This is a genomic window from Streptomyces sp. NPDC051662 (assembly GCF_040681655.1).
GTDB lineage: Bacteria > Actinomycetota > Actinomycetes > Streptomycetales > Streptomycetaceae > Streptomyces.
The window spans coordinates 1-57,671 of record NZ_JBFAZD010000026.1; the positions used below are offsets into that span (position 1 = coordinate 1).

At 70.2% G+C, this 57,671-nt stretch carries 42 protein-coding genes and 1 riboswitch; of the genes, 9 read left to right on the forward strand and 33 right to left on the reverse strand.

Features of this window, described 5'->3' with window-relative positions; all coding sequences use genetic code 11:
* Positions 1-139: 139 nt before the first annotated feature.
* The 4 genes from AB0M67_RS32245 to AB0M67_RS32260 all read right to left on the reverse strand — a co-directional run bounded on the left by AB0M67_RS32245 (position 140) and on the right by AB0M67_RS32260 (position 4,940).
* Positions 140-829: a GntR family transcriptional regulator gene (locus tag AB0M67_RS32245; RefSeq protein WP_365751102.1), complete on the reverse strand. Its 690-nt coding sequence runs from the start codon at positions 827-829 to the stop codon at positions 140-142.
* Positions 830-1,030: 201 nt separating this feature from the next.
* Positions 1,031-1,795: a M23 family metallopeptidase gene (locus AB0M67_RS32250; RefSeq protein ID WP_365751103.1), complete on the reverse strand. Its 765-nt coding sequence runs from the start codon at positions 1,793-1,795 to the stop codon at positions 1,031-1,033.
* 13 nt (positions 1,796-1,808) lie between these two features.
* A riboswitch (cyclic di-AMP (ydaO/yuaA leader) is annotated at positions 1,809-1,978 on the reverse strand.
* 188 nt (positions 1,979-2,166) lie between these two features.
* On the reverse strand, positions 2,167-3,555 hold the full coding sequence (locus AB0M67_RS32255; protein WP_365751179.1) for a pitrilysin family protein: 1,389 nt from the start codon (positions 3,553-3,555) through the stop codon (positions 2,167-2,169).
* A gap of 17 nt (positions 3,556-3,572) precedes the next feature.
* The gene (locus AB0M67_RS32260; protein ID WP_365751180.1) at positions 3,573-4,940 is read right to left on the reverse strand and encodes a pitrilysin family protein; all 1,368 of its coding nucleotides are present in this window, start codon (positions 4,938-4,940) and stop codon (positions 3,573-3,575) included.
* 201 nt (positions 4,941-5,141) lie between these two features.
* On the opposite strand from AB0M67_RS32260, the gene AB0M67_RS32265 reads away from it, so the two are divergent.
* The gene (locus tag AB0M67_RS32265) at positions 5,142-7,592 is read left to right on the forward strand and encodes a DNA topoisomerase IV subunit A (protein WP_365751104.1); all 2,451 of its coding nucleotides are present in this window, start codon (positions 5,142-5,144) and stop codon (positions 7,590-7,592) included.
* A 12-nt stretch (positions 7,593-7,604) separates the two neighbouring features.
* Here the strand turns inward: AB0M67_RS32265 and AB0M67_RS32270 are convergent, their stop codons facing one another.
* Both AB0M67_RS32270 and AB0M67_RS32275 read right to left on the reverse strand, forming a co-directional pair.
* Positions 7,605-8,786: a GTP-binding protein gene (locus AB0M67_RS32270; protein WP_365751105.1), complete on the reverse strand. Its 1,182-nt coding sequence runs from the start codon at positions 8,784-8,786 to the stop codon at positions 7,605-7,607.
* 39 nt (positions 8,787-8,825) lie between these two features.
* Positions 8,826-10,064 (reverse strand): citrate synthase, encoded by a 1,239-nt coding sequence (locus AB0M67_RS32275; RefSeq protein ID WP_365751106.1) that lies wholly within the window; start codon positions 10,062-10,064, stop codon positions 8,826-8,828.
* Between the two features lie 86 nt (positions 10,065-10,150).
* Here AB0M67_RS32275 and AB0M67_RS32280 point away from each other — a divergent pair, with 86 nt between their 5' ends.
* Positions 10,151-11,374, forward strand: coding sequence for a citrate synthase (locus AB0M67_RS32280; protein ID WP_365751107.1), 1,224 nt, complete (start codon positions 10,151-10,153; stop codon positions 11,372-11,374).
* 111 nt (positions 11,375-11,485) lie between these two features.
* On the opposite strand, the gene AB0M67_RS32285 is transcribed toward AB0M67_RS32280, so the two are convergent.
* The 6 genes from AB0M67_RS32285 to AB0M67_RS32310 all read right to left on the reverse strand — a co-directional run bounded on the left by AB0M67_RS32285 (position 11,486) and on the right by AB0M67_RS32310 (position 22,047).
* Positions 11,486-13,090 carry a glycoside hydrolase family 13 protein gene (locus tag AB0M67_RS32285; protein WP_365751108.1) on the reverse strand — a complete coding sequence of 535 codons (1,605 nt, stop codon included), beginning with the start codon at positions 13,088-13,090 and terminating at the stop codon, positions 11,486-11,488.
* Positions 13,091-13,129: 39 nt separating this feature from the next.
* Entirely contained in the window at positions 13,130-14,050 is a 921-nt protein-coding gene (locus AB0M67_RS32290; protein ID WP_365751109.1) for a carbohydrate ABC transporter permease, read from the reverse strand.
* A gap of 16 nt (positions 14,051-14,066) precedes the next feature.
* A complete protein-coding gene (locus AB0M67_RS32295) occupies positions 14,067-15,023 on the reverse strand; it encodes a sugar ABC transporter permease (RefSeq protein ID WP_365751110.1) in 957 nt (318 codons plus the stop codon).
* Positions 15,024-15,030: 7 nt separating this feature from the next.
* Positions 15,031-16,380 (reverse strand): extracellular solute-binding protein, encoded by a 1,350-nt coding sequence (locus AB0M67_RS32300; protein ID WP_365751111.1) that lies wholly within the window; start codon positions 16,378-16,380, stop codon positions 15,031-15,033.
* Positions 16,381-16,607: 227 nt separating this feature from the next.
* Positions 16,608-17,618, reverse strand: coding sequence for a LacI family DNA-binding transcriptional regulator (locus AB0M67_RS32305; RefSeq protein WP_365751112.1), 1,011 nt, complete (start codon positions 17,616-17,618; stop codon positions 16,608-16,610).
* Positions 17,619-17,757: 139 nt separating this feature from the next.
* Complete coding sequence (locus AB0M67_RS32310) at positions 17,758-22,047, reverse strand: discoidin domain-containing protein (protein ID WP_365751113.1); 4,290 nt, start codon at positions 22,045-22,047, stop codon at positions 17,758-17,760.
* 320 nt (positions 22,048-22,367) lie between these two features.
* Here AB0M67_RS32310 and AB0M67_RS32315 point away from each other — a divergent pair, with 320 nt between their 5' ends.
* Positions 22,368-24,077, forward strand: a complete 1,710-nt coding sequence (locus tag AB0M67_RS32315) for a sensor histidine kinase (RefSeq protein WP_365751114.1) — start codon at positions 22,368-22,370, stop codon at positions 24,075-24,077.
* A complete protein-coding gene (locus AB0M67_RS32320; protein ID WP_365751115.1) occupies positions 24,074-24,751 on the forward strand; it encodes a response regulator in 678 nt (225 codons plus the stop codon). The genes AB0M67_RS32315 and AB0M67_RS32320 overlap by 4 nt, the downstream gene beginning before the upstream one ends.
* A 116-nt stretch (positions 24,752-24,867) precedes the next feature.
* Here the strand turns inward: AB0M67_RS32320 and AB0M67_RS32325 are convergent, their stop codons facing one another.
* From AB0M67_RS32325 to AB0M67_RS32350, 6 genes are all read right to left on the reverse strand, one after another.
* Positions 24,868-26,460, reverse strand: coding sequence for a cation acetate symporter (locus tag AB0M67_RS32325; RefSeq protein ID WP_365751116.1), 1,593 nt, complete (start codon positions 26,458-26,460; stop codon positions 24,868-24,870).
* On the reverse strand, positions 26,457-26,969 hold the full coding sequence (locus AB0M67_RS32330; protein WP_365751117.1) for a DUF485 domain-containing protein: 513 nt from the start codon (positions 26,967-26,969) through the stop codon (positions 26,457-26,459). Before AB0M67_RS32330 ends, AB0M67_RS32325 begins: the two co-directional genes overlap by 4 nt.
* Before the next feature lie 99 nt (positions 26,970-27,068).
* Positions 27,069-27,737, reverse strand: a complete 669-nt coding sequence (locus AB0M67_RS32335) for a response regulator transcription factor (RefSeq protein WP_365751118.1) — start codon at positions 27,735-27,737, stop codon at positions 27,069-27,071.
* Entirely contained in the window at positions 27,734-28,918 is a 1,185-nt protein-coding gene (locus tag AB0M67_RS32340) for a histidine kinase (RefSeq protein ID WP_365751119.1), read from the reverse strand. The genes AB0M67_RS32335 and AB0M67_RS32340 overlap by 4 nt, the downstream gene beginning before the upstream one ends.
* Positions 28,915-29,424 carry a DUF1453 domain-containing protein gene (locus tag AB0M67_RS32345; protein WP_365751120.1) on the reverse strand — a complete coding sequence of 170 codons (510 nt, stop codon included), beginning with the start codon at positions 29,422-29,424 and terminating at the stop codon, positions 28,915-28,917. The genes AB0M67_RS32340 and AB0M67_RS32345 overlap by 4 nt, the downstream gene beginning before the upstream one ends.
* A gap of 145 nt (positions 29,425-29,569) precedes the next feature.
* Positions 29,570-31,696: a DNA topoisomerase IV subunit B gene (locus AB0M67_RS32350; protein WP_365751121.1), complete on the reverse strand. Its 2,127-nt coding sequence runs from the start codon at positions 31,694-31,696 to the stop codon at positions 29,570-29,572.
* A 455-nt stretch (positions 31,697-32,151) separates the two neighbouring features.
* Here AB0M67_RS32350 and AB0M67_RS32355 point away from each other — a divergent pair, with 455 nt between their 5' ends.
* Positions 32,152-32,382 carry a hypothetical protein gene (locus AB0M67_RS32355; protein WP_030350144.1) on the forward strand — a complete coding sequence of 77 codons (231 nt, stop codon included), beginning with the start codon at positions 32,152-32,154 and terminating at the stop codon, positions 32,380-32,382.
* 180 nt (positions 32,383-32,562) lie between these two features.
* Here AB0M67_RS32355 and AB0M67_RS32360 read toward each other — a convergent pair whose 3' ends face one another.
* The 7 genes from AB0M67_RS32360 to AB0M67_RS32390 all read right to left on the reverse strand — a co-directional run bounded on the left by AB0M67_RS32360 (position 32,563) and on the right by AB0M67_RS32390 (position 42,858).
* Positions 32,563-33,411: a serine protease gene (locus tag AB0M67_RS32360; RefSeq protein WP_365751122.1), complete on the reverse strand. Its 849-nt coding sequence runs from the start codon at positions 33,409-33,411 to the stop codon at positions 32,563-32,565.
* 149 nt (positions 33,412-33,560) lie between these two features.
* The gene (locus AB0M67_RS32365; RefSeq protein WP_365751123.1) at positions 33,561-35,111 is read right to left on the reverse strand and encodes an RNA polymerase sigma factor; all 1,551 of its coding nucleotides are present in this window, start codon (positions 35,109-35,111) and stop codon (positions 33,561-33,563) included.
* 340 nt (positions 35,112-35,451) lie between these two features.
* Positions 35,452-36,339, reverse strand: coding sequence for an FCD domain-containing protein (locus tag AB0M67_RS32370; RefSeq protein WP_249953050.1), 888 nt, complete (start codon positions 36,337-36,339; stop codon positions 35,452-35,454).
* A 160-nt stretch (positions 36,340-36,499) separates the two neighbouring features.
* Positions 36,500-38,338, reverse strand: a complete 1,839-nt coding sequence (locus tag AB0M67_RS32375) for an ATP-binding cassette domain-containing protein (protein ID WP_365751124.1) — start codon at positions 38,336-38,338, stop codon at positions 36,500-36,502.
* 128 nt (positions 38,339-38,466) lie between these two features.
* Entirely contained in the window at positions 38,467-39,231 is a 765-nt protein-coding gene (locus tag AB0M67_RS32380; protein ID WP_365751125.1) for an NUDIX domain-containing protein, read from the reverse strand.
* 128 nt (positions 39,232-39,359) lie between these two features.
* A complete protein-coding gene (locus AB0M67_RS32385; protein WP_365751126.1) occupies positions 39,360-41,450 on the reverse strand; it encodes a glycogen debranching N-terminal domain-containing protein in 2,091 nt (696 codons plus the stop codon).
* Positions 41,451-41,565: 115 nt separating this feature from the next.
* Positions 41,566-42,858 carry a DUF4192 domain-containing protein gene (locus AB0M67_RS32390; protein ID WP_365751127.1) on the reverse strand — a complete coding sequence of 431 codons (1,293 nt, stop codon included), beginning with the start codon at positions 42,856-42,858 and terminating at the stop codon, positions 41,566-41,568.
* Between the two features lie 110 nt (positions 42,859-42,968).
* Here AB0M67_RS32390 and AB0M67_RS32395 point away from each other — a divergent pair, with 110 nt between their 5' ends.
* Both AB0M67_RS32395 and AB0M67_RS32400 read left to right on the forward strand, forming a co-directional pair.
* Positions 42,969-45,140, forward strand: a complete 2,172-nt coding sequence (locus AB0M67_RS32395) for a RecQ family ATP-dependent DNA helicase (RefSeq protein WP_365751128.1) — start codon at positions 42,969-42,971, stop codon at positions 45,138-45,140.
* A 216-nt stretch (positions 45,141-45,356) separates the two neighbouring features.
* Entirely contained in the window at positions 45,357-45,986 is a 630-nt protein-coding gene (locus AB0M67_RS32400; RefSeq protein WP_365751129.1) for a hypothetical protein, read from the forward strand.
* A gap of 95 nt (positions 45,987-46,081) precedes the next feature.
* Here the strand turns inward: AB0M67_RS32400 and AB0M67_RS32405 are convergent, their stop codons facing one another.
* From AB0M67_RS32405 to AB0M67_RS32430, 6 genes are all read right to left on the reverse strand, one after another.
* Complete coding sequence (locus AB0M67_RS32405) at positions 46,082-46,720, reverse strand: hypothetical protein (RefSeq protein ID WP_365751130.1); 639 nt, start codon at positions 46,718-46,720, stop codon at positions 46,082-46,084.
* Positions 46,721-46,857: 137 nt separating this feature from the next.
* Positions 46,858-47,568: a ribonuclease HII gene (locus tag AB0M67_RS32410; protein ID WP_365751131.1), complete on the reverse strand. Its 711-nt coding sequence runs from the start codon at positions 47,566-47,568 to the stop codon at positions 46,858-46,860.
* A 192-nt stretch (positions 47,569-47,760) separates the two neighbouring features.
* Positions 47,761-49,449, reverse strand: a complete 1,689-nt coding sequence (locus tag AB0M67_RS32415) for a DUF4173 domain-containing protein (RefSeq protein WP_365751132.1) — start codon at positions 49,447-49,449, stop codon at positions 47,761-47,763.
* A gap of 217 nt (positions 49,450-49,666) precedes the next feature.
* A complete protein-coding gene (locus tag AB0M67_RS32420) occupies positions 49,667-50,593 on the reverse strand; it encodes an ADP-ribosylglycohydrolase family protein (protein WP_365751133.1) in 927 nt (308 codons plus the stop codon).
* Between the two features lie 63 nt (positions 50,594-50,656).
* Complete coding sequence (locus AB0M67_RS32425; RefSeq protein ID WP_365751134.1) at positions 50,657-51,316, reverse strand: histidine phosphatase family protein; 660 nt, start codon at positions 51,314-51,316, stop codon at positions 50,657-50,659.
* A gap of 72 nt (positions 51,317-51,388) precedes the next feature.
* Positions 51,389-51,994: a YdbC family protein gene (locus AB0M67_RS32430; protein WP_030350129.1), complete on the reverse strand. Its 606-nt coding sequence runs from the start codon at positions 51,992-51,994 to the stop codon at positions 51,389-51,391.
* A 202-nt stretch (positions 51,995-52,196) separates the two neighbouring features.
* Between AB0M67_RS32430 and AB0M67_RS32435 the strand changes: the two genes are divergently transcribed.
* Positions 52,197-52,721, forward strand: a complete 525-nt coding sequence (locus tag AB0M67_RS32435) for a TerD family protein (protein ID WP_365751135.1) — start codon at positions 52,197-52,199, stop codon at positions 52,719-52,721.
* 91 nt (positions 52,722-52,812) lie between these two features.
* Here the strand turns inward: AB0M67_RS32435 and AB0M67_RS32440 are convergent, their stop codons facing one another.
* Entirely contained in the window at positions 52,813-55,710 is a 2,898-nt protein-coding gene (locus AB0M67_RS32440) for a vitamin B12-dependent ribonucleotide reductase (protein ID WP_365751136.1), read from the reverse strand.
* Between the two features lie 145 nt (positions 55,711-55,855).
* Complete coding sequence (gene nrdR, locus AB0M67_RS32445) at positions 55,856-56,365, reverse strand: transcriptional regulator NrdR (RefSeq protein WP_365751137.1); 510 nt, start codon at positions 56,363-56,365, stop codon at positions 55,856-55,858.
* A gap of 502 nt (positions 56,366-56,867) precedes the next feature.
* On the opposite strand from nrdR, the gene lexA reads away from it, so the two are divergent.
* The gene (gene lexA / locus AB0M67_RS32450) at positions 56,868-57,653 is read left to right on the forward strand and encodes a transcriptional repressor LexA (protein ID WP_365751138.1); all 786 of its coding nucleotides are present in this window, start codon (positions 56,868-56,870) and stop codon (positions 57,651-57,653) included.
* Positions 57,654-57,671: the final 18 nt, after the last annotated feature.

The following is a 57,671-nucleotide window of genomic DNA, read 5'->3' on the forward strand; positions in this document are numbered from 1 at the left end:
GGCCAGGGGCCCGCGATCTGTACGAGGCCGCGCGCGACGGCCCGCATACGGGGGTCGAGTACGGGATGCGGCTCCGTTTTCCGTGCGGGCACCGGAAAAGCACCCCGCCTTTTTCTCTTCTTTGTATACGGCGTGCATGTTAATTGCGGACGCCCGCGATGTTTACGGCATGTTGCGAAGCCCTCACCTTTTCCCGGCCGCGCTCCGGCCGCTTCAGCCGGTGAACCGACGCGGTCCGCTCCGCGTGCAGCGCCGTCAGCGCCCGCGCCCGCTCCGCGTCGCCGCGCGCCACGGCGTCCACGATCGCGCCGTGCTCCGCCCAGGACTCCACGGGGCTGGCGGGCCGGTCGACCACATACATCCAGGCGATCTTGTGCCGGAGCTGGGTGAGCGGGGCGGTCAGGGCCGGGCTGCCCGACGCCTGGGCGAGCGTCTCGTGGAACCACGCGCCGAGCGAGCGCAGATCCTCGCCCTGGCCTCTGCGGGCCCGCTCCTGCCCCAGTCTGACCAGGCCACGCAGGACCTTGAGATGGGCTTCCGTACGGCGCTGGGCGGCGCGCGCGGCGCCCAGCGGCTCCAGCAGCAGCCGCACCTCAAGCAGGTCCGCCGCCTCCAGCTCCGTGGGCTCGGCCACACAGGCGCCGACATGGCGGCGGGTGGTCACGAAGCCCTCGGCCTCCAGCGTGCGCAGGGCCTCGCGCACCGGGACGCGGGAGACGCCGTAGCGCCGTGCCAGCTGCTCCTCCGTGAGCCGGCCGCCACGTTCGAATACACCGGAGACGATGTCGTCGCGAATCGCCGTGCATACCGAGTGCGCGGGAACGCGCATATCCGAACCTCCGCCTTAATCCGCGCGACATGCAGCCGATTGACTCCTGTTCCGTGACTCTATTGCAGTCATCGCGAATTTCCGATGGGTGCCCGTAATCCATGGATATCTTTTGGCCAGCGGACCGTGGCAGGGCGCGGCGGGCACGGGCGGAACACCGAAGGCCCCGGCGTGCGCCGGGGCCTTCGGGTGGCGGAGTGGTCAGACGTTCACGCCGTGCGCGCGCAGATACGCGACGGGGTCGATGTCCGAGCCGTAGTCCGGGCCCGTCCTGGCCTCGAAGTGCAGGTGCGGCCCGGTGGCGTTGCCGGTCGCGCCCGAGACGCCGATCCGCTGCCCCGGGGTGACGCTCTGGCCGACGGCGACACCGATCGAGGAGAGGTGCCCGTACTGGGTGTACGTGCCGTCGCTCATCCGCAGGACGATGTTGTTGCCGTACGAGCCGCCCCAGCCCGCCTCGACCACGGTGCCCGCCCCCACGGCGACGACGGACGTGCCGGAGGCGGCGCGGAAGTCGACGCCCGAGTGGCTGCCGGAGGACCAGAGCGAACCGCCCGCCCGGTATCCGGTGGTGACATACGAGCCGGCGATGGGGAGCTGGAAGGCGTTGAGGCGCTCACGCTCCGCGGCCCGCGCCGCGCGCTCCTTCTCGGCACGGATCTCCTTGGCGCGGGCCTCGGCCTCGCGTGCCGCCTCCGCCTTCGCCTTGGCCTCGGCGGCGGCCCGGGCCTGCGCGTCGGCCTGGGCGTCGATGGTGCCGGCGAGGGAGTCGTTGATGACCAGGGCCTGGGTCAGACCGGTCTGCCGGGCGGCGGTCACATCGGTGTCGGCGGCGAACGCCGGGGAGGCCGCGAGAGTGCTGATGACGCCGGTGGCGGTGAGTGTCGCGGCGCCCGCGACATGCGCGCTCCTGCGGATCGTACGGCCGCGGGCACGATGCTTCCCGGTGGCACGGGTGAACGCCATGGAGTGGCTGGTCCTTTCCTTCCTTCTCGCCTACCGGGTTAGCTGACGGGTTCGGAGCAGGAAGGTCTCCTACGGACCCCTCCGCGCGATCGAGCCGCGAAGGCCGTCCGATTCACCCCAGGGACTTCATGGGTCCCCGGCTCCCCGGGCTCGCGCCTGACGGGGACTCGGCGATGACTGTCCGATGCCGCGGACGCGGCGTAACCGGCGAACAGCCGGACCGACGTTAAGCGGGTCGTCTTTCAATCACCAAACAGACAGGCCCCTTTGTAGCGCACACCACAGGACAGACAGCCACTCTCCCCATCAAACACGGACATAAAGGGAAACCCCGGCGGCCGATGCCGCCGGGGTTCCATGGAGAGGCCGGATCAGCCGGTGACGACCGTCACTTCACCGATCCCGAGAGCCGTGACCGGCTCCTTGATCTGGGCGGCGTCACCGACGAGGACGGTGACGAGCCGGTCCACCGGGAAGGCGTTGACGGCCGCGGCCGTCGCCTCGACCGTGCCGGTCTCGGCCAGCCGCGCGTACAGCTGCGCCTGGAAGTCGTCCGGGAGGAACTGCTCGACCTGGTCGGCCAGCGTGCCCGCCACGGAGGCCGCCGTCTCGTACTTCAGCGGGGCCACCCCCACCAGGTTCTGGACGGCCACATCGCGCTCGGCGTCGGTCAGCCCCTCGGCCGCGAGGGTGCGCAGCACCGTCCAGAGGTCGTCCAGCGCCGGGCCGGTGGACGCGGTGTCCACGGAGCCGCTGATGGCGAGCATCGCCGCGCCGGTCGCACCGCCCGGGGCGTCGGGTGCCGAGGAGCGCAGCACCTGGGCGAAGGCCCGGACACCGTAGGTGTAGCCCTTCTCCTCGCGCAGCACGCGGTCGAGCCGCGAGGTGAGCGTGCCGCCCAGGCAGTACGCGCCGAGGACCTGGGCGGGCCAGACCCGGTCGTGCCGGTCGGCACCGATGCGGCCGATCAGCAGCTGGGTCTGCACGGCGCCGGGGCGGTCCACGATCACCACGCGGCCCGTGTCGTCTGCGGTCACGGGCGGTACGGGACGGGGTGCGACGGTGTCGCCCGTCCAGCTGCCGAGGGTGTCGGCGAGGACCTCGTCCAGATCGACGCCGGTGAGATCACCGACGATCACGGCGGTGGCGGTGGCGGTGGCGGGGCGTACGTAGGCCTCGTAGAAGGCGCGCACGCCGGCGGAGTCGATGCGCTCCACCGTCTCCTCGGTGCCCTGGCGCGGCCGTGACATCCGCGAGGACGCCGGGAACAGCTCCTTGGCGAGCTGCTTGGCGGCACGGCGGGCCGGGTTGGCGGTCTCGTGCGGGATCTCGTCGAGGCGGTTGCGTACGAGCCGCTCGATCTCGCTGTCCGCGAAGGCGGGGGCGCGCAGCGCCTCGGCGAGCAGGCCGAGCGCCTTGGGCAGCCGGGAGACCGGGACCTCCAGGGAGAGCCGGACGCCCGGGTGGTCGGCGTGCGCGTCGAGTGTGGCGCCGCAGCGCTCCAGCTCGGCGGCGAACTCCTCGGCGCTGTGCTTGTCGGTGCCCTCGGAGAACGCCCGCGCCATGATCGTGGCGATGCCGTCGAGCCCCTCGGGCTCGGCGTCCAGCGGGGCGTCGAGATTGATCTCGACCGCCACCACCTGCTGCCCGGGACGGTCGCAGCGCAGCACCGTCAGGCCGTTGTCGAGAGCGCCGCGCCCGGGGGCGGGGAAGGCCCAGGGGCGAGCCTCGCCCGCTGTCGGGCGCGGGTGGAAGTCCATGGTCACGGCAGCGTCGGTCACTGGTCCGCCCCCTCGTGCTCGTCGGTCTCGTCTTCATCGGCGGAGGCGTCGTCGCCGTCGGCGGTGATCGGCTCGTAGACCAGCACCGCGCGGTTGTCGGGGCGCAGCCGCGCCGCGGCGACGGCTCGTACCTCTTCGGCGGTGACGTCCAGCACGCGAGTCACGGCGGTCAGCGCCAGCTGCGGGTCGCCGAAGAGCACGGCGAACCTGCACAGCTCGTCGGCGCGGCCGGCGACCGTACCGAGCCGGTCCAGCCACTCGCGCTCCAGCTGGGCCTGGGCCCGCTCCATCTCCTCCGCGGTGGGGCCCTCGGCGGCGAAGCGTGCCAGCTCCTCGTCGACCGCGGCCTCGATCTCCGGGACCTCGACACCGCCGGACGTCTTCACGTCCAGCCAGCCGAGGGAGGGCGCGCCCGCCAGGCGCAGCAGCCCGAAGCCCGCGGCGACCGCGGTCCGGTCGCGGCGCACCAGCCGGTTGTGGAGCCGGGAGGACTCGCCGCCACCGAGGACGGTCAGCGCCAGATCCGCGGCGTCGCACTCACGGGTGCCGTCGTGCGGCAGCCGGTAGGCGGCCATCAGCGCGCGCGCCGGGACCTCCTCGTGGACCTCCTCGCGCAGCTGCTCACCGATGGTGTCGGGGAGCGAGCCGTCGCGCGGCGGCTGCTTGCCGTCGTGGGACGGGATCGAGCCGAAGTACTTCTCGATCCAGGCGAGTGTCTGCTCGGGGTCGATGTCGCCGACGACCGAGAGCACCGCGTTGTTCGGCGCGTAGTTCGTACGGAAGAAGGCGCGGGCGTCCTCCAGGGTCGCCGCGTCCAGGTCGGCCATCGAGCCGATCGGGGTGTGGTGGTACGGATGGCCCTCGGGGTACGCGAGCGCGGTCAGCCGCTCGAAGGCCGTACCGTAGGGCACATTGTCGTACCGCTGACGGCGCTCGTTCTTGACGACGTCCCGCTGGTTCTCCATGGACTCGTCGTCGAGCGCGGCGAGCAGTGAGCCCATCCGGTCGGCTTCCAGCCAGAGCGCCAGCTCCAGCTGGTGGGTGGGCATCGTCTCGAAATAGTTGGTGCGCTCGAAGCTGGTGGTGCCGTTCAGGGAGCCGCCTGCCCCCTGCACCAGCTCGAAGTGGCCGTTCCCCTTCACCTGCGCCGAGCCCTGGAACATCAGGTGCTCGAAGAGGTGGGCGAGTCCCGTACGGCCCTTGACCTCGTGGCGTGAGCCGACGTCGTACCAGAGGCACACCGCGGCGACCGGGGTCAGGTGGTCCTCGGAGAGCACCACGCGCAGGCCGTTGGCCAGGCGGTGCTCGGTCGCTGTCAGGCCGCCGGAACCGGCCTGCGCTGTGGCCGTGTGACCCATGGGCATGTACGTCCCTTCGATCGCGATATGGAGAAGTCCTGCCACTGTATGCAAGCGTGCTCGCACCTGGCGAAGTTCCCGGTGCCGGGCACCCCCGACGCGTGCTCAACGACGGGTCGAGGTCGGGGTTGTCAGTGGCGCGGTCCACAATGGTCCGCGTCAGTCAGAGAAGTTGCCGTTCAGAACTGTGAAGGAGCCGCAGCCGCGATGGCCCGCCGCAGCACGAAGACCCCGCCGCCGGAGGACTTCGAGGAGAAGATCCTCGACATCGACGTGGTCGATGAAATGCAGGGCTCCTTCCTTGAGTACGCCTATTCGGTGATCTACTCCCGGGCCCTGCCGGACGCCCGCGACGGTATGAAGCCCGTGCACCGCCGCATCGTGTACCAGATGAACGAGATGGGCCTGCGCCCCGACCGCGGCTATGTGAAGTGCGCGCGCGTCGTGGGTGAGGTGATGGGCAAGCTCCATCCGCACGGAGACGCGTCGATCTATGACGCCATGGTCCGCATGGCACAGCCGTTCTCCATGCGGCTGCCGCTGGTGGACGGCCATGGCAACTTCGGTTCGCTCGGCAACGACGACCCGCCGGCCGCCATGCGTTACACCGAGTGCCGGATGGCCGACGCCACGTCACTGATGACGGAGTCGATCGACGAGGACACCGTCGATTTCGAGTCAAATTACGACGGCCAGGAGCGGGAACCGGTCACGCTTCCGGCCGCGTATCCGAACCTGCTGGTCAATGGCGCCTCGGGGATCGCGGTCGGGATGGCGACGAACATGCCGCCGCACAATCTCGGCGAGGTCGTGGCGGCCGCACGCCATCTGATCAAGCACCCGGGCGCCGACCTGGACACGCTGATGCGTTTCGTGCCGGGCCCCGATCTGCCCACCGGTGGCCGGATCGTCGGGCTGACCGGCATCAAGGACGCCTACGAGAAGGGCCGGGGCACCTTCAAGATCCGGTCCACCGCCACGGTCGAGGATGTCTCCGCGCGCCGCAAGGGCCTGGTCATCACGGAACTGCCGTTCACGGTCGGTCCCGAGAAGGTGATCGCGAAGATCAAGGATCTGGTCTCGGCCAAGAAGCTCCAGGGCATCGCGGATGTCAAGGACCTCACGGACCGGGCACACGGACTGCGCCTGGTCATCGAGGTCAAGAACGGTTTCGTGCCCGAGGCGGTGCTTGAGCAGCTCTACAAGCTCACGCCGATGGAGGAGACCTTCGGGATCAACAATGTGGCGCTGGTCGACGGCCAGCCGCTGACGCTGGGCCTGAAGGAGCTGCTTGAGGTCTATCTCGACCACCGCTTCACGGTGGTGCGGCGGCGCAGCGAGTTCCGGCGGACGAAGCGGCGTGACCGGCTTCACCTGGTCGAGGGGCTGCTCGTCGCGCTCATCGACATCGATGAGGTCATCCGGATCATCCGGTCGAGCGACAATTCCGCGCAGGCCAAGGAGCGGCTGATCGAGCGCTTCTCGCTCAGCGACATCCAGACGCAGTACATCCTGGACACGCCGCTGCGCCGGCTCACCCGGTTCGACCGGATCGAGTTGGAGAGCGAGCGCGACCGGCTCAACGGCGAGATCGACGAGCTGACCGGAATCCTGGAGTCGGACGCCGAGCTGCGCAAGCTGGTCTCGTCCGAACTGGCCGCGGTGTCCAAGAAGTTCGGCACCCCGCGGCGCACGGTGCTGCTGGAGTCCGCGAGTTCGTCCGTCGCGTCGGTGCCGCTGGAGGTGGCTGACGACCCGTGCCGGGTGCTGCTCTCGTCCACCGGTCTGCTGGCTCGTACGGTCAATGGCGAGCCGCTGGAGGGCGGTGACGGCAAGCGCGTCAAGCACGATGTGATCGTCTCGGCCGTGCCGGCGACGGCGCGCGGTGACATCGGCGCGGTGACCTCCACCGGACGGCTGCTGCGGATCGCGGTGATCGACCTGCCCCAGCTGCCGGACACGGCCTCGGCGCCGAGTCTGTCCGGCGGGGCGCCTGTCTCGGAGTTCCTCGCGCTGGAGGGTGACGAGGAGCTGGTCTGTCTGACCACGCTGGACGAGTCGTCCCCGGGACTCGCGCTGGGGACGCTCCAGGGTGTGGTCAAGCGGGTGGTGCCCGACTATCCGTCCAACAAGGACGAGTTGGAGGTCATCACCCTCAAGGAGGGCGACCGGATCATCGGCGGCGCGGAGCTGCGGACCGGCGAGGAGGATCTGGTGTTCATCACCTCCGACGCCCAACTGCTGCGCTATCCGGCCTCGCAGGTACGGCCGCAGGGCCGGCCCGCGGGCGGTATGGCGGGCGTCAAGCTCGCCGAGGGCGCCTCGGTGATCTCCTTCACCGCGGTGGATCCGGCGGTGGACGGCATGGTCTTCACGGTCACCGGCTCGCACGGCACGCTGGACGATTCGGCGCGTACGGCCAAGCTCACCCCGTTCGACCAGTACCCGCGCAAGGGGCGGGCCACGGGCGGTGTGCGCTGTCACCGGTTCCTGAAGGGGGAGGACATGCTGGTCCTGGCCTGGGCGGGAGCGAGTCCGGCACGGGCGGCCACGAAGACCGGGACCCCGGTGGAGTTGCCGGAGCCCGATCCGCGCCGGGACGGTTCGGGTACGCCGTTCACGAAGGCGGTCGAGACACTGGCCGGCCCCGCGCACTGACGGACGGCCCGTTCACGGCATGTCCGGCTCCGGGTCCGGGTCCAGGCTTTCGGACTCGGACTCGGTCAGGTCGGGATCGGGCTCGGTCAGGTCGGGTACGGGATCGGGCTCGGTCAGGTCGGGTACGTAACGCAGGACGCCCCACATGCCGCTCCGGTCGACGGCGGGGGCGTCCCGCGGTTCCGTCTCCTGGCAGGCGTCCAGCTCCTTGAGCAGGGCCTCCCGGTCGATTCCCGAGCCGATCAGCACCAGTTGGGTGAGGCGTTCCTCGCCGCGGCCCCAGGGCGCCGGGTGGAAGCGCAGCGACCGGCCGACCGCGTGCAGGGCGTAGCGGTTGGCCGGGTCGGCCGGCCCGAAGTCGACGAATCCCTTGATCCGGTAGAGCCCAGGCGGCCGGGAGTCGAGGAAGGCCATGAGCCGCCGCGGGTTCATCGGTGCCCCGGCGGTGAAGGACACGCTGTCGTAGGCCGCGTGGAGATGCCCGTGGTGGGACGCGTGATCGTCGTGGGACGTGGGATCGTCATGGGCACCGTGCGTGTCCTCGTACAGGTCCTCGAAGGAGAGCTGGCGCGCCTTCTCGTCCTCGTCGGGACGGACCGCCGGGTCGAAGAGCAGTTCCGGATCGATCCGCCCGTACGAGGCGGAGACCACCGGCGTCCCCGGACCCAGTCCCTCCAAGGTGGCGAGGACGCGCCGGTGTTCCGCCTCCGCCACCCGGTCGGTCTTGTTGAGCACCACGAGATCGGCGATCGAGATATGCCGGTCGATCTCGGGGTGGCGCGCCCGGGTGGCGTCGAACTCGGCGGCGTCGACGACCTGGACCAGTCCCCCGTACACGGCGTGCGGATGGTCGCCGGTGAGGATCATCCGGACGAGTTCCTGCGGTTCCGCCAGTCCGCTGGCCTCGATGACGACGATGTCGATCCGGGCGGACGGCCGGGTCAGCCGCTCCAGATAGCCGTCGAGTTCGCTCGCGTCCACGGCGCAGCACAGACAGCCGTTGCCGAGCGAGACCGTCGAGCCGACCTGTCCCGCGACCGTCATGGTGTCGATCTCGATGGCGCCGAAGTCATTGACGACCACCGCGATCCTGTTGCCCGCGCGGCGGCGCAGCAGATGGTTGAGCAAGGTCGTCTTGCCCGATCCCAGAAAGCCGGTGAGGATGACCACCGGGATCTGCTGCTTCCTGCTCACGCGCGCCTCCGTGCCGTGCCGGGTCCGGTTCCGTCCCGCTCAGCCGGCCGGCACCGGCTGGGGCGGGGGCGGTCCCACATAGCGGGCCGCCGGGCGGATGATCTTGGAGTCCGCCGCCTGCTCCAGGATATTGGCGCTCCAGCCGACCACCCGAGCGGCGGCGAAGGTCGGTGTGAACATCGCACGCGGCAGCCCGCACAGCTCCATGACCACGCCCGCGTAGAACTCCACATTGGTGTGCAGCTCGCGGCCCGGCTTCAGTTCGGCGAGGATCGCCTCGACCCGTGACTCGACCTGGACGGCGAAGTCGGCCAGCGGGCCGCCGAAGCTCTCGGCGATCTCGCGCAGCATCCGGGAGCGGGGGTCCTCGGTGCGGTAGACGGGGTGTCCGAAGCCCATGATCCGGTCCCCCGCGCCGACGCGTTCCCTGATCCAGGGGTCGATACGGTCCACGGTCCCGATGGCGTCGAGGGTGTCGAGTGCCCGGCTCGGCGCGCCGCCGTGCAGCGGTCCCGAGAGCGCCCCTACGGCGCCCACCAGAGCGGCGGCCAGATCGGCCCCGGTGGAGGCGATGACCCGGGCGGTGAAGGTGGAGGCGTTGAAACCGTGGTCGATGGTGGAGATCAGATAGCGCTCGATCGCCCGCGCCCGCTCGGGGTCCGGTTCCGAACCGGTGAGCATGTAGAGGTAGTTCGCGGCGTGGGGCAGATCGTCACGCGGTTCGACCGGTGCCAGGCCCTGGCCGAGCCGGTACAGGGCCGTCAGCATCGTCGGTACGGCGGCGCAGGCCGCGAGGGCGTCCGTACGGCGTGCGTCGGCGTCGATGTCGTACAGCGGGCGCAGCCCGGCGCGGGCACCGAAGAGCGAGAGGGCGGTGCGCAGCCCGGCGAGCGGTCCTGACCGGGCGGAGGCCCCGGCGATGACGGGCAGTGCTGCCCCGACGTCCTCGGGCAGCCGGCGCAGGCGGGCGGTCAGCTCGGTGAACTCCGCCCGCCGGGCGGCGTCCGGCAGTGCGCCGTGGAACATCAGGTACCAGACGTCCTCGAAGCTCCGCTCCCTGGCCAGTTCGACGGCGGAGTACTGGCGGTAGTGGTAGAAGCCCTCGGCTCCTCTGACATCCCCGAGCGCGGTGTCGGTAACCACGACGCCGGCGAGTCCGCGCGGTACGGCGGCAGGGGCCGGAGCGCGGGCCGGGGTGACGGCAGGTGTGGTGGCGGGGGTGGCGGGGGTGGCGGTCCCCGTGGTCCCGGTGGTCCCGGTGGTCCCGGTGGTCGGCATGGTTCCTCCTTGGGCTTGATTCGACTGTCCATGCTTTACTCAATCACTGTCAATATTGATTGAATCAATACGTGTACGGTGAGGCCATGGACGACCAGGAACAGCGGCTGACCACCCGGGAGGCGGCCGAGCGGCTCGGGGTGAAGCCGGAGACGGTCTACGCGTATGTCAGCCGGGGCCAGCTCTCCAGCCGCCGCGACCCGGCGGGACGCGGCAGCACCTTCGACGCCGGAGAGGTCGACGCGCTCGTCCGCAGGGGCAGGCGCGAGCCCTCGGCGGGCAGCGACGCCTTTCAGATCAGGACCGGCATCACCCTCATCGACACGGACCGCTACTACTTCCGGGGGGTGGACGCGACGGAGCTCGCGCGACGCTTCCACTACGAGGAGATCGCCGACTGGCTCTGGGCGGACACGATGCGGACGGGAGTACGGTTCACGGCCCCCGCCGAGGCCCTCGCCGCCGCCCGGCACGCGGTCGGGGCCCTGCCCGCGCACAGCGGCCCGACGGACCGGCTGCGGGTGGCGGCCATCGCGGCTTCGGTCGCCGATCCGCTGCGCTTCGACCTCTCGCGGGACGCCGTACTGGCCACCGCCCGTACGCTCATCCCCACACTCGTGGACGCGCTGCCCGCGGTCGGCCCGCCCCGGGACGGTGACGGCCTGCTGGCGCGCCGGCTGTGGTCGCGGCTGACCGCGCGCGAGCCGGGTGAACCGGGCGTACGCGCCCTGGACATGGCGCTTTCCCTGCTCATCGATCATGATCTGGCGGCTTCCACGCTCGCCGTCCGGGTCGCCGCGTCCGCCCGCGCGCACCCCTATGCCGCGGTGTCGGCGGGTCTCGGCGCGCTGGAGGGACCGCTGCACGGAGCGGCGAGCGGCCTCGCCCACCGGATGCTGACCGACGTGCTGGAGCGGGGCAGCGCGGCGGCCGTGGTGGCGGACCATCTCCGGGCCGGCCGCCGGGTGCCGGGGCTCGGTCACCGCCTCTATCCGGGCCGGGACCCGCGCGCCGAGGCGCTGTTCACCGTACTGGCCGAGCTGCCGGGCGCGGGTCCCGTGCTGGCGGCGGCGCGCGAGGTGGAGTCCACCACCGCCCGTCATGTCACTCTGCACGCCAATGTCGATCTGGCGCTGGCGGCGCTGTCGGTGACCGCCGGGATGCCGGCCGAGGCGGGCGAGACGGTCTTCGCGGTGGCCCGTACGGCGGGGTGGATCGCGCACGCCATCGAGGAGTACGGCGAACGGCCGCTGCGGATGCGGCCGAGCGGCCGGTACGACGGCCCCCGTCCGCCCAGGGATCTGCCCTGAGCGGGACGGATCCGAGCTGAGCGGACGGGGGCTGTACGGCACGGCTGTCGCGGTCGCCCGGACGGGTAGGTCCGCGGTCCCGTCGCGGACAGGGCCTACCCGTCCAGTGGCTCAGCTCCGCAGCCAGGCCGCCGTGTCCCGCGGGAGGCGCCCGCCGTCCAACGGGCCGCTGGTGAGCAGGACACGTGTGTGGGCGGGGAGTTCCGCCGGTTCCTCCGCGAGGTTGACGACACAGACCAGACCGTCGGTTCGGGTGAAGGACAGCACCCCGGCGGCGGCCTCCAGCCAGCTCATCGGCCCGTCCCCGAAGCCCGGTTCCGTACGGCGCAGCCGCAGGGCCTCACGGTAGAGGGTGAGCATCGACGCCGGATCGGCCCCCTGGAGATCCGCGGCGTACGAGCCCCAGGACTCCGGCTGCGGCAGCCATGGTTCGGTCTCCGAGCCGAACCCCGCGTAGGGCGCGTCCGCCGTCCAGGGCAGCGGCACCCGGCAGCCGTCACGCCCCGGGTCCGTGCCGCCGGAGCGGAAGTGCATCGGATCCTGGATCCGGTCGCGCGGGATCTCCACCTCGGGCAGCCCCAGTTCCTCGCCCTGGTAGAGATAGACGGCGCCGGGGAGCGCCAGTGACAGCAGCGCGGCGGCGCGCGCCCGGCGCGTGCCGAGCTCGGTGTCCGTCGGGGTGCCGAACGCCTTGGCCGCGAAGTCGAAGCCGCTGGCCTCCCGCCCGTACCGGGTGACCGTGCGGGTCACATCGTGGTTGCAGAGCACCCAGGTGGCCGGGGCGCCGACGGGCGCGTGCTCCGCGACCGTCTCGTCGATCGCGGTCCGCAGCAGATCCGCGTCCCAGGGGCAGGCCAGGAAGTTGAAGTTGAACGCCGTGTGCAGTTCGTCCGGGCGTAGATAGCGCACGAACCGCTCGGTGTCGGGCAGCCAGACCTCGCCGACGAAGATGGCGTCGTACTCATCGGCGATGGCGCGCCAGGAGCGGTAGATGTCATGCAGTTCGTCGAGGTCGACATAGGGATGCGGGTCGCGGCCCGCGGTGAAGTCCGGCAGCGCCGGGTCCTTGGCGAGCAGCGCGGCCGAGTCGATCCGTACGCCGGCGACGCCCCGTTCGAACCAGAAGCGCAGCACGTCCTCGTGCTCCCGGCGCACCGCGGGATGGGCCCAGTTGAGGTCGGGCTGCTCGGAGGCGAAGAGATGCAGATACCACTCGCCGTCGTCCAGCCGGGTCCAGGGAGTGCCGCCGAACTCGGAGATCCAGTCGTTCGGCGGGATCTCACCGTTCTCGCCGCGCCCGGGTCTGAAGTGGAACAGTTCGCGCTCGGGGCTGCCGGAGCCGGCGGCCAGCGCGGCCTTGAACCAGGCGTGCTGGTCGGAGACATGGTTGGGTACGACGTCGATGATCGTACGGATACCCAGTTCACGCGCCTCGGCGATGAGTTTCTCGGCCTCGGCGAGGGTGCCGAAGGCGGGGTCGATGGACCGGTAGTCCGCCACGTCGTAGCCGCCGTCGGCGAGGGGCGAGAGATACCAGGGGGTGAACCAGATGGCGTCCACCCCCAGTCGCACGAGATACGGCAGCCTCGCCCGTACGCCCGCGAGATCTCCGGTGCCGTCTCCGTCACCGTCGGCGAAGCTGCGTACGTAGATCTGGTAAATGGCGGCGTCACGCCACCAATTCGTGTCGGCGGGCACCAGAGGGCTGCCTTCCATACGACTTCCTTTCACGATGTTGGCCCTGGGGGGTCCTGGTCAGCCCTTGGTGCTGCCGGCGCTGATGCCGGCGATGATGTGGCGCTGGAACACCAGGAACATCAGGACCATCGGGATACTGGCGATCACCATGGCGGCGATGAGTACCGACAGCGGGATGTTCTGCGACAGCTGGACCAGCGCGACGCTGATGGGTTGTTTGTCGGTGTCCGAGAAGACCATCAGCGGCCAGAGGAAGTCCTGCCACACGGCGACGAGCGCGAAGATGGAGACCACGCCGAGCACCGGCCGTGACATGGGCAGCAGGATCGACCAGAGGGTACGGAACTTTCCCGCGCCGTCGATCTCCGCCGCCTCCAGCACATCGCGCGGGATCTGGTCGAAGAAACGCTTCAGCAGATAGAGGTTGAACGCGTTGGCCACGGCCGGCAGCCAGATCCCCAGCGGGTCGTTGAGCAGGCTGGTGTGGATCAGCGGCAGATCGGCGATGGTCAGGTACTTCGGTACGAGCAGCGCCTGGGCGGGGACCATCAGGGTGGCGAGGATGCCGCCCAGGATCACCTTCCCGAACGCCGGCCTCAGTTTGGACAGGGCGTAGGCCGCCGCCGTACAGAAGACGATCTGGAGGATCCAGGCTCCGGTGGCCTGGACCACGGTGTTCCACAGATGCGTGGGGAGCTGCATCAGGTCCCAGGCATCGGTGTACGCGCTGAGATGCCAGCTGTCGGGGATCAGCGTCGGCGGCGTCCGCACCAGTTCGTCCGGCGACTTCATGGCCCCGGAGGCCATCCAGTACACCGGGAACAGGAAGGCCAGGACGAACGCGAGGACGACCCCGCAGAAGACGATCCAGTACAGCGTCCTGCCCCGGGTGCTCGCGAGCGCGAGCGGGGAGACGAGGGTGCGTACGGCCGGGGTGCGTACAGCGGGGGTACGTACGGCCGAGGTACGTCGGGTCATGCGCCGCGCTCCTCTCTCAGTCGTCGGTGCGGGTGAGCCGCAGATAGAGGGCGGAGAAGAGGCTGAGCACGATCAACAGCATCACGCTCAGGGCGCAGGCCCCGCCGAAGTCGTTGTAGAGGAACGCGTACTTGTAGATGAGATAGAGGATCGTGACGGTGGAGTTCTCCGGCCCGCCGCCGGTGATCACAAAGGGCTCCGTGAACACCTGCATCGTGGCGATGATCTGGAGCAGCATCAGCATCAGGATGATGAAGCGGGTCTGCGGAACGGTCACATGGCGCACGCGCTGCCAGATGCTGGCGCCGTCCAGCTCCGCGGCCTCGTACAGCTCCCCCGGGATGCCCTGGAGCGCGGCGAGATAGATCAGGACCGTGCCGCCCATGTTCGCCCAGGTCGCGACGATGACGAGGGAGAGGAGCGCGGTGTCCGCGCCGTTGGTCCAGTTCGAGGTGGGCAGATGGAGGAAGCGCAGCGCCTCGTTGGCGAGACCGGCGCCCGGATCGTAGAACCACTTCCACAGCAGGGCGCTGACCACCGGCGGGATCATCACCGGGAGGTAGACGACCACGCGGAAGAACGCCTTCGCGTGGCGCAGTTCATTGAGGACGAGCGCCATCACGAACGGGACCGCGAAGCCGATCAGCAGGGCGATCAGGGTGAAGGTGAGCGTGTTGCGCCAGGCCGCCCCGAACTCGGGGTCGTCGAAGACATGGGTGAAGTTGGCGGTCCCGACCCACTCCGGAGCCGATCCGGGGGTGTACTTCTGGAAGGCGATGATCACCGCGCGGATCGCCGGGTACCAGGAGAACAGCGCGAAGCAGATGAGGCCGCCGATCAGGAACCCGTAGGCGCGCGCCTGATGGGACAGCTTGCGGCGGAGTGGGCCCGCGGCGGCGCGGCCCGCCGGGCGCGGCCCCGGGGTGGCGGGCGGCGCGGCGGCGGACCGGTGGGGGGCCTGGGCAGTCTTCATCGACGCGTCAGCCTCGTGCCAGGATTCCGTCGATCTTGGACTGGGCGTCCTTCAGGAGACCGTCGATGTCGGCGTCCTCCTTGGTGAGGACCGCGGAGACCGCCCCGTCGAGGACCGAGTAGATCTGCTGGGCCTTCGGGGGCTCCAGCTTCGCGGTGAGCTGCTGGCTGCCGTCCAGGAACGCCTGGTAGTTCTCGACCGGGACGTTGGCGTACTGCTTCTTCAGCTCCTGGTCCTTGGCGTCCGTGGCGCCGGTCCACAACCGGGGCTCGGGCAGACCGACCGGGGCCTTCAGATCGGCGGCGCGCTTCCAGTTGTTACGCCCGGTGCCCGGACCGTTCGGCTCGAACTCCAGCCACTTCAGACCGGCCCTGATCTGCTCGGGGGAGGCCTTCTTGTTGAACATGTAGCCGTCGCCGCCGATGAGCGTGCCCTTGCCGCCGGGCATGGGGGCGAGCGCGAGGTCCTCGTACTTGCCGCCCTTCTCCTTGACCAGGATCGGCACGTTGTCCGGCGCGGAGATGTACATACCGAGCTTGCCGGAGCCCATCATCTGCTGGACGTCGTTGAGGATCAGGAGCTGCTTGGTCCCCATGGAGTTGTCGGTCCAGCGCATGTCCTTGAGGTTCTGCAGGACGGCCTTGCCCTCGGGGGTGTCGACGGCCCCCTTCTTGCCGTCCGGGGTGACGACATCGCCGCCCTGCGAGTAGATCTCGGCGGTGAAGTGCCAGCCGCCCTGGTTCTGCGCGCTGTAATCGGCGTATCCCACATAGCCCTTGCCGAGCCCCGCGATCTTCTTGGCGGCGGCCCGCACCTCTTCCCAGGTGGCCGGCGGCTTGTCGGGGTCGAGACCGGCCTGCTGGAAGAGCTTCTTGTTGTAGAGGAGGCCCATCGAGTAGTTCGACCGCGGAACGCCGTAGACCTTGCCGTCGACGGTGTAGACGTCACGCAGCGACTGCTGCATGTCGCTGTAGCCCTTCATCTCCTTCACGTACGAGGTGATGTCCGCCGCCTGGTTGATGTCGACGACGTGCTTGGCGTCCGTGAAGTACGTGTAGAAGACGTCCTCCATCTGACCGCCGGCGAGCTTCGCGTCGAAGGTCTTCGGGTCCTGGCAGGGGAAGGCGTCGCGGCCGACGACGTCGATGTCCGGGTTCGCCTTCTCGAACGTCTTGATGTCGTCCTCGAAGCTCTGCCGGTCGGTCTTGGCGCTCTTCGGCGGCATGCAGTTCACAGTGATACGCGTTTTGCCCCCGGCGGTGTCCTCGCTGCCCGAGCCGCACGCGGCCAGACCAGTGAGGGCGAGCGCGGAGGCTATGGCTGCGGTACAGGTGCGGCGGAACCCGGAACTTCTCATCGGTGGGACCCCTCTTGGGCAGGAGCGTGGGAAACCCACAGCTGCTCGCTGTGTGGCGGCGCTCACTCAACCACCAACTACGGATGTCCGCAATATGTCGCCCCGATTTCGCAAATACTTGACAGTTGGTGCGCATGTCCGGTCATCTGTATGCGGAACGGCCCCGCAACGCGGCGGGCCCCGCACGCTGTTCGCGTGCGGGGCCCGGATCGTGGCGTGTCCGCCTGTCAGCCGCGCGGGGCCTGCGCCGTGGAACCGCGTACCACCAGCTCCGGCTCGAACAGCAGCTCACCGGGCGGCACCGCGCCGCCCTGGATCTGGGCGCTCAGCATTTCGACGGCCGCCCGCCCCATGGCCTCGATGGGCTGCCGGACAGTGGTCAGCGGAGGCTCGGTGCAGTTCATGAAAGCGGAGTCGTCGAAGCCGACGACGGACACCTCGCGCGGTACGTCGAGACCGCGCCGGCGGGCGGCCCGTACCGCGCCGAGCGCCAGCGGGTCACTCGCGCAGATGATGCCCGTGACGCCCCGGTCCAGCAGCCGCGACGCCGCCGCGTGCCCGCCCTCCAGCGAGAACATGGCCCGCTCGACGCACTCGTCGGGCAGCTTCACCCGGGCGGCCTTCGCCGCCGCCAGCGCCGCGGCGAGCTTGCGCCGGGAGGGCACATGGTCGGACGGGCCGAGTACGAGACCGATGCGCTCGTGGCCGAGCGAGGCGAGATGGCGATAGGCCTGCTCGACGGCCACGGCGTCGTCGCAGGAGATACAGGGGAAGTCGAGGTTCTCGATGGGTGCGTTGATCAGGACGACCGGGATCTTGCGCTCGGCGAGCAGCCGGTAGTGGTCGTGCGGGGCGTCGGCCTGCGCGAACAGCCCGCCGGCGAAGACCACCCCGGACACCTGCTGCTGAAGCAGCAGCTCCACATAGTCCGCCTCGGAGACGCCGCCCTTCGTCTGGGTGCACAGCACAGGCGTCAGACCCTGCTGGGCCAGCGCTCCGCCGATCACTTCGGCGAACGCCGGGAAGATGGGGTTCTGCAACTCCGGAAGCACCAGACCGACGAGTCGGGCGCGCTCGCCGCGCAGCTGCGTCGGCCGCTCGTAACCCAGGACGTCCAGCGCGGTCAGCACCGACTGGCGCGTGGCCTGTGAGACCCCGGGCTTGCCATTGAGTACCCGGCTGACCGTGGCCTCGCTGACCCCAACCTTCTTCGCCACCTGAGCAAGTCGTCGCGTCATACACGCAAGACTATCGCAAGGCATGCAAGCTACTTGCTTGAGAGCGTAATTCGAGCGTAAAGGGGCGGGTAAGCGTGGTGCCGACCGGAAGCGACCGGCCGGCACCACACTACGGCCCGCTGGGGGGCCGAGGCCCCTCCTACGGGTTGATATTGATCTTGAAGTTGGGCGTGGTGTTCTTCACGTCCACGGCGTTGTTGTTGAGCGTCAGACCGTTGAAGGTGACCTCACCGACGGCCGGACCCTGACCCGCCTCCGGCATCTCGTTGGCCCACAGTCCGAAGCCCGACTTGGCGTCGAACGCGTCACCGCTCTTGCGGGCCCCGGAGATCGAGATGTCGCTGAGGATGGTGTCCTTGATCGGGAACTGCGGCTGACCGCCCACATAGTTGGTCTGGAACATGATGCCGCTGTAGGTCGGATCGACGATGTCGACATTGTTGATCCGGATCCCCTGGAACACCTTGGACGCCGAGAACAGCCAGATCCCCGGGAAGGTCTGCGCTCCCCAGAAGTGGCCGCCGGCCCGGACGATCGACACGTTCTCGATCGTCGTCGGTTCGGTCCCGAAGCCGTTCATCGGATAACCGAAGTCCAGGGAGCTGACCGTGATCCCCGAGTAGACGAGGGTGTCCGCGATATGGATGTTGCGGAAGGTGTTGCGGTAGCCGCCGTACACCGCGAGACCCGCCGCACGCCAGGTCAGCGTCGAGGACAGATTCTCGTAGACGTTGTTGAACATGTCCGCGCCGCCGGCATCGATCGCCGAGAACAGCGCGAAGCTGTCGTCTCCCGTGGCCCGCGCGTCATTGTTGACCACGTGGTTGTCCGTGGAGCCGTTGGTCATGTTGATGCCGTCGGCGAACATGTTCCGGATCCGGGAGTTCTTGATCGTGATCCGGTCCGCGTTGGCGCCCCAGTACAGGCAGACCATGTGCTCGTTCCAGATGTTGTCGATCGTGATGTCGGAGACATTAGCGAAGTCGAACACCTTGCCGGGACCGTCGATGCGCGAGGTGTAGTTGCCGAAGTACGCGAAGCCGGTGAAGGACGAGCCCTTCGCCGCGGCCTCCGCGCGGAAGCCGATATCGGTGTTCTCCTGCGTCGCCGGGGCATAGAACCTGGTGAACCAGGGACCGGCGCCGACGACCTGCACCGGCTTCCCGTACACCTGGAACTTGCTGGACGTCTGGTAGTCACCGGGCGGCAGATAGACGCCGACCAGCTTCCCCGTGGTGTCCATCCGGACCCGGTCCAGAGCGTTCTGCACGTCCTGGTGGGTGAATCCGGCCGGGACCGTGTACGTGGCCGGGTCCGGGTTGGCGATCTGCGCGACCTGCTCCAGGTTGATGAAGTCGATCGCGTATGTGGTGGTGTTGGCCGCGTCCTTCTGGAGCCTGATCTTGCTGCCCGCCGGGACGGTCTTGCCCAGCATGACGTTCGCCTCGTCGTAGATGTGCCGGGGCGCACCGGAGCCGGGCGAGTTGCCTGGGCCGGTCTCCGCTCCGTACAGCCACGCGTACTTGGAGGTGAGGTCGATCGCCTTGAGGAAGGTGCCGTCGACATAGACGTTCAGAGTGGAGTTGATGCCACCGCCGCCCGCCGAGTCCGGTATCGAGAATCGCGTGACCAGCGTGTTCGTGCTGGCCCTGGTGGTGAACTCGACGTAGTTGCCGGTGTTGTTGAGCGTGACGGCCTTGCGGCCCGACGCCTCGCCCGCCACATCACCGATGGTCCTGTTCGGGCCGACGACCTGTGCGCCGCCGCCGGTGGTGCCGTCCTCCGCCTCGTACATGTCGTACGGCATATTGGCGCCGCGTCCGACGAACAGCGGCTGTGTGCTGGTGTTGTTCGCGCGCTTGACCGGCAGTTCGTTGGTGTCGTCGGCGAGGACCACCTTCACGGTGTACGAGCCGTTGGCCGCGGCCCAGGTGCCGAGGCCCACCGGCGGGGTGGTCGCCCCGGCCGCGATGGTCCCGTTGTACGTACCGGTCAGGGTCTTGACCGTGGCGCCCTTGGAGTCGAGCAGGGAGAGCGTGATGCCATGGGCGCCGGCCGCGGAGGCCACCGTGCCCTGGTTCTTGACCGCCACCGAGAAGGTGACGGTGTCCCCGGCCGCGGGCGAGGACGGTGAGGTGGAGACGGTCGCGGCGACCAGGTCCGAGCTGGAGACCGGCTTCACCACCAGCGGGGTGGGGCTGGTGTAGGAGTTGTTGGTCTCGTTCTGCTCGATGACCGCGTTGGCCGGGTCCGCGACCGCGCCGAGCTGGTACGAACCGGCGTCACGCGGGCCGACGTTCGCCGTGACGGTGGCCGACGCGCCGGCCGCCAGAGCGCCCACCGAAGCGCTGCCGGCCTTGCTGCCGCCGAGCTGGAAATCGACCGTGCTGGCCGGCGCGGCGACCGCTCCGGCGTTGCGTACCGTCGCCGACAGGGTGATCGGGTCGGACTCGACCGGCGCGGCGGGGGCCGCGCTGACCGCCGTGACCTGGAGGTCGGGGTTGGGCGCCGGGTCACCGAGCACCTGGAACTCCGCCACCTGTCCCGCGCCCGAGCCGGTGTTGGAGGTGAACTTCAGCTGGACATCGGCGACGCGCGCGGTGACCGGGATGGTCACCGAGTTCCCGGTCGCCGGGCTGAACGCGTAGTCCTTGGCGGCCACCAGGCTGGTGAGGCCCGACGCGCTCTGCTCACGTCCCAGTACCTGGATGTTCTGGGTCCGCGCTCCCCAGCTGCTGTCCGGGTTGAGCTTGACGACCACGCTCTGGGTGTCGGCGTTGGCGCCCAGTTTCACGGTGAGGGTGTTGGGGTAGCTGCCGCCCGCGCCCTCCCAGTAGGTGGTGACGCTGTTGTCGTTGGCGTTCTCCGCGACGAAGGTGTGGATCACGGAGGACGCGCTGATCGGCTTGCCGACGGCCAGGTTCGACGCCGACCCGCTGCTGCCGTTCCTGGTGACCGTGTTGCTGTTGCCGGACCGGTTGCCCGCCGCGTCCTTGGCCCGTACGTAGTACGAGACGGTCGTCCCCGCGGGCTGGGTGTCCGTGTACGTGGTGACATCGCCGGCCACGGTCTGGCGCAGCACGTTGTTGGCGTAGATCTCGTACCCCGTCACGCCCTTGTTGTCCGTCGAGGCGCCCCAGGTCAGCCTGATCTGACCGGAGGACGGCTCGGTGAAGGCGAGGTTGGCGGGGGTGGTGGGCGCCTGTGTGTCACCGCTGTCGCCCTGGCGGGTGACGGTGTTGCTGTTGCCCGAGACATTTCCGGCCGCGTCCTTGGCCCGTACGTAGTACGCGACGGTCGTACCGCCGGGCTGGGTGTCGGTGAACGTCGTGACATTGCCGGCGACGCTGGTGCGCAGCTCGTTGTTGGCGTAGATGTCGTAGCCGGTCACGCCCGTGTTGTCGGTGGACGCCTGCCAGGTCAGCTTGATCTGCCCGGTGGCCGGCTCGGTGTAGGCCAGCTCCGTGGGCGCGGTGGGCGCCTGTGTGTCACCGGTCTCGGGGCCGTAGATCTCCAGTTCGGAGAGCTGACCGCCGGGCTGGCCGGTATTGGCCGTGATCAGCACGCGGACGTAGCGCGTGGTGACGGCGTCGAAGGGGATCGTCACCGCCTGGCCGCCCGCGGCGTTGAAGGTGTACGCCTTGGACGCCGTCAGATCCGAGAAGGTGGAGTTGTTGTCGCTCCCCTGGATCTTCAGCGTCTGGTCCCTGGCGCCCCAGCCGTCCGGCAGCCGCAGCACGACCTGGTTGACGCGGACCGAGGAGCCGAGGTCGGCCTGGATCCACTGCGGGAAGGCGTTGTTCCTGCTCTCCCAGTAGCTGGCCTTGTTGCCGTCATTGGCGTTGCCCGGTCCGTAGACCTCGGTGAAGCTGCTCGCCGTGAGCGTCCTGCCGAGCGCGAGGTTGACCGACGCCGCGGCGGCGGTGTGCACCTCAAGCTCGGAGAGCTGGGCCTTCTTCCCCGCCGTGTTGCCCGTGATGTTCGCCCGTACGAAGCGGGCCTTGGTGGCCGGGAAGGACACGGTGACCTTGTTGCCCGCCCCCTTGCTGAAGGAGTACGTGGCGGAGGACTTCAGCGTCGAGAAGCTGGTGCCGTCCGCGCTGCCCTGGAGTGAGAGCGTCTGCTTCCGGGACTCCCACCCCGCGGGGAGCTTCAGCACCACCTGGTCGACGCGCTTGCTCGACCCCAGGTCCGACTGCACCCACTGGGGGAACTTCTTGCCGTCGCCCTCCCAGTACGTGGACTGATCCCCGTCGGTCACGTTCCGGGCGGTCCCGTCGCCCGATGTCGTGCTCGCCGCCGCGGTCCGCCCCGCGGCGATATTGGGACCGTCGGCCGCCGCAGCGGTCATCGACGGCCAGCCGATCATCAAAAGACTGGTGGCTATGGCGGCGGAGAGGACCCGCCATCTCCGGCGTAGCGATCTCATGGATCCCCGATCTTCGGCCTCGGCGCGGGGGCGACGAGGGCGCGGCTCTGGCTGCGTACCTGTAGGACAGGCGTTTCTGCACTGCTGAACAGAGACTTTTGCGTTTTGCGGTCAGAGAGTTGCAGAGAAATGCGAGGTCGTCCACCGCTCGGACAGAACCAAATCCCCAGGTTCCTCAGCCGGGTTGGCCGCCAATGCGCGACACACGCCGGTTTCCGGCCGCTCAGCAGGGAACCGTAAGCGCACCGCATATCTTGCAAGCCATTTGCGTAGATGTGGAAGTTTCGGAAAGGGCGCCCGGCCCTCTACCGTTCGTACATATGAACGCCGCACCGAGCACCGCGGGCAGACGACGGCGATTCGGCTGGCCACGCCGGGTCTTCTCGCAGGTGCTGCTGATGCAGCTCGCCATCGCCGCGGGCGTCACCGTGCTGGCCACGGGGCTCTTCCTCGCGCCCTTCAGCGCCGAATTGGACGAACAGGCGATGCACCGCGCGCTGGCGATCGCCGAGACCACGGCCTCCATCGATGTGGCCGCCGATCTCGTCACCACGGACCCGGCGGCCGACGGCCCCGTACAGGCCGAGGCCGAGCGCATCAGACAGTCCACCGGCGCCGAGTATGTGGTGATCATGGACAGACGCGGGGTGCGCTGGTCGCACACCGACCTGGACCAGATCGGCAGGGTGGTCTCCACCGATCCCAGCGACGCCCTCGCGGGCAAGGAGGTCATGGAACTGGACAGCGGCACGCTCGGCCGGTCCGCCCGGGGCAAGGTGCCGCTGCGGGACGAGAGCGGGCGGATCGTCGGGGCCGTCTCGGTCGGTATCGCGTACGACAGCGTCCGCGACCGGTTCCTGGCCGCGATCCCCGGGCTGCTCGCGTACGCGGGAGGCGCGCTGGCCGCCGGGGCGCTCGCCGCGTATCTGATCTCCAGACGTCTCCAGCGGCAGACCCATGACCTGGCCTTCTCCGATATCTCGGCGCTGCTCACCGAGCGCGAGGCCATGCTGCACAGCCTGCGGGAAGGCGTTGTGGCACTGGACGGGACCGGCAGGATCCGGCTGATGAACGACGAGGCGCAGCGGCTGCTTGGACTCGGCGCCGACGCCATCGGACGGCCGCTGGAGGACGTGCTCGGTGCGGGGCGCACCACCGAGGTGCTGGCGGGGCGGGTGGTGGGCGAGGATCTGCTGGCCGTCCAGGGCAGCCGCGTCCTGGTCGCCAACCGGATGCCCACCGACGACGGGGGCGCCGTCGTGACCCTCCGCGACCGTACCGAGCTGGAGCGGCTCGGCCGGGAGCTGGACGCCACCAAGGGGCTGATCGACGCCCTGCGCGCCCAGGACCACGAACACGCGAACCGGATGCATACGCTGCTGGGGCTGCTGGAGCTGGAGATGCACGAGGAGGCGGTGGAGTTCGTCACCGAGGTCGTCGGGGTGCACCGGGCCACCGCCGAGCAGATCACCGAGCGGATCCACGATCCGCTGCCGGCCGCGCTGCTGGTCGGCAAGGCCACGGTCGCGGCGGAGCGGGGCGTCTCGCTGCGGCTCTCCCCCGGCACGCTGCTGCCGGACCGGCTGATCGATCCGCAGGGCCTGGTCACGGTCGTCGGCAACCTCGTCGACAACGCGCTGGACGCGGCGGCCGGCTCCGAGGACCCGCGGATCGAGGTGGAGCTGCGCGCCGAAGGCCGTACGGTCGTTCTCGTGATCTCCGACAGTGGCCCCGGCGTCCCGCCCGACCAGCGTGAACTGGTCTTCTCCGAGGGCTGGTCGACCAAGGAACCACCGGCGCACGGCAAACGCGGCCTCGGGCTGGCCCTGGTGCGCAGACTCGCCGAGCGGCAGGGCGGCAGCGCACGGGTCGGCGCGGGGGCGCACGGCGGGGCGCAGTTCACGGTCGTCCTGCCGGAGGCGCTGACGGAAGCGGACCCCGGCGGGAGCATGGAGCGCGACGGGACCACGGAGTCCGGGGCACTACCCGGAACCGCCCGCGAGCAGGCCGGGGCAGGGGAGACACGATGATCGACGTACTGGTCGTGGACGACGACATCCGGGTCGCGCAGATCAATACGGCCTATGTGGCCAAGGTCGCGGGCTTCCGGGTGGTGGCCCAGGCCCATACCGCCGCCGAGGCGCTGGGCCGGATCGCCGAACACCCCGTCGATCTCATCCTTCTCGACCACTATCTCCCGGACGAGAACGGGCTCGCCGTGGTGCGGGAGTTGCGGCGGCTCGGCCATCAGACCGACGTGATCATGGTGACGGCGGCGCGCGATGTCGCCACGGTCCAGTCCGCGATGCGCCACGGCGCGCTCCAGTACCTGGTCAAACCGTTCAACTTCGCCGGGCTACGGGCCAAGCTGGAGGCATACGCGACGCTGCGCCGCACCCTGGAAGGCGGCGGCGAGGCGGAACAGTCGGAAGTGGACCGGATGTTCGGGGCCCTCTCCGCCGCGAGCGCCCCCGCCCTCCCCAAGGGCCACTCCCCCACCACCGCCGAGGTGGTGCGCAAGGTGCTGATGGGCGCCGGCGGACCGCTCTCGGCGCAGGAGATCGCGGAGCGCGCGGGGATGAGCCGGCAGACCGCGCAGCGCTATCTCAAGCTGCTGGAGCGGGCCGGGCGGGTACGGCTCACACTGCGGTACGGGGAGACGGGGCGCCCGGAGCACCGCTACGCCTGGGCGTCGAGCGGCTGACGGCTCCGCTTCCCGGTCCGTGTCGACGGCCCGTGTCCCCGGCCCGTGTCAGGGGCCCGGCCCCGTGGCCCGGGCCCGTGGCTCCGGCCTGAGCCGCCCTCTCCGCACGAGAGGACTCAGACCGCTCCCGCCCCCGTCAGCGATCTGACCTCGGTCTCCGCGTGCTTCGCCCCGTCCGGCGGTTCGGTGGAGGTGACCGTACCGAGCCATCCCGCCAGGAAGCCCAGCGGGATGGAGACCACCCCCGGGTTCTGGAGCGGGAAGACCGCGAAATCCGCCCCGGGGAAGATCGACTCGGGGCTCCCCGAGACCACCGGCGAGACCACCACCAGCAGGACCGCCGGAATCAGCCCCCCGTACACCGACCAGACCGCGCCGCGCGTGGTGAAGTTCCGCCAGAACAGCGAGTAGAGCAGCACGGGTAGATTGGCGGAGGCGGCGACCGCGAAGGCGAGTCCGACCAGGAAGGCCACGTTCAGGTTCTGGGCCGGCAGACTGAGCGCGATCGCCACCGCGCCGATTCCGGCCGCCGCCAGCCGCGCCACGGCCACCTCACCACGGCGCTTCGTGTGCCCGCGCTTGAGCGAGGCGTAGAGATCATGGGCGACGGAGGCCGAGGAGGCGAGCGTGACGCCCGCGACGACGGCGAGGATCGTCGCGAAGGCGATCGCCGCGACCACCGCGAAGAGCACCGTCCCCCCGGTCGACCCCGCCCCGCCGCCGAGGTCGAGGGCGAGCAGCGGGACCGCGGTGTTCCCGGCCGCGCTTGAGGCACGTACCGCGTCCGTGCCGACCAGCGCTGCCGCGCCGAACCCGAGCACGATCGTCATCAGATAGAAGCCGCCGATCAGCCCGATGGACCAGATGACCGAGCGGCGGGCGGCGAGCGCGGTCGGCACGGTGGCGAAGCGCGAGAGGATATGCGGCAGTCCGGCCGTGCCGAGAACGAGCGCGAGCCCGAGGCTGATGAAGTCGATCCGCGCGGTCCAGTCGCCGCCGTACCGCAGTCCCGGCGCGAGGAAGTCCTTGCCGTGGCCGCTCCGGGCCGCCGCCGTGTTCAGCAGCTCATTGACGTTTCCGTGGAAACGGATCAGGACGAGCACGGTCAGCGCGATCGCGCCGGCCATCAGCAGGACCGCCTTGACGATCTGGATCCAGGTGGTGGCGCGCATCCCGCCGAGCGAGACGTACACGACCATCAGCACGCCCACACCGATCACGGTCCAGGTGCGCGCCGCGCCGCTCGTGCCGCCGAGCGGCAACGCGACCAGGCTGCCCGCGCCGACCATCTGCGCGACCAGATACAGCACGGAGACGGTGACCGAGGAGGTGCCCGCGGCGATCCGTACGGGACGTTCGCGCATCCGGGCCGCGACCACATCGGCGAGGGTGAACCGGCCGACGTTACGGACGAGTTCGGCCACCAGGAACAGCACGACCAGCCAGGCGACCAGAAAGCCGACCGAGTAGAGCAGGCCGTCGTAGCCGAAGAGGGCGATCAGGCCCGAGATCCCGAGGAAGGAGGCCGCGGACAGATAGTCCCCGGCGATGGCGAATCCGTTCTCCATGGGCGAGAAGAGCCGGCCGCCCGCGTAGAACTCCTCGACGGAACCAGGCCGGCGGCGGCTCACCCATGTGGTGATCCCCAGCGTGACCGCGACGAACACGCTGAACAGCAGCAGCGCCAGGGTCTGATGGTCGCCGCTCACCGCTGGTCCCCCTCGTCTCCCTCGTTGCCCACGTCGCCCACGTCGCCGCGCGTCCGCCGGTCGAAGACGGCCCAGCGCAGTTCGAGGGCCGCGCGGTCCCGGTGCAGCCGGGCATGGCGCGCGTACGCCCAGGTCAGCAGGAACGTGGAGAGGAACTGGCCGAGGCCCGCGACCATCGCCACGTTCACCGCGCCCGCGACCGGCCGGGCCATCAGCCCCGGGGCGGCCGTCGCCGCCACCACATACGCCACGTACCAGCCGAGGAAGGCGAGCGAGGCGGGGACGACGAACCGGCGGTAGCGACCGCGCACCTCCTGGAAGGCCGCGCCGCGATGGACCTCCGCGTAGATATCGGTGGCGTCGGTCGCGCCCCGGTAGCCGGGGGCCGGTGCGGCGGGCGCCGCGGAGCCGCCCGTACCGCCCCACTCGCCCCAGTCCGGGGACAGCGCCGCATACCACGGGGCGTCGGGCCGCACCGCTGCGGCGTCACGCCCTTCCTGCTTCTCCACCGGTCAACTCTCCTTGTCGGCGAACCGTTTCGGCCGCGTGCAAGAAGGATGGACAGAGTGGGGAGATCCCGGACTCCTCTCTCTCCGGGCTTCACTCCATCAGGTGATGGTTGTCCCGGGTGGCGAGGTAAGCCCGTGCTGATAGGCATAGCGCACGGCCTGCGCGCGGTCGCGCACACCGGTCTTGGCGAAGAGGTTGTTGATATGGGTCTTCACCGTGGCCGTCCCGATATGCAGCCGGTGCGCGATCTCCTTGTTGGAGAGCCCCTCGGCGACCAGCGAGAGCACCTCCGCCTCGCGGGCGGTGAGCCCGTCGGGCAGCTCCGCCGGGGCGGGATCCGCGGGCGGGTCCGTGACCCGCTCCAGCAGCCGGCGCTGTACGGCGGGCGCCAGTCCGGCCTGCCCCGCCAGTACGTCGTCGACGGCCCGGGCGATCTCCTCGCCCCCCGCGTCCTTGGTGAGATAGCCGCGGGCGCCGGCCCGGAGCGCGGCGAAGAGCGAATCGTCGTCGGCGTATGTCGTGAGCACCACGACCTGTGTGGCCGGGTGCTCGGCGCGGATACGGCGGGTGGCCTCCACGCCGTCGCAGCGCGGCATCCGCAGATCCATCAGGACCACATCGGGGGCGAGTTCGGCGACAAGGGCCACGGCCTCCTCGCCGTCCCTCGCGGCGCCGACGACCTCGATGCCCGGCAGCAGCCCGAGCAGCATCACGATGCCCTCGCGCACCACGGCCTGGTCGTCGGCGACGATCACCCTCGCCGTCATGCGGGCACTCGCAAACGCACGTTGAAGCCCTTCTCGCCGGGGTCCTCCAGTCCTCCCGGACCGGCCTCCAGGGTGCCGCCGAGCAGCTCGGCGCGCTCCTTCATCCCCAGCAGACCGTACCCGGAACCCGAGGAGCCCAGCCCGGCCGGGGCCGCGCCCTTCCCACCGGAGTCCCGCACATCCAGCGTCACCTCGTCCGCGCCGTATGTGAGCCGGATCAGCACCCGCGCGCCCGGGGCGTGTTTCCGTACGTTGGTCAGCGCCTCCTGCACCACCCGGCGCACCGTCTGGGACGCCTCCGCGGGCAGCGGCCGAGGCACGCCGCCGATCTCGACCTCGGCACCGTCCATCGCGGCCAGTTCACGCAGGTAGTCGCCGAGGGGCGCCATGTCGCCGCGCAGCGCGGAGAGCGCCTGCCGGGTCTCGGCGAGCCCTTCGCGTGCCATGGAGCGCGCGGCGACGACCCGTTCCAGGATCTGATCGCGGAACGGGCTGTGCGGCTCGCGCTCAATCCGCAACCGCGCCGCCTCCAGATGGACGAGCTGCGCCGAGAGGCTGTGCGCCAGGACGTCATGGATGTCCCGGGCGATCCTGGCCCGCTCCGCGAGGGCGGCCGACTCCGCCTCGGCGGCCAGAGCTGCACGTTCCTGGGCCAGCAGCCGCTGGGCGTTGCCGCGCGCCTCCGCGTCGAGCCGCAGTACGTACCCGGCGAGGAGCAGCCCGACGGTGGTGATCGTGGTGGTGAGCCAGTTGTCCTGGTTGTGCGTCGCGAACCAGCCGAGGGCGACGACGGTCGTGGGCAGCGCGGCGGCGAGCGGCAGCCGTTCGATGGCGACGACCGTGCAGCCGCACCAGAGCACGGTGCCCGCGATCTCGAATCCGCTGTGCCGCGCGACCATCGACCCGCCCAGCAGCAGGACGAGCAGCCCGACCGACGGCCAGAGATCGTTGCGCAGCGTGGTGCGGTAGAAGGACCAGGCCAGAAACCCGGTGAGCAGCACCCCTGCGACCGCCGCGACCGCTGCCCAGCCGGCCACATGGCGCTGGCTGAAGGTGGACCACAGCAGGGCGGCGAGGGCCAGCACGCGTACGCCGCGGTTCAGCCATCGCCGGGCATCGCCGCGGCCCTCCCGGGAGAGAGCTTCCCGGGAGGGCCAGTTCCTCCAGGCCTCGGGGGTCACACACGGTCCTTCCACGGTGCGGCGGCTACGCCGTCACCGTACGACGGCCGGCCGGCGCGGGCCCACCACACCAGCATCCCCCTGCGGACCAGTACCGAGGCGGCGAGGGCGAGCAGCAGCGCCCCGCTGCCCTGGTGGACGCCGATCAGCGCGCCGAGACCCATGAGCCCCAGCCGCAGGGCGATTCCGGCGACCCAGACCCCGGCGGTCGCCTTCGTACCCCTCGACCACACCGAGCCGTCCCGCTCGGTCCAGATACGGCTGGTCCGGGCCCAGCCCGCGCCCATCAGCAGCCCCACCACCAGCTCGGCGCCGAGCAGCAGCGCCGACAGCGACAGTTCCCGGGAGTCGAGAAGCCCGGGCTCACGCAGCGCGACCACGACCAGGATGACGGGCAGCACCAGCCACCGGTGCCCGTCGGCGGTGACCCGCTGGGGCTTGAGCTGGCGGGCGGCGATCAGGGCGACCACCGCGACGGCCACCAGTACGTTGAGGAGCGAGGACATCCGGGCCTCCGGGGACGAAGAAGTTCAACGTCTTCGACGCTACGGAGAAACACCAGGTCAGAGCATCGGCGTGTGGGTTGATCAGGGGTGGAAGGACGGCCTCCACCCGTGGGTGGAGGCCGCTGTCCCAGATGCCCCGGCCGCCTCAGGCGTCGATGCGCGAGCGGTCCAGCGTCGCCGCGGAGCTGGTGATGAACTCCTTCCGGGGAGCCACCTCGTTACCCATCAGCAGATCGAAGATCTGCTCGGACGACTCCAGGTCCCCGATGTTGATCCGCCGCAGGGTGCGGTGGCGGGGGTCCATCGTGGTCTCCGCCAGCTGGTCGGCGTCCATCTCACCGAGGCCCTTGTAGCGCTGGATGGAGTCCTTGAAGCGCACGTTCTTGCGCTGGAACTCCAGCAGCGTCTGCCGCAGCTCGTTGTCCGAGTACGTGTAGACGTACTTGTCCTGGCCCTTCTTGGGCTGGACCAGCTCGATCCGGTGCAGCGGCGGCACGGCGGCGAAGACCCGGCCCGCCTCCACCATCGGCCGCATGTAGCGCTGGAAGAGCGTGAGCAGCAGGCAGCGGATATGGGCGCCGTCGACATCGGCGTCGACCAGCAGCACGATCTTGCCGTAACGGGCGGCGTCGATGTCGAAGGTCCGGCCCGAGCCCGCCCCTATGACCTGGATGATCGCCCCGCACTCGGCGTTCTTGAGCATGTCCGAGACGGATGACTTCTGGACATTGAGGATCTTGCCCCGGATCGGCAGCAGCGCCTGGAACTCGCTGTTCCTGGCGAGCTTGGCCGTACCGAGCGCCGAGTCGCCCTCCACGATGAACAGCTCGCTGCGGTCCACGTCGTCACTGCGGCAGTCGGCGAGCTTGGCCGGCAGCGAGGAGGACTCCAGCGCCGTCTTCCTGCGCTGCGCCTCCTTGTGCTGACGGGCCGCGATCCGCGTACGGGCGGCGGCGACGGCCTTCTCCAGCACGGCGCGGGCCTGCGCCTTGGCGTCGCGCTTCGTCGAGGTCAGAAACTCCTTGAGCTCCTTGGCGATGACATTGGCGACGATCCGGTTGGCCGCGGACGTACCGAGGACCTCCTTGGTCTGGCCCTCGAACTGCGGCTCGGCGAGCCGTACCGTGACCACGGCCGTCAGGCCCTCCAGGGCGTCGTCCTTGACGACGTCGTCCTCCGCGACGCGCAGCATCTTCGCCGAGCGCAGCGCCTCATTGACCGTTTTGGTCAGAGAACGCTCGAATCCGCTCACATGGGTGCCGCCCTTGGGGGTGGCGATGATGTTCACGAACGACTTGACGATGGTGTCGTACCCGGTGCCCCAGCGCAGGGCGACATCGACACCCAGCTCGCGGGTGACCTCGGTGGGGGTCATATGCCCGCGGTCGTCCAGGACCGGCACGGTCTCCTTGAAGGTGCCCTGTCCGGTCAGCCGCAGCACATCGCAGACGGCCTTGTCCTGCGCGAGATATTCACAGAACTCACTGATGCCGCCGTCGAACCGGAACGTCTCCTCGCTCGCGCCGCCGCCCTCGCTCTCGCCGAGACCCCGCTCGTCCCTGACGACGATCGTCAGTCCGGGGACCAGGAAGGCGGTCTGCCGGGCACGCTGGTGGAGCGTGTCCAGGGAGAGCTTGGCGTCCTTGAGGAAGATCTGCCGGTCGGCCCAGTAGCGCACGCGCGTGCCGGTACGGGTCTTGGGCACCCGCTTGCCCTTGCGGAGCCCGTTCGCGGGATCGAAGGGGCTGTCGGGGCCCTGCTCGGTGAACATCCCGGGGACACCGCGGCGGAAGCTGATCGAGTGCGTGGCGCTGTTGCGGTCCACCTCGACGTCCAGCCGGGCGGAGAGCGCGTTGACGACGGAGGCGCCCACGCCGTGCAGGCCGCCCGAGGCGGCGTACGAGCCGCCGCCGAACTTTCCGCCGGCGTGCAGCTTGGTCATCACGACCTCGATGCCGGAGAGGCCGGTCTTGGGCTCGACATCGACGGGGATACCCCGGCCGTTGTCCTTGACCTCGACCGAGCCGTCCTCGTGGAGGATCACCTCGATGTGGTCGCAGTACCCGCCCAGGGCCTCGTCGACCGAGTTGTCGATGATCTCCCAGAGGCAGTGCATCAGGCCGCGGCTGTCGGTCGAGCCGATATACATTCCGGGGCGTTTGCGGACCGCTTCGAGCCCTTCAAGGACGAGCAGGTGCCGCGCGGTGTAGTTGGAGCCGTCACGGTCTGCTGTCAGCAGCGCAGTGGACGGCACGGACGTATCGGCGGTCACGCGGTTCGCTCCTCGCTGAATTTGAGATGGGCCCCCGTGGGGTAAAGGCCCGGCGTCTGTCACCGGTCAGAGGGTACAGAGGCCTGGTAGAGCCGTTGTCACGCCACCCTCGCGAATTCTCATGCTAGTCCAAGGTCGCATAGGTGTTCGATCCTTCGATGGAGTGAAGCACACATCACGTTCCCTTCCAGGCATGAACCATTTAGGCTCCGGGCACGTCCTCATCAACAACCGGCAAGCCGGCCGGCGAGGGCGATCCCCCTGACAAGCAACGTCAAGCAACGCGAAACCCGTAGTGCGAAGCCCCGCGAGCAATACGGCCCATTCGCCGCCAATCGTCAGCAGTCAGCCACAACGGAAGAAATTTTCGAGGAAAAGCCGAGAGCGGGAACGTTTTCGGCCTGGTTGGATGTTGACCCTGGTACGACAGCTCGTCGAGCTAGAGAAGAGGCGACGTGACTACTGTTCTGACCCCCGCGAGCCCGCTGACCGCGGCTGATCGCTGCGACCGGTGCGGCGCCCAGGCCTATCTGCGCGTCCTCCTGTCCAGCGGTGGTGAACTGCTCTTCTGTGCCCATCACGGGCGCAAGTTCGAGCCGGAACTCAAGAAGATCGCCGCGGAAATACAGGATGAGACCGACCGACTGACGGCCGTACCGGCCGGCGGCGGTGAAGAGGAACACTGACACCTCGCATCCACGACGAGCCAAGGGCCGGTCCGAGCCGGCCGACGGGCGGCCACCCCTGTACCGCAGGGTGACCGCCCGTTCTCGTCGTCGTGGCCGACCCACTCGACATGGAAGCCCGAACCCCATGCCGGCAGGGGAACCCCGGGAACCCCGCCTCGGCGTGGGAACCCGCGCCGATCACCGCGGGGGCCGTGCCCCCGCCGCGTCGGCGACGGCCCGCGCGCCCATGGTGATCCGGGTATAGACGCCCGGACTGTCGGCGCGCCCGCAGCCACTCCCCCAGGAGACGAGCCCGATAAGCCGTCCCTGGGCCACCAGCGGCCCGCCACTGTCCCCCTGGCACGCGTCATGCCCGCCCTGGGGATCGCCCGCACAGAGCATCGTGGAAGCCTCGTAACGGTCCCCTGAGCCGCCCGGGTACGCCCGCTCGCAGCTTGAGTCCGGCAGCACCTTCACACGCGCGGAGCGCAGCGCCTGCGCGTAGTCGGCATCGCCCGAGGTATCACCCCAGCCGTAGACCGCCGCGTCGGTGCCCGGCGCGGCGGCCGGGTCCCCGGGCTCCGCCGGCCTGATCGCGTACTCCTCGGGCAGGGCGCGCGCCAGCGTCAGCACGGCGAGGTCCGACGCGTTGGAACGCGGCTCGTACGCCGGATCCACCTGGACGGACCGTACGGCGACCTCACGCCCGCCGGAGCCGCGCAGCCGTTCACGGCCCGCGATGACCCGGAGGTCAGGGATGTCCTTCGGGGCCGCCCCGAGGACGTCTTTGCCCACGCAGTGGGCGGCGGTCAGCACTTTCGTCGGCGCCACCACCACACCTCCGCAGAACTGGCCCGCACGCGTACCCCCGAAACGGTCACGGCTGGACAGGGCCACGACCCATGGGCTGTCGGCGATCCGTACCTCCTGACCGCCGACGATCACCCGTTCGGCGGCGGCGGGGACAGCCGCGACGAGTGGCAGCACCGCCCCGGTGGTGATCACGGCCAGTCCTCCGGTCAGCACTCGGGCTACGGAACGACGCATACAGTCTCCTGACTCTCCGGTGGGCTCCGATCTACCCAGAGTCATCCCACCGGTCGAGTCTCGCACCCCCGCGCACGACGCGAAGGCCCGGATCCCTGGTGGCATCCGGGCCTTCACTCGTGCTTCGCGCGCCCCCTGGGCCTCAGCGACTAGTCCAGGTAGTCGCGGAGCACCTGCGAACGCGAGGGGTGGCGCAGCTTCGACATCGTCTTCGACTCGATCTGGCGGATGCGCTCACGCGTCACGCCGTACACCTTGCCGATCTCGTCGAGCGTCTTGGGCTGGCCGTCCGTGAGACCGAAGCGCATGGAGACCACGCCCGCCTCACGCTCGGAGAGCGTGTCGAGCACCGAGTGCAGCTGCTCCTGGAGGAGCGTGAAGCTCACGGCGTCGGCCGGGACGACCGCCTCGGAGTCCTCGATGAGGTCTCCGAACTCGCTGTCGCCGTCCTCGCCCAGCGGAGTGTGCAGCGAGATCGGCTCACGGCCGTACTTCTGGACCTCGATGACCTTCTCGGGGGTCATGTCGAGTTCCTTGGCCAGCTCCTCCGGGGTGGGCTCGCGGCCCAGGTCCTGGAGCATCTGGCGCTGCACCCGCGCGAGCTTGTTGATGACCTCGACCATGTGCACCGGGATACGGATGGTGCGGGCCTGGTCGGCCATGGCGCGGGTGATCGCCTGCCGGATCCACCAGGTGGCGTACGTGGAGAACTTGTAGCCCTTGGTGTAGTCGAACTTCTCGACCGCGCGGATCAGACCGAGGTTGCCCTCCTGGATCAGATCCAGGAAGAGCATGCCGCGGCCGGTGTAGCGCTTGGCCAGCGAGACCACCAGTCGGAGGTTGGCCTCCAGCAGGTGGTTCTTGGCCCGGCGGCCGTCCTCGGCGATGATCTCCAGCTCGCGCTTGAGCTTCGGCGCGAGTTTGTCGGAGTTGGCCAGCTTGTCCTCGGCGAAGAGACCGGCCTCGATGCGCTTGGCCAGCTCGACCTCCTGCTCCGCGTTGAGGAGCGGGACCTTGCCGATCTGCTTCAGATAGTCCTTGACGGGGTCGGCGGTGGCGCCGGCGACGGCGACCTGCTGGGCCGGCGCGTCGTCCTCGTCGTCGTCGGAGAGTACGAAGCCCTTGTTCTCGCCCTCGGTCTCCTCCTCCTCGCCCTTGCCCGCCTGCACCTCATCGGTGGGCTCTTCGCCGTCGGCGGCCTCGTCGGAGTCCTTCTTGCCGACGGCCTTCTTGGCCGTCGTCTTCTTCGCGGCGGTCTTCTTGACCGTGGCCTTCTTGGCCACGGTCTTCTTCGCGGCCGCCTTCTTGGCAGAGGCGCCGGCCTCATCGGCCGTGGCTTCCACGATCTCTGCCGCCGGAGCCGAGGTGGCGGCCGCGACAGTCTTCGTCGTGGTCGTCTTGGCCGCGACGGTCTTGGTGGCGGTGCGCTTGACCGGGCTCTTCGCTGCGACGCTCTTGCGGGTGCGCTTCGGCGACTCCGCGGCACTGACCATCAGCGTCACACCCTCTTCCTCGAGGATCTGGTTGAGGCTGCGCAGAACATTCTTCCACTGGGTTGGCGGAATCTGGTCGGCCTCGAAGGCCCGACGCACGTCATCGCCGGCGATCTGCCCATCAGCCTTTCCCCGCTCGATGAGCGCCATCACAGACTCGGACTCGGCGATCTCCGGCGGGAGCGTACGGGATGTGCTGGCCGACACGAACAACCTCTCGGAACGATGGAAACGGCTTCCGGCCCCGCCCAGGATCGGACCGGAGCCGACGACCGTCGGCTGGGGATGTGCCGACGGCGCGGGCTTGGACCTCAGAGGTGAATACAGCGCCGTGCGTGGCGGACGTATTCCCTCCTCGGCTGTCACCTCTTAAGTCATCGCGCTGTCTCCAGGAGTGTTACGCCCATTCCACGTGGCCCGAGTCACACTCCATTTGCGACAAAATGACCAGAAGGGGGATTTAAAGCCCCACAATCGCGTCGCCGGACCCCCGGGGCCCGGCGACACACGACGCGTACATCCCCGTACGCCCGCCCCTCGGCGGCGCTCAGTGCTCGCGCGGTGCCGGAACGACACGCTCCACTTCAGGCTGGACGGTGAGCAGTTGACGCATGGCCGATTCGGCGGCGTGCGCGTCACCGGCGGCGAGCGCGTCGACGATCCGCGCGTGATGGGAGAGCGACGCCTCGGTGGGCCGGTCGCATCCGGTGACCGGGCCGCCGGAGACCTGGAGGGCCGCCGAGACGATCCCCGAGAGGTGCTCCAGCATGCGGTTGCCGGCGAGCTGGATCAGCAGGGAGTGATATTCGGCGTCCGCACGCGAAAAGGTGATCGAATCACCCTGCGCGAGGGCGTGGCTCATGATCCCCACCATGTCGGTGAGCCGCTGCTGGACATCCGCCCGGCCATGGCCGGCCGCCAGCCGCGCGGCGAGGGGCTCGATCGTCCAGCGCAGCTCACTCAGCTCGCGGCGCTGGTCGTCGCGCTGCGGCCCGAAAGCGCGCCATTCGATGATGTCGGGGTCGAGCAGATTCCAGTCGCTCACCGGACGGACACGGGTACCGACATTGGGCCGGGCGCTCACCAGGCCCTTGGCCTCCAGCACGCGCAGCGACTCCCGCACCACGGTGCGGGAGACCTCGAAGCGCTGGCCGATCTCCTCGGGTACGAGCGGCCGGTCGGCGCCCAGATCACCGGAGACGATCATCTGGCCGAGCTGCTGGACGAGTTGGCCGTGCAGCCCGCGGCCGCGGCTGCTCGTCGTACGTCGTCCCACCCGGCCCAAGTCGGTGTCGGCGCCGTCCCAGACGGGGGCGGCGACGCGGTCGGCGCCGGGCGCCTCCGCGAAGGGGTAGCGGTCGAGTTCACCCGGCTCGGCGAGGCCTGACTCGACGGAACGGGCGGCGGTCATCATGGTGTGCGCAAGGGTACTCACGCATCCTTTGTCGGCGTTGCTCCCGCGACCCTTGAGGTCTTTGGTGAAAAGCACACGAAAGGGTGATCGGCGCCCGCCCTTCGATTGACGCCTTATCGGAAAGAAGCGGGCGTTATCAGGGGAGTTGCGAACACCGGGAAACGGTCCGGTCGTTCCCCGGTCACCAACGGGCCCTACGGCGAAGGCCGGTGAGCAGATATGCGCAGAGCAGGGCCGAGAGCGACAACGTCAGGGCGGCGGCGACCGGTTGGGCGACGAGTCGGAACGTGGCCATCAGCCAGTGGTCGACCTGACGGGGCCAGTCCAGCCAGGCCAGCTCACGCAACCGGCCCGGGAGTCCGACGACCGAACGCGCGGACGGACCGACCAGCGCCCGCTGGATCAGCGGTACGACCAGGGTCGGTACGGCGACGACCACGGCCGCCCCGGCGGCCGTGACCCGGAAGACCCCGGCCCCCAGCAGCCCCGCCCAGGCGCAGCCGACGGTCAGTCCGGCCCAACCCGCGCTCAGCGCGAACCAGTTGCCCGGCACGGGCACGGCATCGGCGCCGTACACCAGGCGCAGCGCCCCGGCGTCGGCGGCCACGGTCAGCGACGCGAGCGCCAGCGCCGCCGCAGCGGTCACGACGAGCTTGGCGAGGAGCAGGCCGAGGCGGCGCGGAACGGTGCCCAGCGCGCCGGCGAGCGCGGGGTAGCGGAACTCGTCGCCGAACGAGTACGCGCCGAGCAGCCCCGCGCCGAGGGCCGCGGGCGGCAGGGGCAGGAGCGCGGGCCAGGCGCTGAGCAGACCGGGGAGCGGAGTCCTGCCGGTGCGGGCGAGCGGCACGGCGAGGGCCACGGACGCGACGAGAACGGCGACGGCGATCACCGCCGTGGTGCGGATCCCGAACATACGGCGGAGTTCGTAGCGCAGCGGCCGGAGCGGACTGCGCGCCGGCCCCGACGACAGCGGCGCCGGGAGCGGACCGCGGTCGTGATCCGGAGCCCCGCCGTCCGTGTACCCGCGGTCGAGGACGTCGTCGTAGCCGTACGTGTCATCGGGTTCGCGTGCGGGGTCGTAGGCGGGGGCGGGCGCGGGCAGCGGTACCGGTACGGGAGCGGCCATGGGGACCGGCGTGGGACCCGTGTCGCCGACCTCGTCGGCGAGCTGATGGACGAGGACTCCGTTGCGGAAGGCGGTCTCACCGATCTCCGGGCAGCTGCTGCCGTAGACGGTGAGCAGACTGCCCACACCGGGCTCGGAGACCACTTCGACGGAGCGCCGGCCCGCGCGGGCCTCGCGGCTGAGCGCGTCGGCGAGACGGGCGGCGTGCGGAGTCCTGACGGCGACGCGGGGACGCAGCCGGGTACGGGCGAAGGAGACCGCGTCCTGGTCGGCCACGAGCCGGCCCTCGTCGATCGTGACGACATGATCCGCGGTGCGCGCGGCCTCTTTGGCGTCCTGCGTGGTGAAGAGGACGGTGCCTCCATGGTCCGCGTGCGCCCGCAGCAGTCCGAACAGCCAGCCGCTCTCGCGGGGCGACAGATCGACGGACGGCGCGTCGAGCAGCAGGGTGTGCGGATCCCCCAACAGCGCGGAGGCGAGGCCGAGTCTGCGGTCCATGCCGAGCGAGAGCGAGCCGAGCCGTTCGTCGCGCAGACCGCCGAGGCCGACGACATCGAGGAGTTCGTCGGCGCGCGAGGCGGGCACTCCCGCGGCGGCGCAGAGCATCCGGAGCTGGCCCTTGACGGAGCGCGCGGGATGGCCGGGCACATCGCCGAGGAGCACCCCGATCTCACGTGCGGGATGGGCGATTCGATGGAGGGGGCGACCGCGGAAGTAGGTGACGCCGCGTCCTGGTTCGAGTTCGAGCATCAGCCGTAGCGCGGTGGTCTTGCCCGCGCCGGGGGCGCCGAGAAGCGCCGTGACAGAGCCGGGCCGCGCCTCGAAGGTCAGATCGTCCACGGCGGGCGGGAGATCTCGATGGGGGTTGCTGGTCAGTCCGATGGCCTGGAGCATCGCTTCTCTCGCGGGGAGGTGAGACCGCTCGGCGGCAGGGTGGTTACCGCAGCAAGATAACGCGACATGTCCGACTTGTGGCGCAGGGTGGCGCCCCCGGGTGTCAGACGTCCGGCACGTGGCCCCCGTCAGACCTCCGGGCGCAGCATCGGCGGGTTGAGTACGGTCGCCCCGCCGGCCCGGAACAACTGGGCGGGCCTACCGCCCTGCCGGGTCGTGGTGCCACCCGACGGAACGAGGAATCCGGGGGTGCCGGTCACCTTCCGGTGGAAGTTGCGTGGATCGAGCACCACGCCCCACACCGCCTCGTACACCCGGCGCAGCTCCCCGACGGTGAACTCGGACGGGCAGAACGCGGTGGCGAGCGACGAGTACTCGATCTTGGACCGAGCCCGTTCCACTCCGTCGGCGAGGATCCGGGCGTGGTCGAAGGCGAGTTGGGCGGGCTGTTCGTCCTCGCGGGCGAAACCGCCCTCCTGGTTGAGCAGCGCGTCCACCGGGGCCCAGCGGGCGCTGTTGGCGTCACCTCCGGCACGGGGCGCGGGAAGGTCGGGCGAGAGCGCCAGATGGGCCACGCTGACCACCCGCATCCGGGGATCGCGTCCGGGATCCCCGTAGGTGGCGAGCTGTTCGAGATGGGCCGCGTTGCCGGGCGCCGGGGAGACCGGGTCGTGCGCGCAGAGGCCCGTCTCCTCGGTGAGTTCACGCGCAGCGGCGCCGGCGAGGTCCTCGTCGGCCCTGACGAAACCGCCGGGCAGCGCCCACCGGCCCTGGAACGGCGGCTCCCCGCGTCTCACCACCAGCGCGCAGAGCGCGTGGCGGCGCACGGTGAGCACGACCAGGTCGACGGTGACAGCGAACGCGGGGAAGGCCGACGGGTCGTAGGGCGACATGCCGCGATCATAGTCGTCTGCCTGACGATAAACACTCCTTCCGTCACTCGCGCTCGCTACTTCTTCGCCATCTTCGTGATCTTCGCGCCCCCGGCCGGGCCGGGGGCGCGCTGCCCACCCACCAAGGCTCAGACCCCCAGTTGAAGGCCGGGGGCCGCCTCCTCGACCATGCCGAGCCCGAGCGCGCTGACGCGTAAGGAGAAGGGCTCCTCCGCCACCCTCAGCCCGGTGAGCTGTACCGCCCCGAGCGGTGCGCCACGGACCGGGCGCAGCGCGACGGTACGGGCGGGCGCGTCCGGGCGGATACCGGCGAGCGCGGTGAGCAGATGGATCCCGGAAGCCGCGGCCACGGCCGCCGGACGGCACGCCGCGGGGTGCGGTACGGGAGCACCGCCCGCGGTGCGCCGCTCCCCCGCGTACATCTCGGGGAGCCGGTGGCCGAACGCCTCCGCCGCGTCCAGCACACCCCTGAGCAGGGAGCCCGCCTCCTCGTCGTATCCGGCCGCGATCAGGCCCCCGATCGCGACGGCCGTCTCGTGGACGCGTACCGCCCCGGCGCGGTGGCCGAAGGGGTTGTGTCCGGGCTCCTTGCCGCCGAGGCCGCGCAGGCCCCACCCCGAGTCGAGGTCCGCTCCTCCGACCATGGCGACCAGCCGCTCGGTCTCCGTCGCGTCCAGCAGCCCCGGGGCCTGCTTCCCGCCGCCGAGCAGACCCACGTCCAGGAGATGGGCGACGCCGGCGCTCGCATGGGGAATCAGCCGGCCGTCGGCGCACCGCGCCGCGGCCGGGTGCCCGCCGGTCGACGCGTCCGCCCAGAACGTCCGCCGGAATCGCAGCCGCAGCGCGCCCGCCCACTCCCGCCAGCCGTCGGCCCCCGGCCGGCCGCAGGACTCCAGCAGATCGGCACCGAGCAGCGCGGCGCGATGTGCGTGGGCCTGGGTCTCGACGCGCCGGGGCCCGGTGGGGCCCGGCTCCCCCAGCAGCCCGTCGGCGCCGAGGGCGGTGCGCAGCCAGTGCAGACAGCGCTCCGCCGTGGGGAGCAGTTCGGCGAGGTCACCTTCGGGGAGCCCCCAGCGGCGCGCTTCGGCGAGGACCACGGGGAAGGCGAGCGTCGCCTCAACTCCCGTACAGCTCGGCGGCAGATGGGGCCCGGCGTCCCGCAGCGGGCCGGGGATACGCCCGAAGTCGCGTCCTGGGCCGCGGAACTGGGTGCGGGCGAGCGTACGCATCGTGCCCGCGGCCAGCCGGGTGCCGAGCGGGAGAGCCATCCGCACCGCCCAGAGCGCTTCCGCGGCCGGTGGCCCGCAGCGCCAGGGCACGCCCGCGGCCGGATGGACATCGGTGGAACCGCCCGGCCCGCGCAGCAGAAGCGCCTTGAGATCGCCGAGGCTCGCGGCGAACAGCGGGCGCACCCGGGGGTCGTCACCCTCCGCGCTCGCCTCAGGCAGGGGATTACTCGCGGTCCGGCCGGTCGGCCGCGCCGCCCGGTCCGCACGGACCCGCAGCTCGATGGTGCGGGAGGCCCCGGGTGCCAGCTCCATGTCCCAGCGGAGCAGTCCGGCAGAGGCCAGCGCGTCCTGCGGGGCCGGGTCGGCGGAGACGACGGAGTATCCGCGGTCGGCCGCGGCCCAGCGCAGCCCCGCGGCGTGGACGCTCGCCGGGAGTTCGGGGCCGGCGCGGCCGACCGCGATCGCGGCCAGCTCCGCCAGATCCGTCCCCAGAATGATCTCCACCGGGAACCGGCGGACGCCGCGGGCCGAGCTGTGCAGCGTGATGCGTTCGGTGCCGTCGGCGTCCCGCAGCCGTTCGACACTGATCTCCGGATCGGGTCCGGCGTCCGCCGGTGTACGGACCACCGCGCTGAACCGCGCGCGGTCGGCGTCCACCAGCCTGCCCTGTAACGGGAGAGGCTCCCGTCCGGCCACACGTAACAGACACCGGGAGAGGAGCCGACGGCCCGACTGGTAGAAGCCCTCAAGCCCTTGACCGGTGAGTTGGCCGTGCTCGGCCGAGACGGCGAGACACGGCAGCGCGACACACAGGAGGGCGCGGTGTACGTCGGGCAGTTCTCCGTGCGGGAGGACCCCTCTCCGTACGGTCCCGCTCCGTACGCTCCCGCTCCGTACGGTCCCGGACGGTGCGGCACGCGACGGTGCGGCCTGCGACGGGTCCCCGTTCGAGCCGCCAGGGGTGTGTGAGGGAAGGGCGGTGAGGGCCATGGGGAATCTGCTCTGCCTTCTGTGCGCTCCGGAGAGCCGCGCTGTGTGCGGCGACGCGGCTCATACGACTTCGCCACAGAGGTGAACGGCTGCCCGGGTGACCGGGTCACGGCTCTCATCGGCCGCTCCTGGTCCCGCGCCGGCCGTTACGCCCGGCCCCTCGGCTCTGCGCGGCCCGCGCACCGGACGCGGGGCCCTTGGGCGCGAGACTCTTGCGGGAGACGGGCCTGCGCACCGGACGTGGCTTGGGCCGCCCACTCGTGCCGTGCCGGCCGGCGAGCGCCCGTGCACCGCGCTCCTCGCGCAGACAGCGGCGCAGCGTCTCGGGGTCCAGTCCCTCGTTGCACGCCTGGTGGAGCAATCGCGCGAAGACGTACTGGGGATCGAGCCGCAACGCGAGCCCCAGGGCGACCCGCGCGCCGGGCTCGTCGCCGGTGGACCAGGAGACCCAGCCGGCCAGGGTCAGCGGGGCGGTCGCGTGCTCGGCGTACGGCCCGACACAGCGCCGGGACAGCGCGCGCCACAGCCGCAGGGCCGGCGCGGCCTCGGCCCCCTCCATCCACTCCGCGGCGCGGTCGCGGGTCTCCCTGTCCTGGAGTCCGAGGATGACGGTGGCCGCCTCCTCGTGGGTGATGAGCCGGTCGTCCTCGGCGTCCGTGGCTGCCGGTCCCCCACTCGGCACCTCTTTGAGCCGCCTGATCAGAGCCCGCGCCAGCCGCAGCGTGTCCTCGCCGACCCGTTCCCGGCTTCCGTCGGCCAGGATCCGGGGCACGAGCGCCGCGCCCGCGTCGTCCAGCGCCCGCTCCTGCTCCTCGGCGGCCGGCGTACGCCAGGGCTCCAGCCTGGCTTCCATCTCCCGCAGCGATCCCCGCACCTGGACACCGGCGTACGCGGCGGCCGCGGCCATCACCGACGTACCGGGCAAGGCCAGCCCGGTCCCCTCGGGCGGACAGCAGCGGACATCCGGGCAGCAGTAGGACCAGAAACGCCCGTCCGAGATACAGAGCGCCTCGTGCACGGGAACGTCGAGACTTCCGCAGGCGGTACGCAGCCGCTGCGCGAGGGGACGCAGCCGCTCCATCACCTGTCGGCCCGTCTCCCCCGCCACCGGGTCCTGGCAGAGGAAGACGACGATTCCCTCGGGACGGCCGCCGCGCCGCTCGCTGCCCTCGATCAGACACTCGGCGAGCTGATCGGCCACCGGTGGCCATTCCTTCGGCGAACGCGGGATGCCGAGCCTGAGCCGTCCTCCGAAGCGTCCCCGGTCGCCCTGAAGCGCGACCATGACAATGGAATCGGTGGGGTGGAACCCGAGCAAATACGGGAGAGCGTCGGCGAGTTCCGCGGGACTGCGCAGGGTGATCTGCTGCTCGTCGGCGGATCCGGTCGGTTCGTGGTGCGTGTTCATGGCTCGACAGTCCCGCGCCGGGCCGGATCCCGCGACCCCTGTGGATAACTTTATCCACAGGCTGGTCGGCGCATTCGCGGTTTGTCGGAGCCATCGGGTTGCATGGGGGCATGACCAACGAAGACCGCACGGCTCTCCGGGCCTCGGCCGACTCCGTACTCGCCCGCCTCGTCGGTGACACCACCGGCACCGCCCGGCTGCGCGAGGACCAGTGGCGGGCCATCGAGGCGCTCGTCGCCGACAAGCGCAGGGCGCTGGTCGTCCAGCGCACGGGGTGGGGCAAGTCGGCGGTGTATTTCGTCGCGACCTCCCTGCTGCGCGAGCTGGGCGCGGGCCCGACCGTGATCGTCTCGCCGCTGCTCGCGCTGATGCGTAATCAGGTGGACGCGGCGGCGCGTGCCGGGATCCGGGCCCGCACGATCAACTCGTCCAACGCGGAGGAGTGGGAGACCATTCAGGACGAAGTGGCCGCGGGCGATGTCGACGTCCTGCTGGTCAGTCCGGAGCGGTTGAACAATCCGGACTTCCGCGACCAGGTCCTGCCCCGGCTGTCGGCGGCCACGGGCCTGCTGGTGGTCGACGAGGCGCACTGCATCTCCGACTGGGGCCATGACTTCCGGCCCGACTACCGCCGGTTGCGCACGATGCTCGCCGAGTTGCCCGCGGGGGTTCCGGTCCTCGCCACGACCGCCACGGCGAACGCCCGGGTGACCGCGGATGTCGCCGAGCAGTTGGGGACAGGGGCGGGGACGGACGCGCTGGTGCTGCGCGGGCCGCTGGACCGGGAGAGTCTCAGCCTCCATGTCCTCAAACTGCCGGACGCGGCGCACCGGCTGGCCTGGCTCGCCGACCATCTGGGCGAGTTGCCCGGCTCCGGGATCATCTACACGCTGACGGTCGCCGCGGCCGAGGAGGTCACGGCGTATCTGCGGCAGTGCGGGCACACGGTCGCCTCGTACACCGGCCGCACCGAGAACGCAGACCGGCAGCAGGCCGAGGACGATCTGCTGGCGAACAGGGTCAAGGCCCTGGTCGCCACGTCCGCGCTGGGTATGGGGTTCGACAAACCGGACCTCGGATTCGTGGTGCATCTCGGTTCGCCCTCCTCCCCCATCGCCTACTACCAGCAGGTGGGGCGTGCGGGCCGTGGGGTGGAGCATGCCGAGGTGCTGCTGCTGCCCGGCCGGGAGGACGAGGCGATCTGGAAGTACTTCGCCTCGGTCGCCTTTCCGCCCGAGGAGCTGGTCAGGCGCACGCTCGACGTGCTGGGCCGGGCGGACCGGCCGCTGTCGCTGCCTGCCCTGGAGCCGCTGGTCGAGCTGCGGCGTACGCGGCTGGAGACGATGCTCAAGGTCCTCGATGTGGACGGGGCGGTGCACCGGGTGAAGGGCGGCTGGACCTCCACCGGCCGGCCATGGGTGTACGACACCGAGCGGTACGCCTGGGTGGCGCGCCAGCGGGAGGCCGAGCAACAGGCCATGCGCGACTACGCGTCGGCCACCGCGTGCCGGATGGAGTTCCTGCGGCGCCAGTTGGACGATGAGGAGGCGGTCCCCTGCGGACGGTGCGACAACTGCGCGGGGGCGCGGTTCGAGGACAAGGTGACCGCCGCCGCCCTCGACGCGGCGCGCGGCGAGCTGGGCAGGCCGGGCGTCGAGGTCGAGCCCAGGAAGATGTGGCCGACCGGGCTCACCGCCGTCGGCGTCGATCTCAAGGGCCGTATCCCGCAGGGCGAGCAGTACTTCCCGGGCCGGGCGCTGGGGCGGCTGTCGGACATCGGCTGGGGCAACCGGCTGCGGCCGATGCTCTCGGCGCAGGCACACGACGGGCCGGTACCGGACGATGTGGTGACCGCCGTGGTGAGTGTGCTCGCCGACTGGGCGAAGGGGCCGGGCGGTTGGGCCTCCGGTGAGCCCGAGGCGCCGCCCCGGCCCGTCGGGGTGGTCACCGTGGCGTCGCACGGCAGGCCCCAGCTCGTGGGTTCGCTCGGCAGCCGGATCGCGGAGGTCGGCAGGATGCCGCTGCTCGGCACGGTCGCGTACGCGCCGGGGTCGGGCGACTCACGGATCTCCCGCACCAACAGCGCACAGCGCGTACGGGCGCTGCACGAGACGCTGACCGTACCGGCCGAGCTGGCCGAGGCGTTGGTCTCCGCGGGCGGCCCCGTGCTGCTCGTCGATGACCTCTCGGACAGTGGCTGGACGCTCGCGGTGGCGGCGCGGCTGCTGCGCAGGGCCGGTGCGGAGGGAGTGTTTCCGCTGGTCCTCGCCGTTCAGACGTGACATGGAGCTGTACCAGTGGCGAGTTCAGGCGGGGATATGGCAGTCATATCCCCGCATTGCGGACGACGACGTCAATTGCTCGTTGCCGCACGCCGATACGCCAGCGAGAATTGGAACCGCCCCCGCACGGCCCCACGCGGCCTCCCAAGGCCGTGCCGCCGCGCCGCCCCCATTCGACCCAGCCCGCACTGTGGGCGCGTATGCGAAGGGAGGAACGTGACCTTCGGATTCGCTCCGTCCGCAGCCACTTCGGTCAGTACACCCGCCGATTCCGCCAGCCGTCTCGCGAGAATGCTCGAACCCGCCGAATGGGCAGAGGCGGGCATACCGCTGCTGCGCAACCCCCGTGAGGTGGTCAGCGGTCTGCACAGCAGGCACCGGCCGATCCCGTCGACCGCCGTCGTGGCCGTACTCGACCATGAGGAAAGGCTCGCCGCCAGCGCCTCGTTCGCACCGCGTGCCGCGCCGGTCGACGGCTGGGAGTTCCGTAACGCGCTGCTGGCGCATCTGCGCCGCGTCATCCCGCACGACCTGCGCCGCCGTACGCCGGTACGCACCGCCGTCCTGCTCTACTGCCGTGAGGGCGACGAACGTTGGACGGAGGAGGACGGGGCCTGGATGTGGGGGCTGCGGGACGCCTGCACCCTCCATGGGCTGCGCTGTGGCGCGTACATCACGCTGACCCGCGGTGGCTGGCAGGTGCTGGGCGAAGGCCGCGGTGGCCGACGGCCCAACTCCGAGTCCCCACCGACCGCTCTGGCCGAGACACTGGCCGATCCGGAAGCGTCGCCCGTCCATGGTGGCGGCGGAGCGGCGGAGGTACTGCGCCGCACAGCTGCCCGTTGAGCAGCCGGGCGGCCGCCGCCCGCCAGGCACGTCACAGCGGCCCGGCCGCCCCCTGAACGGGCAGCCGGGTCACGGCCGGACCGGCGTCGTACGACTCAGACGCCCGCGCCCAGCACGGTGTTGATCCGCTTCGAGTCACCGCACACCACGAGCAGTGCGGCGGCTCGCTCCCTGGCCAGGGGAAGCACCCGAGCGACGGCGTCGTCACCGCCCCCGTTGACGGCGACGACCACGACAGGCCGCGACTGAGCACGGGCCGCCGCGCCGCCGTCCGCGAAGAACACGTCCTCCCGGGCGTCGTGCTGAGCCCAGTAGGCGGCTTCGCCGAAGGACAGCTCGTGGGTGGCCCACGGGTGCTGTTCCCCGGTGGTGAGCACCAGGATGTCGCCCGGCGCCCGCCCCGAGTCGAGCAGCAGATCGACCGCCTCCTCGGCGGCATCGAGCGCACCGCCGGCCGGAGCCGGAATCAGCTGGATCTGAGGGACGGAAGGGATGGTGGCGCCGGAAGCCTGGGACTGTCCGGCGGAGTTGTGCGAGCGCTGCGCCGGCGGCGCGGGCCTCGCGGGACCGGGGCCCGGACGTCCGGGCCGCGGCGTCGTCGCGGAGCGCGGCCCGGGGACGGGACGCGGACCGGGTACAGGACGAGGGGTCGGCGCGGTACGGCCGGTGGCCGGAGTGGCGCTGGCACCCTGGGCTCTCTCGTGAATCTGAGGCTCCTGAGGGATGAGAGGCATGACTGGATGTCTATCAAACACCGGTGCGAAAAGCATCGGCAGGTGGGGATATTTGTACCCATGTCTGCGGGCGCGAGCCACACAGACCCAAGGTTCACCGGAAGTTCCGGAAGACGGACCTTCCAGAAATCGGCGGTTCAGAAGTCGAAGCCGAGCTGGCCCCCGCTTTCCATAGCCGCGGCCTCCGCGGAGACCCGGACCTTCTTGAGGTGCCGCCACTGGGGCAGCGCGTCAAGATAAGCCCACGAGAGCCGGTGGTGCGGTGTGGGCCCCCACTCCTCCAGTGCCGCTTTGTGCACCGGTGAGGGGTAGCCCGCGTTGGCGCCGAACGCGTAGGGAACGTACTCCTCGGCCGCCGCGCCGAGTTCGGCCATCATGGCGTCCCTGCGCACCTTGGCGAGTACCGAAGCGGCAGCCACCGAGACACAGGACTGGTCGCCCTTGATGACCGTACGCACCAGCCAGGATCCTCCGAGATAGTCGTGCTTGCCGTCGAGGATCACCGCGTCGGGCCGTACCGGCAGCGCCTCCAGGGCGCGTACGGCGGCGAGCCTGAGCGCCGCGGTCATCCCGAGGGCGTCGATCTCCTCCGGGGAGGCGTGTCCCAGCGCGTGCGAGGTGACCCACCCCTCCAGCTCATCGGCAAGCTCCGTACGGCGCTTGGGGGTGATCAGCTTGGAGTCGGTGAGGCCGGCCGGAGGTCTGCGCAACCCCGTGACGGCCGCGCATACCGTGACCGGACCGGCCCACGCTCCGCGCCCGACCTCGTCGACGCCGGCGATGATCCTGGCTTCGGTGGTGGCGCGCAGCGAGCGCTCAACGGTGTGCGTGGGTGGTTCGTACGGCATGGCACCAGCAAGGTTACGCCGCGCGGACGTCGCGCGACAGACCGGGTACCGGCCGTGGTGTTCGCCCGTGACATCGGGACGCCGGGTACGGGATGGCCGACCGGGCACGGGACGCCGAGCACGGGACGTCCGGCCGGGTGCGGAACGTCGGGTACGAGACGTCCGGAGGGGACGTCCCGTACCCACTGACGTTCACGGCCTGTCGAGTTCGCGCCCCAGCCCGTAGCAGGTGGAGGACGCGTCGATCTCCCGCGTCGCCACGATCTCGCGGGCCCTGCTCTCCGACCAGCTCGTCGCGTACCAGGGCTCGGACGCGTCCCCCAGATTCCGGTCGATACCGGCCAGGGCACACGAACGCAGCGGCTCGGGCAGCCGGTCGAGCGCCGGCGCGGCATCGGCCGAGAGCTCCTGGAAGTACTCGATGTCGATTTTGTGCGAACGCTCGTACCGTTGCACGTTCCGCTCCGCGACGAGCGCGTCCGGCGAGATCAGACCGTAGGCGAGCACGGCGGCACCCGCGCTCGCGGCGACGGCGCGCGGCAGCCACCGTCCGCCGAGCGCCCCGGCCACCAGGATCAGGACGATCACCACACCGAGCCACAGCTCCACCGCCGCCACCGAGACACGCAGGCGGGTGAGCCCGTAGGCGTCCACATACAGATCCATCCGACGCAGCGCCGCGGCGACCACGACGAGGGTCAGCGCACAGAGGACGCCGAGCACGGCCCGGACGAGGGTGGCGTCACCGGCTCCGTCACGCGGGGCCCATCGCCGTGCGAGCCCGATCACGAGAAGGACGAGCAGGGTGGCCCAGAGCAACTGCCAGAAGCCCTGGCGGGCGTACTCCGCGTAGGTCAGACCGGTCTCCCGCAGGACCTTGTCGTATCCGCCGAAGAGCACGGCGAGCTGGATGGCGATGAAGGCCGCGAACAGCAGGTTGAGGACGATGAGCGGAAGCGCCCACTCCATCCGGCCACGGGCCCGCCCGGGGCGTACGGTGATCCGGTCCCAGCGCAGCGGCGCGGCGGCGGTGTGGGCGGCGGCGAGCGCGCCGACGAGCCCGATCGCGAACAGCAGGAGCCGCCAAGGCCCGTCGCCGACCGAGACGTCGGGGCTCAACCGGCCGAGCAGATCGGCGAACGCCGCGTCCGCGTTCGCGAAGAGGGTGCCGAACACGATCAGCAGTACGGCCGCGACCCCGACGGCGCGGACGACCGGCATCAAGCGACCGCGCGATCCTCCGGCGCGCGCCCGCAGACCGTGCCACCCCCAGAGCGTGCCGGTTCCGAGGGAACCGAGCAGACCCAGCGGGCCGAACACGACCCCAGGCCAGGTACGGCAGCCGTGCAGGGCGAGCGAGCCGAGTGCCAGCGCGGAGACGACCGCGAGGAAGGTCGGCAGCCCGGCGTCCCGCAGGACGGGGACGGCGAGCAGAGCGATACCGCCGAGAGCCCAGACCAGTGTCCAGGCGCGCGGCCGACGGCCCGCGGCCCCCGCCGCGAAGTGGGCGGCGAGCGCCGCGGGAACCGCCACGATCAGCAGATTCAGGCCGAGTCCGTCACCCAGCAGCAGGGCGCTGAGCAGGGCTGACGCCAGGACCGACCAGAGGGTGGCGACACGGATCGGGGCAGCGGCGCGTGGCTGGATCTCGGTGAGCCAGCGGGGCGGTTCGGTGCGCTGCGGCTGCCACTGCTGCCAGTCGGGCGGGGGCGGCGCGGCCTGACGCTGCTTGCTGAGTACGGGCCCGTCGGAGGTCCGACGGGCGCTGTCCCCCGGCCCTCGCGCGCCACCCTGCCTCTGGCTACCGGCCCGCTCTCGCCCCTGCCCCGGCCCCTGCTCCCGTTCTCCGTCGGATCTCTGCGTTCTGCCCGAATCTGTCACGGGACCCCCTCCCCGGCCGGGTCCCTTCGCGGCAGCGGAGTGGCGCGTGCGGCCCGGCGTCTTGTCGGCGCACGCCCCTCGAAGATCATCGGGGGCGGCGTGGCCGACAGAGTAGCCGCGTACTTCCGCCCCTCCCCGTTTCCGGGGGCAGGTGTGGCAGGACCGTGACAACTACAGCCGTGACGACTACCGCGAGGACAACTACTCGCTATGACGACTACAGCGGCGCCGACAGCCAGCCCGGCAGTACCTCCGTCCGCTCCAGCCAACCCGCCGGCGGCGCCCCGGTACTCGCCGCGGAGATCACTCCCCCCGCGATGGCACACGTCGTGTCCACATCGCCGCCCACCTGGGCCGTGGTCCAGAACCCCGCTTCGAAATCGCCGAGAGCCCGAGCCGCCGACCAGAGGGCGAACGGCACCGTGTCATGCGCGCTGGTACGCCGCCCGCAGCCGAGAACCGCGGCGACTGTGCCGGCGTCGTCGTAGTCCAGCATGTCCCGCGCCCGGCGCAGCCCCGCCCCGACCGCGCTGCGCGGCACCAGCGCCACCACTCCGTCGAGCAGCGCCGCCGGAGCCGGTGGCCCCGAGGGATCCGCGGCGAGAGCCGCTGCCGCCGCCACCGCCATGGCGCCCACCACGGCCTCGCGATGCTGGTGTGTGGTGTACGCGGAGATCTCGGCCTGATGCGTGGCCTGCTCCGGATCGCCCGCGAACCAGGCACCGAGCGGCGCGATCCGCATGGCGGCCCCATTGCCCCACGAGCCCTGCCCGTTGAACAGCGCGGCGGCCAGTTCACGCCAGTCGCCGCCCTCCCTGATCAACCGGAGCATGCGGTTCACGGCCGGGCCGTAGCCTCGGTCGAAGTCATGGTGTTCGGCGAAGGACCGGGCCAGCGCGTCCTGGTCGATCCGGTGATGCGCGGCCAGTACGGCCAGCACGGACGCGGCCATCTCGGTGTCGTCGGTCCACTGCCAGAGCCCCGGCGGCAGCTCGCGCCGTTTCAGCATCGGATAGTTCGAGGGGACGAAGAACTGGGAGCCCAGAGCGTCTCCCACGGCCAGCCCGCGCAGGCTCGCCAGGGCGCGTTCGTAGCGCGGATCGGCGGACCGGCCGGGGGTGGATCCAGGGGGTGTGGATCCCATGGACGCGGGTTCAGCGGGGGTGGAATCGGGGGGTGTGGAATCAGCGGTCATCGCATGGTCATTCTATCCAGTACGCCCGTAGGGCTCAGGGGTGCGCCAGCGCTCGAACGGCCGGTCCAGTGTGTATCTGCCGTCCGCGCCGAGCAGCAGTGTTCTGGTCTCCCCGTTGCCCGGGTTCGACAGGGATTCGAACTCCGCCACCGACCAGTGGAACCACCGCATACAGAACAACCGCATGGTCAGTCCATGGGTCACCAGCAGCACGTTCTCCGGCGAGTCGGGGGTTTCGAAGCTCCGGTGGAGGGATTCCAGGAACGCGCCGACCCGATCGTAGACATCGGCGCCCGACTCGCCCTGCGCGAACCGGTAGAAGAAGTGCCCGTACGCGTCCCGGTAGGCCTTCTGCAGCCGCACGTCCTCGCGGTCCTGCCAGTTCCCCCAGTCCTGCTCACGCAGCCGGGGCTCCTCCCGTATCCGCACCTGCTCCGGGTCGAGGCCGAACGCCGCGAACGTCTCGTGGGTGCGGCGATAGGGCGAAACGAAGACGCTGACCGGCTCCCGGCCGAACAGCTCACGCAGCCGGACACCGGTCTCCAGTGCCTGCCGCCGGCCCTTCTCCGTGAGCTTCAGGGCATGGTCGGGCTCGCGTTCGTACACCGTGTCGTCATCGTTGCCTACCGACTCGCCGTGCCGGACGAGGACGATGCGCCGTGGTCGTGCCATGCCAAGACCCTAGTGCCCCTCCCGGTGGCCGCTCCGACAGGCCATGCGCGGGCCGCGCGGTGCCGAGCGGGGTCAGACCGTCCAGGTCGATTCGAGGTCGACGACATCTCCCGCCAGCGCCGCCACATCCGCGGCCGTCTGCGCGCGCAGGGTCAGCCGCTCCACCCGTTCGACCCGGTACTTTCCGTGCTCGGCCGCCGACTGCCACATGGACAGCACTATGAACTCATGGCCGGGCGCCTCCCCGAACAGTCCCCGCACCATCCCCGGCGACCCCGCCATCGCGGGGTTCCAGACCTTCTCCTGCATCAGCGCGAAATGCTCGACCCGGTCCTCGTGCACCTTGCAGTGCGCGACCCGCACCACATCGGCGTCGGTGAAACGCGGCTCGAAACCGGTCTTCACATCGAAGCGATAGTCGAAGAGTTTGACCTGAATGTCACGGTGCGTCCCCGCCTGTGCGGCGGCGAGCCGGTCGTGTGAGCGCGCCATGAACGAGTCGTAGAACGCGCGGCTCTCCCAGAACGAGAAGACATGCGCGACGCCCGGCCTCGCTCTGCTCCATCCTCCGCTCTGTCCCCTGAACCCCGGCTCACCGAGCAACCCCGCCCATTTCCGCTGCCCGCGCTCGAAACCTCGACGGTCGGTCACGGTGCAGCGAATCCACTTGACCAGCACCGCGCCATCGTACGGCGCGGAACGTGGCATCGGTCACGCCTGTCATGGACGGGAGTAAAGACGCGGGACGGACAGCCTACGAGGCGAGTATCGGCCAAGGTGGCGTCAACTGGACTGATCGCGAGGCGGGTTGTCGGTGCCCGGGACTAGCCTTGTGTCCAAGGCTTGGAGATCCGGCCGGTTCGGAAGAGGGGGAAGACTGGTGAGCAGCCTCAGCAGAGGGGTGGAGAAGATCGAGGTCACGCTCAAGTGGGACCCCAGTCCCCTGGGCGCGCCCCCGCACGATCTCGATCTGGTCGCAGCGACGTACACCTCCGGCGGCCCGAGCGGCGCCCCCGCCTATCTGGTCCATTTCGACAGCCGTTCACCGGACGGCACGATCACGCTGAGCCGGCAGAGCCGGACGGGCCAGGGCTACGGCTCCGACGAGGAGATGACGCTGGAGCTGGTGCGGCTGGCATCGTCCTTTACCCGTGTGGTCGTGGGCGTGGTCATTCAGCAGCGCGACGGACGGCGGGTGTTCGGCGACATAGTCAATGCCTCGGCCCGCGTCCGAGAGGGATACACGGAGCTGGCCGCCCATGATTTCGCCGGGGTGGCCGGCTCCACGGCGGCGACGTTCGCGGAGTTCACCCGGGACTCCTCGGGGGCCTGGCACTTCCACCCGACGGTCCGCGGATTCGACACCGATCTCCCGTCCTTCGGCGCCCTGATGGGCGGCGCCTGACCTACGGCGGCACGGTCGGCGCCTGACCGTACAGCCCCGAGGGGCGGCGGCCGCTCGGGCCACCGCCCCTCGGGGCTTGTCGTGCTACTGCTCAGCTGCAGCCGCTGGTGGAGCCGCATCCCTCACAGATGTAGCAGGACCCGGCCCGCTGCATCTTCGTACCGCAGGAGAAGCAGAGCGGCGCGTCGGCGCTGATGCCGAGCTGCATCTCCACCAGTTCGGCCGAGGTATGCGCCTCCTTGGGCGCCGGGACCACGGCCGCCGCCGGCGAGGCGGGGGTCGGGGTCACCGCCTTCAGCGTCTCCTGCCGGCGCGGGGCCGACTGGACCAGGTTCTCGATGTCGAGACCGTCATCATCCATCGACGGCTCGTAGGAACCAGTGTCCAGGTGGCGCTGGCGCTCCTCGGCGGAGTGGATGCCGAGGGCTGAGCGGGTCTCGAACGGGAGGAAGTCCAGCGCGAGACGGCGGAAGATGTAGTCGACGATCGACTGCGCCATCCGCACATCCGGGTCGTCCGTCATACCGGCCGGCTCGAAGCGCATGTTGGTGAACTTCGATACGTACGTCTCCAGCGGGACGCCGTACTGGAGACCGACCGAGACGGCGATCGAGAAGGCGTCCATCATGCCCGCGAGGGTCGAGCCCTGCTTGGACATCTTGAGGAAGACCTCGCCGAGACCGTCGTCGGGGTAGGAGTTGGCGGTCATATAGCCCTCGGCGCCGCCCACCGTGAAGGAGGTGGTCAGGCCGGGACGGCCCTTCGGGAGACGCTTACGGACCGGGCGGTACTCAATGACCTTCTCCACCGCCTGGCGGATGGTCTCCTCGGCCTTCTCCGCGACCTTCTCGTCCTTCTTCTTCGCGGAGAGCGGCTGACCGACCTTGCAGTTGTCGCGGTAGATGGCGAGCGCCTTGACGCCCATCTTCCACGCCTCGAAGTAGACCTCTTCGACATCCTCGACGGTGGCGGTCTCCGGCAGGTTCACCGTCTTGGACAGCGCGCCGCTGATCCACGGCTGGATCGCCGCCATCATGCGGACATGGCCCATGGCGGAGATGGAGCGCTCGCCCATCGCGCAGTCGAAGACCTCGTAGTGCTCGGTCTTCAGGCTCGGCGCGTTGATCACATTGCCGTTCTCGGCGATGTGGGCGACGATCGCCTCGATCTGCTCCTCCTGGTAGCCCAGCCGGCGCAGGGCCTGCGGGACGGTGCCGTTGACGATCTGCATCGAGCCGCCGCCGACCAGCTTCTTGAACTTGACCAGCGCGAGGTCGGGCTCCAGACCGGTGGTGTCGCAGGACATCGCGAGACCGATGGTGCCGGTGGGCGCGATGACCGAGGCCTGCGCGTTGCGGAAGCCGTTCTTCTCGCCCAGCCGGAGAACGTCCTGCCAGGCCTCTGTGGCCGCGGCCCAGACCGGGGTGTCCAGGTCGTCGGCCCGGGGCGCGGTGGCGTTGGCGTCGGAGTGCTGCTTCATGACGCGCTTGTGCGGCTCGGCGTTGCGGGCGTAGCCGTCGTACGGGCCGACGACCGCGGCCAGCTCGGCGGAGCGGCGGTACGAGGTGCCGGTCATCAGCGAGGTGATGGCCCCGGCCAGCGAACGGCCGCCGTCGGAGTCGTACGCGTGACCCGTCGCCATCAGCAGGGCGCCGAGGTTGGCGTAACCGATGCCGAGCTGACGGAAGGCGCGGGTGTTCTCGCCGATCTTCTGCGTCGGGAAGTCCGCGAAGCAGATGGAGATGTCCATCGCGGTGATGACCAGCTCGACGACCTTGGCGAAGCGCTCGGACTCGAAGGACTGGTTGCCCTTGCCGTCGTCCTTGAGGAACTTCATCAGGTTCAACGAGGCCAGGTTGCACGAGGTGTTGTCCAGGTGCATGTACTCACTGCACGGGTTCGAGCCGTTGATCCGGCCGGACTCGGGGCAGGTGTGCCAGCGGTTGATGGTGTCGTCGTACTGGATGCCCGGGTCGGCACAGGCCCACGCCGCCTCGGCCATCTTGCGGAAGAGGGACTTGGCCTCGACCTCTTCGATGACCTCGCCGGTCATCCGGGCGCGCAGACCGAACTTGCCGCCCGCCTCGACGGCCTTCATGAACGCGTCGTTGACCCGGACCGAGTTATTGGCGTTCTGGTACTGGACGGACGTGATGTCGTCGCCGCCCAGGTCCATGTCGAAGCCCGCGTCACGCAGGGCGCGGATCTTCTCCTCTTCCTTGACCTTGGTCTGGATGAAGTCCTCGATGTCGGGGTGGTCGACATCGAGGATGACCATCTTGGCCGCGCGGCGGGTGGCGCCACCGGACTTGATCGTTCCGGCGGAGGCATCGGCACCGCGCATGAAGGAGACCGGTCCCGAGGCATTGCCACCGGAGGAGAGAAGCTCCTTGGAGGAACGGATCCGGGAGAGGTTCAGACCGGCGCCCGAGCCTCCCTTGAAGATCATCCCCTCTTCCTTGTACCAGTCGAGAATCGAGTCCATGGAGTCGTCGACGGACAGGATGAAGCAGGCGGAGACCTGCTGCGGCTGGGACGTGCCGACGTTGAACCACACCGGCGAGTTGAAGCTGAAGACCTGGTGCAGGAGGGCGTACGCCAGCTCGTGCTCGAAGATCTCGGCGTCCGCGGGCGAGGCGAAGTACTGGTACTCCTCACCGGCCTTGCGGTACGTCTTCACGATCCGGTCGATGAGCTGCTTGAGACCGGTCTCGCGCTGCGGGGTGCCAACGGCCCCGCGGAAGTACTTGCTGGTGACGATGTTGACCGCGTTCAGAGACCAGAAGTCGGGGAACTCGACGCCACGCTGCTCGAAATTGACCGAGCCGTCGCGCCAATTGGTCATGACGACGTCACGGCGCTCCCAGACCACCTCGTCGTACGGGTGCACGCCGGGGCTCGTATGAATGCGCTCGATACGCAGGCCCTTGCCGCCCTTGGTCCCCTTGGCCCGGGAACCTCGTGCCGAGCCGCTCGCCGTCTCTGTCATGCCGCCTCCCATATACGTACAAAAACGCGCTGAAGTGCCATGTTCTTCCCGTGGCACTTGCGTGTGTGTGTGATGCCTCGGGTGCGCACAGGGCACCCGTGACAGGTCTTCGCCGCCGCGGAGCGGCCAGGATCGGGCCGGCCGGTCAGTCCGCGGCGGTGGCGGGTACGGGGACCTGGCCGGCCCCGTCGACGCCGGTTTCCTCTGAGGGGGGCCGCTCGCGCAGTTCCGCGATGGCGGCCTCGAAGTCTTCGAGCGAGTTGAACGCCCGGTACACGGATGCGAAGCGCAGGTACGCGACGAGGTCGAGCTCCTGCAGTGGGCCGAGTATGGCCAGCCCCACGTCGTGGGTGGTCAGCTCGGCGCTCCCGGTGGCGCGTACCGCTTCCTCGACCCGCTGGCCGAGCTGCGCGAGGGCGTCCTCGGTGACCGGCCGTCCCTGGCACGCCTTGCGCACGCCGGAGATGACCTTGGTACGGCTGAAAGGTTCGGTCACGCCGCTGCGCTTGATCACCATCAGTGAGGCGGTCTCCACCGTGGTGAAACGGCGGGAGCAATCGGGGCACTGACGGCGGCGGCGGATCGACGTCCCGTCGTCGGTGGTGCGACTGTCGACGACACGGCTGTCGGGGTGCCTGCAGAAGGGACAGTGCATGGTTCCCTACCCTCCTTCACAGCGCGACTGAATAGCCTCATCAGGGCCCGGAAACGAGCCCCTCGAAGCACCCCCAGCATAGGCGATGGCGTCACCCCCGGAAGCGGGGGGACCACAACTTCTGGGTGGCTGAGACAATCCAACCACTAGATCTGGGGTTTGACTGCATCCTAAGCCCCAGCGCGTGTCGCGCGTCGAGGCGGGTGCCGGGGCAAGCGTTCCGGGCCTCGCGGACCGGCCACGAGAGTACGGGAAGGGCGCGGCGCGCGGTCTTCCGGGCCGCCCGGTGGAACACTGGTCCCCGCCACGGAGAGCGGCGACCGGGAGCCGGACGGTACGGTGGCGAGCGGCCCCGCACCGCGGCCATAGAGCCTGCCTATACACCCAGTCAGATGCTCAAGGCAGACTCTCTGCAATTTTTCACTCGAACGTGTGTTTGGCGCAACCTTTCGAAAGCTACTACCGTTGTCCAGCTAGGGAGAACATTTCGAGAGGGGCCGACGTGACCACCACCGCAGACAGCGCCACCATCACTGCCCAGGACCGCTCCCAGAGCCGACTCGAGCCGGTGCATGCCATGAATGACGTACTCACGAACCCGGAGGGCGCCAAGCCCACACGTTCGTTGCCCGGTCGACCTCCAGGAATCAGGGCGGACAGCTCAGGACTCACGGACCGGCAGCGAAGGGTCATCGAGGTCATCCGTGACTCCGTGCAGCGGCGCGGATACCCGCCATCCATGCGGGAGATCGGCCAGGCCGTGGGCCTCTCCAGCACCTCGTCGGTCGCCCATCAGCTGATGGCCCTGGAGCGCAAGGGCTTCCTGCGCCGCGATCCGCACCGGCCGCGGGCGTACGAGGTACGCGGCTCCGACCAGCCGAGCACGCAGCAGACGGACACGACCGGCAAGCCCGCCGCCTCGTATGTCCCGCTGGTCGGCCGGATCGCGGCCGGCGGGCCGATCCTCGCGGAGGAGTCCGTCGAGGATGTCTTCCCGCTCCCCCGCCAGCTGGTGGGTGACGGAGAGCTGTTCGTGCTGAAGGTCGTCGGTGACTCGATGATCGAGGCCGCGATCTGTGACGGCGACTGGGTGACGGTCCGCCGCCAGCCGGTCGCGGAGAACGGCGATATCGTCGCCGCGATGCTGGAAGGCGAGGCGACGGTCAAGCGCTTCCGGCGTGAGGACGGCCATGTCTGGCTGCTCCCGCACAACGCGGCGTACCAACCGATCCCCGGTGACGAGGCGACGATCCTCGGCAAGGTGGTGGCGGTCCTGCGCCGGGTGTGAGTACTCCACCGGCTCCGA

Coding starts and splice junctions, on each gene's coding strand:
- AB0M67_RS32335 (WP_365751118.1), bottom strand. CDS start 27,737: ATGACGGCGAGGGTGATCGTCGCCGACGACCAGGCCGTGGTGCGCGAG.
- AB0M67_RS32385 (WP_365751126.1), bottom strand. CDS start 41,450: ATGGCCCTCACCGCCCTTCCCTCACACACCCCTGGCGGCTCGAACGGG.
- AB0M67_RS32310 (WP_365751113.1), bottom strand. CDS start 22,047: ATGAGATCGCTACGCCGGAGATGGCGGGTCCTCTCCGCCGCCATAGCC.
- nrdR (WP_365751137.1), bottom strand. CDS start 56,365: ATGCACTGTCCCTTCTGCAGGCACCCCGACAGCCGTGTCGTCGACAGT.
- AB0M67_RS32275 (WP_365751106.1), bottom strand. CDS start 10,064: ATGCCGACCACCGGGACCACCGGGACCACCGGGACCACGGGGACCGCC.
- AB0M67_RS32320 (WP_365751115.1), top strand. CDS start 24,074: ATGATCGACGTACTGGTCGTGGACGACGACATCCGGGTCGCGCAGATC.
- AB0M67_RS32315 (WP_365751114.1), top strand. CDS start 22,368: ATGAACGCCGCACCGAGCACCGCGGGCAGACGACGGCGATTCGGCTGG.
- AB0M67_RS32375 (WP_365751124.1), bottom strand. CDS start 38,338: ATGCTCCAGGCCATCGGACTGACCAGCAACCCCCATCGAGATCTCCCG.
- AB0M67_RS32255 (WP_365751179.1), bottom strand. CDS start 3,555: ATGGACTTCCACCCGCGCCCGACAGCGGGCGAGGCTCGCCCCTGGGCC.
- AB0M67_RS32405 (WP_365751130.1), bottom strand. CDS start 46,720: ATGCCTCTCATCCCTCAGGAGCCTCAGATTCACGAGAGAGCCCAGGGT.
- AB0M67_RS32360 (WP_365751122.1), bottom strand. CDS start 33,411: ATGCGTCGTTCCGTAGCCCGAGTGCTGACCGGAGGACTGGCCGTGATC.
- AB0M67_RS32345 (WP_365751120.1), bottom strand. CDS start 29,424: ATGTCCTCGCTCCTCAACGTACTGGTGGCCGTCGCGGTGGTCGCCCTG.
- AB0M67_RS32260 (WP_365751180.1), bottom strand. CDS start 4,940: ATGCCCATGGGTCACACGGCCACAGCGCAGGCCGGTTCCGGCGGCCTG.
- AB0M67_RS32440 (WP_365751136.1), bottom strand. CDS start 55,710: ATGACAGAGACGGCGAGCGGCTCGGCACGAGGTTCCCGGGCCAAGGGG.
- AB0M67_RS32285 (WP_365751108.1), bottom strand. CDS start 13,090: ATGGAAGGCAGCCCTCTGGTGCCCGCCGACACGAATTGGTGGCGTGAC.
- AB0M67_RS32300 (WP_365751111.1), bottom strand. CDS start 16,380: ATGAGAAGTTCCGGGTTCCGCCGCACCTGTACCGCAGCCATAGCCTCC.
- AB0M67_RS32245 (WP_365751102.1), bottom strand. CDS start 829: ATGCGCGTTCCCGCGCACTCGGTATGCACGGCGATTCGCGACGACATC.
- AB0M67_RS32280 (WP_365751107.1), top strand. CDS start 10,151: ATGGACGACCAGGAACAGCGGCTGACCACCCGGGAGGCGGCCGAGCGG.
- AB0M67_RS32410 (WP_365751131.1), bottom strand. CDS start 47,568: ATGCCGTACGAACCACCCACGCACACCGTTGAGCGCTCGCTGCGCGCC.
- AB0M67_RS32295 (WP_365751110.1), bottom strand. CDS start 15,023: ATGAAGACTGCCCAGGCCCCCCACCGGTCCGCCGCCGCGCCGCCCGCC.
- AB0M67_RS32250 (WP_365751103.1), bottom strand. CDS start 1,795: ATGGCGTTCACCCGTGCCACCGGGAAGCATCGTGCCCGCGGCCGTACG.
- AB0M67_RS32380 (WP_365751125.1), bottom strand. CDS start 39,231: ATGTCGCCCTACGACCCGTCGGCCTTCCCCGCGTTCGCTGTCACCGTC.
- AB0M67_RS32395 (WP_365751128.1), top strand. CDS start 42,969: ATGACCAACGAAGACCGCACGGCTCTCCGGGCCTCGGCCGACTCCGTA.
- AB0M67_RS32420 (WP_365751133.1), bottom strand. CDS start 50,593: ATGGGATCCACACCCCCTGGATCCACCCCCGGCCGGTCCGCCGATCCG.
- AB0M67_RS32290 (WP_365751109.1), bottom strand. CDS start 14,050: ATGACCCGACGTACCTCGGCCGTACGTACCCCCGCTGTACGCACCCCG.
- AB0M67_RS32390 (WP_365751127.1), bottom strand. CDS start 42,858: ATGAACACGCACCACGAACCGACCGGATCCGCCGACGAGCAGCAGATC.
- AB0M67_RS32305 (WP_365751112.1), bottom strand. CDS start 17,618: ATGACGCGACGACTTGCTCAGGTGGCGAAGAAGGTTGGGGTCAGCGAG.
- AB0M67_RS32265 (WP_365751104.1), top strand. CDS start 5,142: ATGGCCCGCCGCAGCACGAAGACCCCGCCGCCGGAGGACTTCGAGGAG.
- AB0M67_RS32425 (WP_365751134.1), bottom strand. CDS start 51,316: ATGGCACGACCACGGCGCATCGTCCTCGTCCGGCACGGCGAGTCGGTA.